Annotated in this window: 65 protein-coding genes and 2 pseudogenes (1 of these 67 running past the window's edge); 51 read left to right on the top strand and 16 right to left on the bottom strand. The window is 44.8% G+C overall.

The annotated features are described in order from the left end of the window. A protein-coding gene (locus B3157_RS00575) for a hypothetical protein (RefSeq protein ID WP_292588001.1) crosses the window boundary here: on the top strand, nt 1-41 show its 3' end. It extends 148 nt beyond the left edge of the window; 41 of the gene's 189 nt are visible here — the last part of the coding sequence; its start codon lies beyond the left edge, outside the window; its stop codon occupies nt 39-41. A 273-nt stretch (nt 42-314) separates the two neighbouring features. After that, nucleotides 315-593 carry a DUF427 domain-containing protein gene (locus tag B3157_RS00570; RefSeq protein ID WP_292587999.1) on the top strand — a complete coding sequence of 93 codons (279 nt, stop codon included), beginning with the start codon at nt 315-317 and terminating at the stop codon, nt 591-593. A 60-nt stretch (nt 594-653) separates the two neighbouring features. Here the strand turns inward: B3157_RS00570 and B3157_RS00565 are convergent, their stop codons facing one another. The 5 genes from B3157_RS00565 to B3157_RS00545 are packed head-to-tail and all read right to left on the bottom strand — an operon-like array spanning nt 654 to nt 3,148. Continuing rightward, nucleotides 654-1,613, bottom strand: coding sequence for a tripartite tricarboxylate transporter permease (locus tag B3157_RS00565; RefSeq protein WP_292588011.1), 960 nt, complete (start codon nt 1,611-1,613; stop codon nt 654-656). Then, nucleotides 1,541-2,122 carry a dihydrodipicolinate synthase family protein gene (locus B3157_RS00560; RefSeq protein ID WP_292587997.1) on the bottom strand — a complete coding sequence of 194 codons (582 nt, stop codon included), beginning with the start codon at nt 2,120-2,122 and terminating at the stop codon, nt 1,541-1,543. The genes B3157_RS00565 and B3157_RS00560 overlap by 73 nt, the downstream gene beginning before the upstream one ends. Beyond that, nucleotides 2,094-2,285, bottom strand: a complete 192-nt coding sequence (locus B3157_RS00555; RefSeq protein WP_292587995.1) for a dihydrodipicolinate synthase family protein — start codon at nt 2,283-2,285, stop codon at nt 2,094-2,096. The genes B3157_RS00560 and B3157_RS00555 overlap by 29 nt, the downstream gene beginning before the upstream one ends. A gap of 14 nt (nt 2,286-2,299) precedes the next feature. Further along, nucleotides 2,300-2,668, bottom strand: a complete 369-nt coding sequence (locus B3157_RS00550; RefSeq protein WP_292588009.1) for a MurR/RpiR family transcriptional regulator — start codon at nt 2,666-2,668, stop codon at nt 2,300-2,302. A gap of 6 nt (nt 2,669-2,674) precedes the next feature. After that, the gene (locus tag B3157_RS00545; RefSeq protein ID WP_292587993.1) at nt 2,675-3,148 is read right to left on the bottom strand and encodes a MurR/RpiR family transcriptional regulator; all 474 of its coding nucleotides are present in this window, start codon (nt 3,146-3,148) and stop codon (nt 2,675-2,677) included. A 339-nt stretch (nt 3,149-3,487) separates the two neighbouring features. Here B3157_RS00545 and B3157_RS00540 point away from each other — a divergent pair, with 339 nt between their 5' ends. From B3157_RS00540 to B3157_RS00525, 4 genes and pseudogenes are all read left to right on the top strand, one after another. Then, entirely contained in the window at nt 3,488-4,510 is a 1,023-nt protein-coding gene (locus tag B3157_RS00540) for a sugar kinase (protein ID WP_292587991.1), read from the top strand. 183 nt (nt 4,511-4,693) lie between these two features. Further along, a complete protein-coding gene (locus tag B3157_RS00535) occupies nt 4,694-5,065 on the top strand; it encodes a pyridoxal-phosphate dependent enzyme (RefSeq protein WP_292587989.1) in 372 nt (123 codons plus the stop codon). Beyond that, the gene (locus B3157_RS00530; protein ID WP_414674269.1) at nt 5,062-5,280 is read left to right on the top strand and encodes a hypothetical protein; all 219 of its coding nucleotides are present in this window, start codon (nt 5,062-5,064) and stop codon (nt 5,278-5,280) included. Before B3157_RS00535 ends, B3157_RS00530 begins: the two co-directional genes overlap by 4 nt. Nucleotides 5,281-5,410: 130 nt before the next feature. After that, nucleotides 5,411-5,752: pseudogene (locus tag B3157_RS00525) on the top strand (pyridoxal-phosphate dependent enzyme); the annotation flags it as partial. A gap of 254 nt (nt 5,753-6,006) precedes the next feature. Here the strand turns inward: B3157_RS00525 and B3157_RS00520 are convergent. Beyond that, complete coding sequence (locus tag B3157_RS00520; RefSeq protein ID WP_214060471.1) at nt 6,007-7,248, bottom strand: serine dehydratase subunit alpha family protein; 1,242 nt, start codon at nt 7,246-7,248, stop codon at nt 6,007-6,009. Between the two features lie 151 nt (nt 7,249-7,399). Beyond that, nucleotides 7,400-7,495: pseudogene (locus tag B3157_RS12785) on the bottom strand (magnesium transporter); the annotation flags it as partial. Between the two features lie 81 nt (nt 7,496-7,576). Here B3157_RS12785 and B3157_RS00515 point away from each other — a divergent pair. The 7 genes from B3157_RS00515 to B3157_RS00485 all read left to right on the top strand — a co-directional run bounded on the left by B3157_RS00515 (nt 7,577) and on the right by B3157_RS00485 (nt 12,750). Then, nucleotides 7,577-9,913, top strand: coding sequence for a sensor domain-containing diguanylate cyclase (locus B3157_RS00515; protein WP_292587984.1), 2,337 nt, complete (start codon nt 7,577-7,579; stop codon nt 9,911-9,913). A gap of 231 nt (nt 9,914-10,144) precedes the next feature. Then, nucleotides 10,145-10,837 (top strand): PAS domain-containing protein, encoded by a 693-nt coding sequence (locus B3157_RS00510; RefSeq protein WP_292587982.1) that lies wholly within the window; start codon nt 10,145-10,147, stop codon nt 10,835-10,837. A 19-nt stretch (nt 10,838-10,856) separates the two neighbouring features. Continuing rightward, complete coding sequence (locus B3157_RS00505; RefSeq protein WP_292587980.1) at nt 10,857-11,063, top strand: hypothetical protein; 207 nt, start codon at nt 10,857-10,859, stop codon at nt 11,061-11,063. Then, a complete protein-coding gene (locus B3157_RS00500) occupies nt 11,045-11,626 on the top strand; it encodes a GAF domain-containing protein (RefSeq protein WP_292587978.1) in 582 nt (193 codons plus the stop codon). Before B3157_RS00505 ends, B3157_RS00500 begins: the two co-directional genes overlap by 19 nt. Further along, nucleotides 11,623-12,090 (top strand): PAS domain-containing protein, encoded by a 468-nt coding sequence (locus tag B3157_RS00495; protein ID WP_292587976.1) that lies wholly within the window; start codon nt 11,623-11,625, stop codon nt 12,088-12,090. The genes B3157_RS00500 and B3157_RS00495 overlap by 4 nt, the downstream gene beginning before the upstream one ends. Nucleotides 12,091-12,116: 26 nt before the next feature. Further along, nucleotides 12,117-12,563, top strand: a complete 447-nt coding sequence (locus B3157_RS00490) for an HD-GYP domain-containing protein (protein ID WP_292587974.1) — start codon at nt 12,117-12,119, stop codon at nt 12,561-12,563. Nucleotides 12,564-12,582: 19 nt separating this feature from the next. Beyond that, nucleotides 12,583-12,750: a hypothetical protein gene (locus tag B3157_RS00485; RefSeq protein ID WP_214060835.1), complete on the top strand. Its 168-nt coding sequence runs from the start codon at nt 12,583-12,585 to the stop codon at nt 12,748-12,750. 605 nt (nt 12,751-13,355) lie between these two features. Here the strand turns inward: B3157_RS00485 and B3157_RS00480 are convergent. Together B3157_RS00480 and B3157_RS00475 are read right to left on the bottom strand one after the other, a co-directional pair. After that, nucleotides 13,356-13,532: a hypothetical protein gene (locus B3157_RS00480; protein WP_292587971.1), complete on the bottom strand. Its 177-nt coding sequence runs from the start codon at nt 13,530-13,532 to the stop codon at nt 13,356-13,358. A gap of 11 nt (nt 13,533-13,543) precedes the next feature. Then, nucleotides 13,544-13,711, bottom strand: coding sequence for a hypothetical protein (locus B3157_RS00475; RefSeq protein ID WP_292587969.1), 168 nt, complete (start codon nt 13,709-13,711; stop codon nt 13,544-13,546). Between the two features lie 299 nt (nt 13,712-14,010). Here B3157_RS00475 and B3157_RS00470 point away from each other — a divergent pair, with 299 nt between their 5' ends. After that, nucleotides 14,011-16,353 carry an ATP-binding cassette domain-containing protein gene (locus B3157_RS00470; protein WP_292587967.1) on the top strand — a complete coding sequence of 781 codons (2,343 nt, stop codon included), beginning with the start codon at nt 14,011-14,013 and terminating at the stop codon, nt 16,351-16,353. 142 nt (nt 16,354-16,495) lie between these two features. Here the strand turns inward: B3157_RS00470 and B3157_RS00465 are convergent, their stop codons facing one another. Continuing rightward, nucleotides 16,496-17,134 (bottom strand): hypothetical protein, encoded by a 639-nt coding sequence (locus B3157_RS00465; protein ID WP_214060838.1) that lies wholly within the window; start codon nt 17,132-17,134, stop codon nt 16,496-16,498. 3 nt (nt 17,135-17,137) lie between these two features. After that, nucleotides 17,138-17,968 (bottom strand): class I SAM-dependent methyltransferase, encoded by an 831-nt coding sequence (locus B3157_RS00460; protein ID WP_292587963.1) that lies wholly within the window; start codon nt 17,966-17,968, stop codon nt 17,138-17,140. Nucleotides 17,969-18,018: 50 nt separating this feature from the next. On the opposite strand from B3157_RS00460, the gene B3157_RS00455 reads away from it, so the two are divergent. Next, the gene (locus B3157_RS00455) at nt 18,019-18,174 is read left to right on the top strand and encodes a DUF3850 domain-containing protein (RefSeq protein ID WP_214060839.1); all 156 of its coding nucleotides are present in this window, start codon (nt 18,019-18,021) and stop codon (nt 18,172-18,174) included. A 172-nt stretch (nt 18,175-18,346) separates the two neighbouring features. Here the strand turns inward: B3157_RS00455 and B3157_RS00450 are convergent, their stop codons facing one another. Beyond that, nucleotides 18,347-19,123: a hypothetical protein gene (locus tag B3157_RS00450; RefSeq protein ID WP_292587961.1), complete on the bottom strand. Its 777-nt coding sequence runs from the start codon at nt 19,121-19,123 to the stop codon at nt 18,347-18,349. Nucleotides 19,124-19,291: 168 nt separating this feature from the next. On the opposite strand from B3157_RS00450, the gene B3157_RS00445 reads away from it, so the two are divergent. From B3157_RS00445 to rdgB, 8 genes are all read left to right on the top strand, one after another. Next, entirely contained in the window at nt 19,292-20,095 is an 804-nt protein-coding gene (locus B3157_RS00445) for a class I SAM-dependent methyltransferase (protein WP_214060833.1), read from the top strand. A 205-nt stretch (nt 20,096-20,300) separates the two neighbouring features. Continuing rightward, nucleotides 20,301-21,287 (top strand): threonine synthase, encoded by a 987-nt coding sequence (thrC, locus tag B3157_RS00440; RefSeq protein ID WP_292587957.1) that lies wholly within the window; start codon nt 20,301-20,303, stop codon nt 21,285-21,287. Nucleotides 21,288-21,569: 282 nt separating this feature from the next. After that, nucleotides 21,570-22,247 carry a zinc metallopeptidase gene (locus B3157_RS00435; protein ID WP_214059745.1) on the top strand — a complete coding sequence of 226 codons (678 nt, stop codon included), beginning with the start codon at nt 21,570-21,572 and terminating at the stop codon, nt 22,245-22,247. Next, nucleotides 22,247-23,251 (top strand): transcription antitermination factor NusB, encoded by a 1,005-nt coding sequence (locus tag B3157_RS00430; protein WP_292587954.1) that lies wholly within the window; start codon nt 22,247-22,249, stop codon nt 23,249-23,251. Before B3157_RS00435 ends, B3157_RS00430 begins: the two co-directional genes overlap by 1 nt. Further along, a complete protein-coding gene (rlmN, locus tag B3157_RS00425) occupies nt 23,248-24,264 on the top strand; it encodes a 23S rRNA (adenine(2503)-C(2))-methyltransferase RlmN (protein WP_214059747.1) in 1,017 nt (338 codons plus the stop codon). Before B3157_RS00430 ends, rlmN begins: the two co-directional genes overlap by 4 nt. A 3-nt stretch (nt 24,265-24,267) precedes the next feature. Further along, nucleotides 24,268-25,170, top strand: a complete 903-nt coding sequence (gene rsgA / locus B3157_RS00420; protein WP_292587952.1) for a ribosome small subunit-dependent GTPase A — start codon at nt 24,268-24,270, stop codon at nt 25,168-25,170. Continuing rightward, nucleotides 25,163-25,810, top strand: coding sequence for a ribulose-phosphate 3-epimerase (rpe, locus tag B3157_RS00415; protein ID WP_292587950.1), 648 nt, complete (start codon nt 25,163-25,165; stop codon nt 25,808-25,810). The genes rsgA and rpe overlap by 8 nt, the downstream gene beginning before the upstream one ends. Next, the gene (gene rdgB, locus B3157_RS00410) at nt 25,807-26,394 is read left to right on the top strand and encodes an RdgB/HAM1 family non-canonical purine NTP pyrophosphatase (RefSeq protein WP_214078128.1); all 588 of its coding nucleotides are present in this window, start codon (nt 25,807-25,809) and stop codon (nt 26,392-26,394) included. Before rpe ends, rdgB begins: the two co-directional genes overlap by 4 nt. Here the strand turns inward: rdgB and lgt are convergent. From lgt to B3157_RS00395, 3 genes are all read right to left on the bottom strand, one after another. Next, complete coding sequence (gene lgt, locus B3157_RS00405; protein WP_292587947.1) at nt 26,348-27,235, bottom strand: prolipoprotein diacylglyceryl transferase; 888 nt, start codon at nt 27,233-27,235, stop codon at nt 26,348-26,350. The two genes, rdgB and lgt, sit on opposite strands and share 47 nt — an antisense overlap. A gap of 74 nt (nt 27,236-27,309) precedes the next feature. After that, a complete protein-coding gene (gene tig, locus B3157_RS00400; RefSeq protein ID WP_214078130.1) occupies nt 27,310-28,611 on the bottom strand; it encodes a trigger factor in 1,302 nt (433 codons plus the stop codon). A gap of 102 nt (nt 28,612-28,713) precedes the next feature. Next, complete coding sequence (locus B3157_RS00395; protein ID WP_292587944.1) at nt 28,714-29,187, bottom strand: metallophosphoesterase; 474 nt, start codon at nt 29,185-29,187, stop codon at nt 28,714-28,716. 119 nt (nt 29,188-29,306) lie between these two features. Here B3157_RS00395 and B3157_RS00390 point away from each other — a divergent pair, with 119 nt between their 5' ends. From B3157_RS00390 to aspC, 10 genes are read left to right on the top strand one after another with little or no spacing between them, the layout of a single operon-like run. Further along, complete coding sequence (locus B3157_RS00390; protein ID WP_292587942.1) at nt 29,307-29,987, top strand: TIGR03936 family radical SAM-associated protein; 681 nt, start codon at nt 29,307-29,309, stop codon at nt 29,985-29,987. Then, nucleotides 29,971-30,729 (top strand): YebC/PmpR family DNA-binding transcriptional regulator, encoded by a 759-nt coding sequence (locus B3157_RS00385; RefSeq protein ID WP_214059753.1) that lies wholly within the window; start codon nt 29,971-29,973, stop codon nt 30,727-30,729. The genes B3157_RS00390 and B3157_RS00385 overlap by 17 nt, the downstream gene beginning before the upstream one ends. Before the next feature lie 40 nt (nt 30,730-30,769). Continuing rightward, a complete protein-coding gene (lspA, locus tag B3157_RS00380) occupies nt 30,770-31,246 on the top strand; it encodes a signal peptidase II (RefSeq protein WP_292587940.1) in 477 nt (158 codons plus the stop codon). After that, the gene (locus tag B3157_RS00375; RefSeq protein ID WP_292587938.1) at nt 31,215-32,150 is read left to right on the top strand and encodes an RluA family pseudouridine synthase; all 936 of its coding nucleotides are present in this window, start codon (nt 31,215-31,217) and stop codon (nt 32,148-32,150) included. Before lspA ends, B3157_RS00375 begins: the two co-directional genes overlap by 32 nt. Further along, a complete protein-coding gene (locus tag B3157_RS00370; RefSeq protein WP_292587935.1) occupies nt 32,147-34,846 on the top strand; it encodes a DNA polymerase III subunit alpha in 2,700 nt (899 codons plus the stop codon). The genes B3157_RS00375 and B3157_RS00370 overlap by 4 nt, the downstream gene beginning before the upstream one ends. Before the next feature lie 15 nt (nt 34,847-34,861). Further along, nucleotides 34,862-35,473 carry a histidine phosphatase family protein gene (locus B3157_RS00365; RefSeq protein WP_292587933.1) on the top strand — a complete coding sequence of 204 codons (612 nt, stop codon included), beginning with the start codon at nt 34,862-34,864 and terminating at the stop codon, nt 35,471-35,473. Between the two features lie 5 nt (nt 35,474-35,478). Then, nucleotides 35,479-36,174: a 2-phosphosulfolactate phosphatase gene (locus tag B3157_RS00360; protein WP_214060465.1), complete on the top strand. Its 696-nt coding sequence runs from the start codon at nt 35,479-35,481 to the stop codon at nt 36,172-36,174. Nucleotides 36,175-36,178: 4 nt separating this feature from the next. Then, entirely contained in the window at nt 36,179-36,391 is a 213-nt protein-coding gene (locus B3157_RS00355) for a hypothetical protein (RefSeq protein ID WP_099828883.1), read from the top strand. A 20-nt stretch (nt 36,392-36,411) separates the two neighbouring features. Then, a complete protein-coding gene (locus B3157_RS00350; protein WP_214060466.1) occupies nt 36,412-37,053 on the top strand; it encodes a hypothetical protein in 642 nt (213 codons plus the stop codon). Nucleotides 37,054-37,088: 35 nt separating this feature from the next. Continuing rightward, entirely contained in the window at nt 37,089-38,246 is a 1,158-nt protein-coding gene (aspC, locus tag B3157_RS00345) for an aspartate aminotransferase (protein WP_214078137.1), read from the top strand. Here aspC and B3157_RS00340 read toward each other — a convergent pair whose 3' ends face one another. Continuing rightward, nucleotides 38,247-39,377 (bottom strand): HD domain-containing protein, encoded by a 1,131-nt coding sequence (locus B3157_RS00340; protein ID WP_214061284.1) that lies wholly within the window; start codon nt 39,375-39,377, stop codon nt 38,247-38,249. Nucleotides 39,378-39,474: 97 nt separating this feature from the next. Between B3157_RS00340 and B3157_RS00335 the strand changes: the two genes are divergently transcribed. The 18 genes from B3157_RS00335 to B3157_RS00250 all read left to right on the top strand — a co-directional run bounded on the left by B3157_RS00335 (nt 39,475) and on the right by B3157_RS00250 (nt 57,475). Next, on the top strand, nt 39,475-40,089 hold the full coding sequence (locus tag B3157_RS00335; protein WP_214061285.1) for an ACT domain-containing protein: 615 nt from the start codon (nt 39,475-39,477) through the stop codon (nt 40,087-40,089). Further along, nucleotides 40,082-40,870: an undecaprenyl-diphosphate phosphatase gene (locus B3157_RS00330; RefSeq protein ID WP_099828888.1), complete on the top strand. Its 789-nt coding sequence runs from the start codon at nt 40,082-40,084 to the stop codon at nt 40,868-40,870. Before B3157_RS00335 ends, B3157_RS00330 begins: the two co-directional genes overlap by 8 nt. Before the next feature lies 1 nt (nt 40,871). Then, nucleotides 40,872-41,492: an MBL fold metallo-hydrolase gene (locus B3157_RS00325; RefSeq protein WP_214061286.1), complete on the top strand. Its 621-nt coding sequence runs from the start codon at nt 40,872-40,874 to the stop codon at nt 41,490-41,492. Nucleotides 41,493-41,496: 4 nt separating this feature from the next. Next, the gene (locus tag B3157_RS00320) at nt 41,497-42,903 is read left to right on the top strand and encodes a glycogen synthase (protein WP_214061287.1); all 1,407 of its coding nucleotides are present in this window, start codon (nt 41,497-41,499) and stop codon (nt 42,901-42,903) included. Further along, entirely contained in the window at nt 42,896-43,903 is a 1,008-nt protein-coding gene (galT, locus tag B3157_RS00315; protein ID WP_214061288.1) for a galactose-1-phosphate uridylyltransferase, read from the top strand. The genes B3157_RS00320 and galT overlap by 8 nt, the downstream gene beginning before the upstream one ends. A gap of 1 nt (nt 43,904) precedes the next feature. Further along, entirely contained in the window at nt 43,905-44,204 is a 300-nt protein-coding gene (gene gatC, locus B3157_RS00310) for an Asp-tRNA(Asn)/Glu-tRNA(Gln) amidotransferase subunit GatC (protein ID WP_214061289.1), read from the top strand. Further along, complete coding sequence (locus tag B3157_RS00305) at nt 44,201-44,539, top strand: YraN family protein (protein WP_214061290.1); 339 nt, start codon at nt 44,201-44,203, stop codon at nt 44,537-44,539. Before gatC ends, B3157_RS00305 begins: the two co-directional genes overlap by 4 nt. A gap of 1 nt (nt 44,540) precedes the next feature. Then, nucleotides 44,541-46,190, top strand: a complete 1,650-nt coding sequence (locus tag B3157_RS00300; protein ID WP_292587914.1) for a phospho-sugar mutase — start codon at nt 44,541-44,543, stop codon at nt 46,188-46,190. Then, nucleotides 46,187-46,795: a hypothetical protein gene (locus tag B3157_RS00295; RefSeq protein ID WP_214078139.1), complete on the top strand. Its 609-nt coding sequence runs from the start codon at nt 46,187-46,189 to the stop codon at nt 46,793-46,795. The genes B3157_RS00300 and B3157_RS00295 overlap by 4 nt, the downstream gene beginning before the upstream one ends. Before the next feature lie 2 nt (nt 46,796-46,797). Continuing rightward, nucleotides 46,798-47,550: a tRNA pseudouridine(38-40) synthase TruA gene (gene truA, locus B3157_RS00290; RefSeq protein ID WP_292587910.1), complete on the top strand. Its 753-nt coding sequence runs from the start codon at nt 46,798-46,800 to the stop codon at nt 47,548-47,550. Nucleotides 47,551-47,562: 12 nt separating this feature from the next. After that, nucleotides 47,563-47,979 carry an SAM-dependent methyltransferase gene (locus tag B3157_RS00285; protein WP_292587908.1) on the top strand — a complete coding sequence of 139 codons (417 nt, stop codon included), beginning with the start codon at nt 47,563-47,565 and terminating at the stop codon, nt 47,977-47,979. Beyond that, complete coding sequence (locus B3157_RS00280) at nt 47,976-48,344, top strand: SAM-dependent methyltransferase (protein WP_349680346.1); 369 nt, start codon at nt 47,976-47,978, stop codon at nt 48,342-48,344. The genes B3157_RS00285 and B3157_RS00280 overlap by 4 nt, the downstream gene beginning before the upstream one ends. A 42-nt stretch (nt 48,345-48,386) precedes the next feature. Further along, on the top strand, nt 48,387-49,838 hold the full coding sequence (locus B3157_RS00275) for a hypothetical protein (RefSeq protein ID WP_292587904.1): 1,452 nt from the start codon (nt 48,387-48,389) through the stop codon (nt 49,836-49,838). A gap of 9 nt (nt 49,839-49,847) precedes the next feature. Beyond that, entirely contained in the window at nt 49,848-52,307 is a 2,460-nt protein-coding gene (gene secA / locus B3157_RS00270) for a preprotein translocase subunit SecA (RefSeq protein WP_292587903.1), read from the top strand. 14 nt (nt 52,308-52,321) lie between these two features. Beyond that, nucleotides 52,322-53,434, top strand: coding sequence for a peptide chain release factor 2 (gene prfB, locus B3157_RS00265; protein WP_214061070.1), 1,113 nt, complete (start codon nt 52,322-52,324; stop codon nt 53,432-53,434). A 66-nt stretch (nt 53,435-53,500) separates the two neighbouring features. After that, nucleotides 53,501-54,400, top strand: coding sequence for a 16S rRNA (cytosine(1402)-N(4))-methyltransferase RsmH (gene rsmH, locus B3157_RS00260; protein ID WP_292587900.1), 900 nt, complete (start codon nt 53,501-53,503; stop codon nt 54,398-54,400). A gap of 356 nt (nt 54,401-54,756) precedes the next feature. Continuing rightward, nucleotides 54,757-56,574, top strand: coding sequence for a penicillin-binding transpeptidase domain-containing protein (locus B3157_RS00255; RefSeq protein WP_292587898.1), 1,818 nt, complete (start codon nt 54,757-54,759; stop codon nt 56,572-56,574). Beyond that, on the top strand, nt 56,546-57,475 hold the full coding sequence (locus B3157_RS00250) for a DNA polymerase III subunit delta (RefSeq protein WP_214078145.1): 930 nt from the start codon (nt 56,546-56,548) through the stop codon (nt 57,473-57,475). Before B3157_RS00255 ends, B3157_RS00250 begins: the two co-directional genes overlap by 29 nt. The last annotated feature ends 196 nt before the right edge of the window (nt 57,476-57,671 follow it).

Raw genomic sequence — 57,671 nt, 5'->3', positions numbered from 1 at the left:
GAATAAGAGATGCGAATACAAACGAAATCAACTCCAGATAAGGATTTCATTCACTACTGGTGAACAGTATGTCTGGAAGAGAATCGTAATTGTGCTGACGAAGTGAGTTCTTAGACCAATTCTTTCGACGGATCTCTGTGAAGATCAAAAGAATACAACAGCCTTTCAGGACAGAATCAGTTTTGCTAGACCGACTAAGCAACAGTGACTCTTTGAATCATGTCACTTCGGACGATTCTTTATCATATAATAGTGGAGAAAAGGCATCGGCAATTACCGCGTAATGATAAGTTTATCCATGAGAGGTGATTAACGTGAGAGCGCTTTGGAAGGGAATAGTCATTGCAGAGAGCAACCAGACAATCGTAATTGAGGGTAATCACTACTTTCCTCCCGGGACAGTAAACAAAGCTCTTCTTGAACACAGCGATTTAACTACCATATGCCACTGGAAGGGTGAAGCTCACTATTACAACATCATTGTTGACAGCGAGAAGAACGAGAACGCTGCCTGGTACTACCCCGAACCACTTGAAGCAGCATCAAACATCAAGGATTTCGTTGCGTTTTGGAAAGGTGTAAGAGTTGAGTAGACTATTTGGAGAAGAAAAGCGATGCTCATAGGCATCGCTTATTTGTTCTTCCTTACAAGACTACTCTTCTGCTTTGTGTTTGGAAAAGCCCTTCTTTAAGAGGTTCAAGGCGGGACCGCCCAGAAAGACCAACACTATCAGAATAAACAGAACTAGTGAAATCGGTCTTGTGAAAAACTGACCCATGCTGCCTCCGGTCTTTATAAGGCCAACTCTTAGATTATCTTCGACCATCGGTCCAAGAATCAAGCCCAGTATCATTGGAGCTAAAGGAACTGATAACCTTTCAAAAAGGAATCCAATCAGACCAAAGATCAGCATTACATAAATATCAAAATAGCTGTTTCTTATTGCAAAAGAACCTATCATTGAGAAGAGCACTACTGCTGTTAAGACTACACTAGTTTTCATCTTCAGAACGAAGGCGAAAGCCCTTATTCCAAGGTAGCCTATCGGAATTAGCAGAATATTCGCAAGAATCGCAATACTGAAAACGCCATTCACCAAATCGGGGGATTCCGTGAATATTAGTGGTCCTGGCTTTAGACCGTACATGAGCATAGCACCTAGAACTATAGCGGTTATTGTGTCTCCGGGAACGCCGAAAACAAGTGCGGGAATCCATGTTCCTCCGAGAGCCGCATTGTTTGCGCTTGTTGGAGCAATAACCCCCTTTATGTTTCCCTTGCCAAAATCCTCACTGTTTCGCGATGTCTTTTTTTCCACTCCATACGCCATCCATGCTGCAATATCTGCTCCAGCTCCCGGCAGTGCGCCAACGAAGGTGCCGACAAATGCAGACTTAATAAGCGTCCACTTGTTCTGCCAGATTATTCGAAGAGCTTCGAGCGGAGATATCTTCACCTTCTCTGTAATTGGAGGTAGCTGCAGCTTTGAAGCGCCTTGTTGAACACGCTTCAATACTTCAGAAATGCCGAAGAGCCCAATCATAACTGGGCATAATGCTGAACATCTCGTAACTTGTTGACTCTTAACTGGAGCTCTAGGGCTTTCTTGAATTCTCCTTTTATCGTCTCGTTGTACAGTTCGACTACCGGTTCGGGAAGGGCGTTCGCAAGACCGCAAATCGCGGCATCAGCACCTAACGGCACTGAAGGGATAATGAAGGCTTCGGTACCGCTTATATAACAAAAGTCATTCATATCCATGCTAAATTTGACGCCGTAGAAGTATGGAAGATCAAACGTGCTGTCTTTTATACCGTAAAGCCCTGTTTCGTTAAGGTTCTTCAGTGTCTCGACATCGATTGTTACGCCTGTCGTCTTTGGGTTGTTGTAAATGAAGACGGGAAGCTCAGACACCTCTATCAGTCTCTTGAAAAACCTGATTATGTCTGCCTGAGAATAGGGAAAGTAGAATGGAACAACTGTGGCTACCGCTTTTGCTCCCACATGTTTGGCATGTCTAGCGAGTTCGAAAATGTCTTCTGGATTGCTGCTCCTATATGAGAAATAACCGGAACTCTGTCGGCAGCTCCTCTTACTGCAAGTTCCGTGACTTTCTTTCATTCACTGTCATGAGTGGTCCTGATCCATAGGTTCCGTAAACGAAAAGGCCATGAACCTTCTTGGAAAGGAAGTCTATGAGATTGAGGTATCTCTTCTCGTCAATCTTTCCCTCTGAGTCGAAAGTAGTTAGCACCGGTGGTATTATTCCTTTGAAAGCACCCATGTTGTACCTCCTGATCAAAACTTAAGATATGATAAAGATCTTCTTGATAATGAAAGAGTGTCGAGCGACTGCTCACCTTCGCTTACTGCAAGGCAAGCGAAGAGAGAATCCACTACAACCATCTGAACACATCTGGAGACTATTGCGTCGGTCCTCAAATTCATTTCTTCTGGTACAGATGCAATAATGCTAAGATCTGCTATTTTGGCTAATGTTGAATCCCCAAATCCCGTCAAGGCGATGATTCTTACAGAGTTTTCCACTTTCTGCAACGGTAAAACCACGTCTTTGCTTTCTCCCGAATGAGATATTGCGAAGACACAGTCGTTTTTCTTGAGCTTAGAAAGAGTGACAGCATTCGTATGTGAATCGGGGCAATAAATAGCATCCTAACCGAGAAGATTCAATTTGAAAGACAGATTGTTTGCTATCGATCCCGATACTCCGTAACCGATGCAGATTATTCTTCTGCATTGTTCGATCAGATCGACTGCATCGGGTATCATTTTTCCGATAGAGCTTTTGGTGTTTGCTCTTAAAGCCATAATGCAGCCGTTGAAGATTTTTCTCACGACATCTGACGGTGAATCTTCTATTGTGATGTCTTCGTAAGGGTGATAGAAGGACGATCCAGCGATTTCCGAGGCAAGAGTGACTTTGAATTCATGAAAGCTTTCATATCCTAGCTGTCTGTAAAACCTCACTACTGTTGATTCACTTCCCACTTTCGATCTATTCATTAGCTGAGTTATCGAAAGATTTACTGTTTCGGAGGGATTTTGAAGAATCGCATCCGCTATCCTCTTCATTGTTGGAGTGAAATCAACGCTTTCCCTTGCAATTCTGTCAAGAAGATTTCCCAATTGAATCACCCTAGATAGAAAAAGCGAAGTACTATGATCTATCACGATTTTTAGATTTGCCCAAGTCGACTTAGAGAATGTCATTGACGATTATGAGTAATAGGGAGCACATAATGCCGATTTTGCTCATCAGCTTGAATTCAATGGGGTGCAATCATCAGAAAAAATTTTTTTCATGATCCGAGATTCTGGCGATTCTTGCACAGTTCTTCCAAAACTGTCGTGCTATTATCTTTGTAGGAATCGATTGCCAACTTTCCCTGGTTGTAGTGATGGACAGGTTAGGCGTTGAAATCTGTAGATTCATATAGTCATGTATTGATAGGAGGAGGATTGACAGTGTCTACTGTTGTGACTTTTGGGGAAATAATGATGCGACTTGCAACTCCATTAGGAGAGAGGTTTGAGCAAACTAAGAACTTCGAGGTTGTCTATGGGGGGGCGGAGGCTAATGTTGCTGTCGCGATTGCGCGTTATGGAGGTAAGAGCTGCTTCGTCTCGAAAGTATCGGACGATCAGTTCGGAGATGCGGCCAAGGGAAACATTTCGATTCATGGGGTGGACACCAGTCATGTTCTGAAAGGTAGCGGTAGATTAGGCAAGTACTTCTACGAACCCGGTTACTCTCAAAGGCCTTCAAAAGTGATCTACGACCGCGACGACTCGGTTTTTTCGAACTCCAAACCCGAAGATTTCTCGTGGGAAGAGATCTTCGATGGAGCGTCTTGGTTCCACTTTACTGGTATCACTCCGGCTTTAAGTGACCGGTTGATCGCCATTTGTGAGATTGCTCTAAAGGAGGCAAAGTTAAGAGGAATAACTGTTTCATGCGATCTAAACTACAGAGCGAGGCTTTGGACCAAGGAAAAGGCGAAGAAAGTGATGACTGAGCTGATGAAATATGTCGATGTTCTCTTTGCGAATGAAGAGGACAGCGAATCTGTCTTCGGTATTAGAGCCGAAGACACAGACGTGAGCGATGGTCGCCTGAGTGTTGAAGGTTACAAAGATGTCGCAAAGAAACTCAAGAAAAGGTTTGATCTGAAGGCGGTTGCGATTTCTCTTAGGGAGAGTATTAACGCGAATTTCAACAGATGGTCGGCCTCTCTTCTATACGGTGAAGAGTTCTTGCTTTCAACGAAATACGACATAAACATACTTGACCGTGTCGGAGGAGGAGACGCATTTGCTGCGGGACTTATCTTTGGACTTGACAGCTCGTGGGAGCCAAGGAAAGCGCTTGAATTTGGTGTGGCCGCTTCCTGTCTGAAGCACACAATAAAGGGAGACTTCAACATCGTTTCCAGAGATGAGGTTGAGAAACTACTTGGAGGAAATACCTCGGGAAGAGTAGTCAGATAGGATGGAGACCCAAGACTACCTGCAAAGGTGCGACAGATGTGGTTTTGAGCACAGTAATTCGAAGCGGTTAGCACGCTGTCCGGAGTGTAGAAGAACGCTCAAGTATATGTACGAAAGAGTTGGAGGGTAGCTCCTTCTGATTTTTCCGAAAGGGGTATCCGTGGACTCTGGAGGTTTCATCGATTGCTGCCAGTTAGCGATCTGCGATCCATTGTGACCCTCGGAGAGGGTGGTACTCCGTTGAATGAAAGTCAAAGACTCCCTAGGACGCTTGGCTTTTCGGGAAGACTCTTCCTGAAGGATGAAACACAGAATTGCACGGGTACTAACAAAGATCGCCCGGCTACCCTTGAAGTCGCCAAAACTCTTGAGAGCGGAGTTGAGGCTATCGATGTTGCTTCAGATGGCAATGCGGGGCCGGCAGTTGCCGCATATTCCGCTAGATTAGGTCTCGAGTGTATTGTAGTAATGCCGGACAACACACACCGGTCGAAAGAAATACTCAGGCGATGTTATTCGGCGCGAGACTTGTTCTGGTTAGGGATAGTAGTGTGAGCGAATGTATAGATCTGATAGAAGAGCTCACTGCTTCTTCCAACTGGGAAAACCTGACAACGGCGACTTCGGTAAACCCATACCATATCGAAGGGACAAAAAACGCCGCCTTTGAAATAGCAGAGGACTTTGGGCAAAACACCCCCGATTGGGTGATAGTTCCGGCAGTGGCGCCAGTTTTGCAGCCGCAACCTGGAAAGGCTTCACGAAATTGAGGAACGCTGGGATTATTGACAAGGTTCCGAGAATCTTGATCGTTAACCAGAAGGATGCGCACCGGTGGTTGGGGCATTCAGAGGAGGAAGCGACAGGATCGAGAGGTGAGAGTACCCGAATACGAGTGCAACTGTGATAGGTGTGCCTTATTCTCTCGACGGCGATTTGGCACTTGAGGCCATATTTAGCTCTAACGGATTTGCACTCTCTGTGTCTGATGAAGAGATGGTAAAGGCAGTTAAGCTGTTGGCGAAGTACGAAGGCCTGTTTGCCGAACCAACCGGAGCTGCGTCTGTTGCAGGATTTATCAAAGCCCATCGAGCTGGAATAGTTGGTAAAGGTGATTCTGCCGTTGCAATAATAACTGGGACTGGGCTGAAAACCATTTCGGCTTTCAAATCAGTCCATGCTCATTCGAAGATTGTCGGAAGAGACAGTTCTGAGCTTAAAAGAGCCATAGATGAGAATTAAGAAAGTCGTAAAGACGGAACTCTCAAGGAAGTCTGGAGCAGCCTGGACAATGAGCTGAAACAGTTATCGTACATTCTCGGGCAAATTAGACTAGAGAATCGTGGTTTCATGAAGGAGTCGCGCAATAACGCTCCAGAGCCCTGGCTCTCGAAGAATCATCGCTTTGGCGCGAGAGGTTCACCGGTATTTTCCCGCAAGAAGTCTAGTTGATTTATTCTCATTCGAAAATCGACCTGAGTTAATTGTCGGTGCTATCACATCCTATTCTTTCTGTTTTCAAGAACCTCGACTATTGCGGAATCGATGTTCGACATCCCTTTGGAGAGCAGAAGCTGTATATTCTCAATAGATCTGTCTAGAGTTGGAGCTATGAAACCCTGATCTGAGTCGATTCCAAGGTTGTTCAGTGAAAGCATCGCGGAACAATAGGCTTCATGTCCTCCAAGGCCTGCCTTCAGGGCGCAGCCTTCTTTGGCACCATCACACATTATTCCCGTTGTGCTCGAAAGGATTGTAAGCATTGCCTGTTCAATGTGCTGTCTTGATCCTCCAAGAAGATATACTATGCCCGCTGTTGCCCCCGTTCCGGCAGCTGTTACACATCCACAGATCGGGGCTACCCTTCCCAACTTTTTCTTGATATAGCCGGAAAACAGGTGGCTTATGGCAACTGCTTTAGCGATATCCTCCTTCCTTTTCTCAAAGTGCAGACCCGTGAGCGCAACAGGGAGAGTCGTAACTATTCCCTGATTCCCGCTTCCTCCGCTACTCATTACTGGAAGCGGAGCACCGGACATTCTCGCAGCCGATGCTGCAAGACAGTATCTTCGAATCTTATATCCAAGACCATCTTCGTTGTAACTACTGCCTTCTCTTGAAGACAAGATTTTATCAAGTCCAAATCTTGCGATATCAAGATTCATATCTATCCCTTCAAAGATCTTACCTATCTCTCTGTTGTTCATTGCTTCGACCGAATCAAAAACTTCATCAGGAGTGAAATCAATTGTGGCAGAAGGTATTGCCTGCTCCTCAATTGGGAGAGGCATTCCATCGATCTCGATCATCGAGACATTGGTGTGACTACCGGATATCGTGCACCGCACTACATGGTTCTCATCTTCTACGACCGCTTGTATAAACACCCCAGTACGATCAGGATCGCACCTAACGGAGACTGCGCGGTCCTCAATCAACTTTCTGGCAGACTCCACTGACTCAATTCGGCATGGCTTAAGCGCTTCCAGCTGGAGAGCAGCATCTCCACAAATAGCTCCCAACGCAGCCGCAAACTCATTTCCCTTCTCGTTGGTCCCAGGTATTCCAACATACATTCCGTTCTTGTAGACACTCACACTTGTTACAACGCTAATTCTTCTAATGCTACCTTCCAGTTTGCTTGCCGCTGTTGCTGTGCAGAAGGCGACCGCGCCGGGCTCAGTGCATCCGAGTGCAGGCTTCACCTCAGTTTCAAGGTACTCTTCGAGAAAACGCATTCAACACCTCCTCGTCCAGATAATCAAGTCTATCACCGCCCTCAAGTCTGAGGTGACACGATGATCCTTTCACGTTATTACCTATAGAGCAATATACGTATTGTGATCATTGGATCGTAGAGGATCTGAAGCATTCTCATCCAAGCGGAAGCTATAGAAGAAGCGTTGCAACGCTGAAGTAGATGAAAAGTCCAGTTGCATCGACAACGGTTGTAATGAGAGGACTACTGGCGACCGCAGGATCAAGAGATTTATTTGGTCTTGGAGTTGCGATGATATATAATTAATTTATGACGATCAACCGTCTTTTCTGTAGTTGGTGGAAGCTATGAGAGCCAATTTCTCTGATCTTTTCACTTCATTAGAGCAGATCACTGAGATCATTACTTCTGGCGGGAGACGCTTTGAGGCTCTTATGATAGCGGGCAGATCCATATCTGCAGATAGTCTGCACCTTTTTAAGGTCGAAAGCTCCCCAAAGGGCTCATATTCTATCGAGCCAGTCTGCGAATGGAGAAGTGAAGCCTCTGATGTTATTAGAGTGGGGAACGGAAGAGTAGAGAGTGGCGAGATCTATAGCCTTAAGAAGACCATCGAAGCAAGGCTTCCCGGCAATACTTCGGAGATCACAGAGAACTCTATGACGATAGATTATTCTGCAGGACAATGTAGATTAATTCTTGTATGCGGAGCTGATTCAAAGAGCAGAGAGTGGAAGGAAGAGGAGAAGAGGTTCCTCAAATTGGTACTTTGTTCAATTCTACTAGAGGCAAGAGGGCGTATCACTGAAGATCATCATGAAGACTGTGAGTTGGCTCTTCAAGAGAGGCTTTTGAGAAGCGATGAACTGCTGAAAAACTTCGAAGGAAATGTTCTTGACATTCTAGCAGTTGCGGATCAACGCTTGATTTTCAAGTATGTGTCACCTTCCGTTTTAAGTACTATGGAGTACTCCCCAGAAGAGCTTTTAGGTACCAATGCGCTTAATCTTGTCGAAAAGAACGATGTTGAAAGGGTTATTGCAGAATCGAAAGCACTTTTTCGAGAGAAGAGACACGGTTCGTTCAGGTACAGAGCAAGAACGAAGAGTGGTCAGGTAATTTGGATGGAGACGGCAGTAAGCCCGTTGTTCGAGGGGGAAAATATCGCAAGTTGGACCATGTCGTCAAGAGAAGTTACGGACGAGATGAAGCTTCAAGCGGAGCTGAAAGCAAGAGACAGTATGATGCTTTTCATGAACGACTTGTACGTTCTCGTCCTGAGCGGAGATAACCTTCAGGAAGCTGCCTCTAAGATTGCAAACCGAGCCTACGAAGAAAAGGGAGTTGTAGGTTGTCGGATTACCTTTAGCGAAGAAGAGCCCTTTGATCTCGAGGTTTCACGAGGAGACACCGAAGTCTTTCCGACAAACGTGAGAACGGACGAAAGAGTGTTCGGTAAGCTTATCAGCAACCACTTCTTCGTAGATAATCTGATAGTTGAAGGGAAGGAGTCAAGATACGTCTGCATAGCTCTTGAGTCAAACGATGAAATTGTAGGAACTTTTGAGAGTCTTACAGAAAGAGTAACTGGTCTCACAGAGGAAAGCATAGACCTTTACAGATTGGTCGGCACAACGATATCGCTCTCACTTAGCAAAATTAAGAACCTTGTTATCACAAAGAGGAATCACATCACCTCAGAGTCCTTAAGAAAGGCAACAGAGGCGATTACAAGGGACTTGAACATGAGGACAGTAATTGAATCTATCGTTGAAGGTCTTAGGCAAGTTATTCCGTTTTACAGCGCCGCAGTTGAACTTGTCGACGGGGACGAGCTTCTCATAGTAGGAGGCAGCTGGCCGGGCAGAGACTGTTTTGTTGGTACAAGATTCACTATGGAGGAGGGAAGTCCAGGTTTCGACGTAGTGAAGAACAAACTGATAGTTCTTGCTGCTGACGCTCAGAAGAAATACCCGCAGTTCAACAAACCGGATTTCTTCTTTATCAAATCGTGGATGGGTGTACCTCTGATTATTGAAGATGAGCCAATCGGGATGATCGCAGTGGACAGTGAGGAAGCGGAGGCCTTCAAGATCCGTCATCTGGAGGCCTTGAAGGCCTTTGCAGATATTGCCGCGATAGGGATAAACAACGCTCGACTCCATGAAGAGGTAAGAGAGCTCTCAATAAGGGACTACCTCACCGGTATTTATAATAGGCGTGGGTTGTTCGAGCTTGGAGAGAGAGAAATCGAAAAATCTAAGCGATACGGAACAGATATGGGGCTCATAATGTTCGATATAGATAATTTCAAGAAATTGAATGACAACCTCGGTCATTTAGCAGGAGACTTCGTTTTGAAGAGAGTGGCGCAGATTTGCAACAGGATTCTTCGGGCAGCCGACATTTTCGGTAGATACGGCGGCGACGAATTCATTGTTCTCTTGCCGATGACGGATGCGCAAAGAACAGAAGAGGCAGCGCTTAGGATATGTCATTCACTTGAAGAATCGGAAATCGTTTTCAACGGTACGCCTATCGATGTGAAAGCAAGCCTTGGAACAGCCTCTCTGGAAGGACACGAAAACGAACTCGAAGATATGATTAAGAGGGCGGACAGAAATCTGTATACATCAAAGTGGCGCGGAGGAAATCGAGTAACCGGGGGACCGGGCAATGGCTAGCAGGGAATGGTAGACTATGAGTGAAAAGCTTAGTGTCGAAGCGCAGTTAAGAGAGAGGAAGAAAGAACTGAGTCTCCTACACAACTTCTCGCGACTTGTGAATGAAGCAGAGGATTCACCCGAGCAAATACTGAAGGGACTTCTAAGGATGTTACCCGACGCATTTCTTGAACCAGAAAATACTTGTGCGGCGATTCTCTTAGAGATAGGGTCTTCGTATCAGAGGTCTTCATGAAGAGCGAACGTTTCATTCGCGAACCAATAAGGATTAGAGGAAAAGAGGTTGGAAGCATCTCTGTATTCTATCGCGGAGAGGGAGAGATAGCTTTTCTTTATGAAGGGGGTCAGATCGTACTTTCGTTGGCGGAACGACTCGGGAAGATTCTTCAAAGAATAGAATCGATGAGAGCTCTTCGTGAAAGCGAAGAACGTTGTAGAGTTACGCTTTCAAGTATAGGAGATGCTGTCCTTTCGACAGACGAGTTCAAAATAGTGACATTTGCAAATGAGGTTGCATGTAACCTAATCGGTCTGAATGAAGACAAGATAGTCGGCAAGAGGGTTGGAGAGATCATGGATATCTTCGGTGAAGATACTGGAGAACCTGCCGAGATTCCCGTGGAGTTCGTTCTGAAAACAGGTAAGAAAACAGGGTTGGTAAATCACACAGGACTAAGATCCAAGAATGGGAAGATTTATTCAATCGCTGATTCGGCAGCACCCATAACAAGGGAAGATGGGGAGACTGCCGGGATAATACTGATCTTTAGAGACATCACTGAGGATAAGAAAGACAGAAGATCAGATCATTCAGAGCGAAGCCAGATATCGCGAACTGATAGAGAAGATGGATGGTGGTCTTCTGATTCTAACAAGTGTAGATGGCGAGACTTTCTTCCTGAAAGACTTCAAATCTCCAAGTAGCGAGAGGAAAGAAGATGGTTTGAAACCCACTGGCAGAGAATTGAAGGCCGTCTTTCAAGGTATCGAAAGAACCAAACTGTATGAAGCGCTTAAGGGAGCCTGGGAGACTGGTATACCAGAGAAGGTTGAAGCTGAGAAGTATCACATGGAAGAGAGCGAGGGCTGGTGGACGAATTACATATATAGACTACCTTCAGGAGAGGTTGTATGCTTTGTTACGACGTAACTGAAGCCATGAGACTTCAGGAATTCAAGGACGAAGCGCACAGTCATCTCTTGGAGCTTTCGAAAGCAGCAGGTGGGAAGGATTCTTTGCTTGATGAATTCATGAAGAAAGCTGTTGAGATTGTGGGTTCTTTTCTGCAGGTAGATCGAGTAGGGGTGTATATGCTGACCGATCTCGGAGAAATTCAACTTGTAATCAGCTTTGATGTCAAGAAAGATAAAGTCAATGCAGAGAAACACCGCGCAATGAACAGAGAGTATGCAAATGAATATCTAGATCTGATTAGACAAGACAGGATTCTGAGTGTGCCAAATCTTGAGATTGAGGGAATTAGTCCGTTCATCGATAGTCTTAAGAAAGTCAGAGTACGATCATTGATCGACATTCCTTTGAAGAGAAGGGGTAGTATAATCGGCTCTCTTTTTTGTGACATGAATACAAAGAGAGAATGGACTCCTGATGAGAAGCAATTTGTTGCATCCGTCGGGGATATGCTTGCGCTTGCACATGAAGAAGACGAGCTGATTACCGCGAGCAGCGTTATGGAGACTTCTTCAGAATGAACGGAGCGGTTATGCTGCTTCTAGATCCACCTACGAGAGCCATTATCGATGCAAATGCTGCAGCCTGCGAGTTTTACGAGTTCTCAATTGACGAACTGAAAAAGCTTTCCATTTGGGATCTCGCAACGGATAGCAAGGCGTTGGCAGAAGTAGGAAGACTAGCCACTGGAGAGACGCTTCATGCGGTTACCCGACAAAGACAAGCAAGCGGTACTGTCATAGATGTTGAGATCTTTGCCTCGCCTCTAGGTTCTCCTGGGTTGGAAATGCTTATCCTGATTGTTGTGGACATTACAGAAGCGCTCGCCGCAAAAAGCAAGCTGGCGGGAGCTCTTAGGCAGGTAAACGTTGCTCTAGAAGGAGCAGTTGAGTTGGTTAGCAAAGTAGTAGAAGTAAGAGATCCCTATACTGCCGGTCACCAGGATAATGTTAGTCGATTGGCAACCGCAACACAGAGAGACTGAGGCTTGGAGAAGATTCCGTCAGAGCTGTGAGAATCGTCGGTCTGCTTCACGATGTGGGAAAGGTTTCTATTCCGGCTGAGATTCTATCTGAGCCTGGAAAGCTAACCGATCTGGAGTGGTCTTTGATAAAACGCCATCCAGTGATAGGTTATGAAATCCTTCGCGATGTGAAGTTGGGAGGTCCAATAGCCGAGATCGTTAAGCATCATCACGAGAGGGTCAACGGAACCAGTTGTCCTGAAGGCCTCGCAGGATCTGAACTCTCGTTGGAATCCAAAATCATGGCTGTCGCCTATTTGGTGGAAGCTATGGTGTCACGCAGACCATATAGGGCATCAAAAGGTGTTGGGGAAGGAATCGAAGAGATAATAAAGAACTCGGGGATACTCTATGACAAAGAGGTCGTATCTGTCTGTATTGATGTAATAGAAGCCGGGTTCAACATTGAAAAGTCTGACTACTGTAAACTCTAGGTGATATGGAGGTAATGGCATGGATGTAGCGATACTGATTCTTGCGATTTTCGGAGGGTTGGTTTTTTTAGGTCTTGCTGTGAAGCTTGCTTTGTTTGGTCTGCGTGTTATCTTCAGCCTTGCTTTTGTCGGGCTCTTGGTCTTTGCTGTGATATGGCTGCTTTCAAAGATCCTTACACTGTTTTAGAAACGATCGTAGCCATAAGAGTTCTATAGATCTTCATCCGTCCTGAAGAGGTTACTCTCCTTCATGAGTAACCCTTTGGCTAGCAGGCCACGAGACTTTTCCATCCGGTTTTTCTTAGAATAGGTATGCGAATTGGTCTTACTTTTCCTTTTTTCAGGGATCATTCAGGAACCCCATTTCGATGATCGTTTTGTTGAAGGCCGTGAATAACCGAGAAGTAGATGCAACTCCTGATACTCTCCGTTTCATATGAGTTGGGTGCTGTATCCCTGGTGACTGGACCATTCTAGAAGATAGTAGGGGAATGTTGAGAAGAAAGGGAAGAGCAAATACCTGTTTGATCATTCCTGGAATTAAAGCTGCGAGTTACACAGCTGGTACCGCGTATTTCTTAATGCCCTATGAGGCAGTGGGGGGAGTCACAAGAGTCTCTCGCGAGTTCAGATGGTTTTGAATGCAGATTTGACAATAAGATTCCTATTGACAAAGTGGCAGGTTGAGACTGGGACTGTTTTCTATCTTGGCGGTCAGAGATAAGAACCGTTGTCTCAGCTTCTGAATAGGCTCAAGTTGAAGGTATCGTAAGCTTTCTTGTAGAGATGCCGCTAAGTCTGGCTATTCTTTCTTTGAACATGACTAAGAAAGTTCTTGATGGGAGTTTCAGGATCAACTTGAATCTCGACAGGCCATTCGCCAGTGACGGTTAGGCATCTGCCGATATCATCTCCGGGAGTTCCGTACTCCTTTACCCACAAGACTTCAGCCGAGAAATCGATCTTCAAAACAAGAGTCTCTATATATGGCTCATCGCATTTCTCGAAAGACTGATCATGACTAATCCTTCAGATACTCTGATAACACCGTTGATTTCTTCGGTTCTTGTCGTCTCAAAACTTCCCGAAAAAGCGAGAGTTGTGCAAACAATCGCTGTTGCGTACATAAGCAAAGCGATTATTCTCATCTTTCGCCTCTCATCAAAGATAGATTCCACACGACTCTTTCTATCTAGAGGTAGTAAAGAACAGCCTCATTATCGGATTGTGATGACTTCTCGTTTGCAGTGGGAAAAACCAGTATGGTAGCGACCTAGAAGTGGCTCTCGCTTATGTATCAAAGGTGGAGTTTGGTTCGCAAAAAAGAAGATATATGGAGCCGGTAGCGAGAATTTCAGGTCTTTGGTAAAGAGTTTCTTGGATTGGGTTAATGAGTAATATAATGGGTCTATAGCCTGTTGATTCCATTTTGAGAGGGTGATTCTCAATGCTTCAGCTGAAGGAAGTATCAAAAATCTACGAAACCGGTGAACTCAAACAAGAAGCACTGAGTGAAGTCTCAGTCTGCTTCCCAAAAAGTGAATTCGTTGCCATACTCGGTCCCAGCGGTTCAGGCAAAACTACATTACTGAATATTATTGGAGGTTTAGATAGATGTGACTCGGGTGATCTGGTTGTAGAAGGCAAATCAACCAAGGAGTTCAAGGATTGGGAACTTGATTCATATAGAAACAAAAGCGTTGGGTTCATTTTTCAGAGTTTTGGCTTGATTCCTCACCTTTCCATCCTTGACAATGTTGAGTTGGCTATGACTCTCGGTGGAGTGTCGTCTTCAGAGCGAAAGAAGAGGGCTCTCGGTTTGCTTGAAAGAGTAGGCTTGAACGATCAGGTTCACAAGAAGCCAAGTCAGCTCTCGAATGGGCAGATGCAGAGAGTGGCTATTGCAAGGGCTCTGGCAAACGACCCTGAGATCATCCTGGCCGACGAACCTACTGGATCTCTAGATTCTCTGACTGGCGAACGGACGATTAGGCTAATAAAGGAAGTAGCCAGTGACAAGTTGGTAATCATGGTTACTCATAACGAAAAGATTGCAGAGGATTTTGCTGACAGAATCATCGCGCTTCAGGATGGTCGAATTGTTTCAGACACAAGACCATGCTTGGAAGATGATCCCAAGTCAGAACTCAAACTTAAGAAGACGAGTATGGGTTTCTCGACTGCTCTCAAGCTTTCCGCAACCAATATTCTCACTAAGAAGTGGCGAACGGGACTCACGGTTCTAGCTTCAAGCATTGGCATTATCGGAATTTTTCTTGTTCTTTCGCTTTCAAGCGGTTTTGGAAAACAGCTATCGGGTTTTGAAGCTCAGACTCTATCTACGTTTCCAATAATGATTAGTCAGACAACTATTGACATTGAGTCCCAGAAGCCCCAATTGCTAGAGTATGACGGTCGGTTCGTCTATCCGTATGATCCGAGCGATGAGATCTTGATTCACAACAACGATCTGTCCGAAGAGTATTTGAACTACGTTGAGAGCATAGATCCAAAGCTTCTTTCGGGGTTCACTTACACGCGGCACGTTAACATGAATCTGGTTGCGAGATTCGGAGATATGGCGAAGACGGTAGATCAAACACAGGTGAACTTCACCGCATATCCGGAGAACCGGGATCCCGACACCCCTGGGTATCTGGAAAGCAATTTCGATCTGGTAGCCGGCTCACTTCCAGTAGAGCCAACTGATCTGCTGCTAATAGTAGGCCGAAACAACAGGTTGTCTAAGGAGGTCCTTCAGGCCATAGGAATTGACTATGAAAGAGAGAGAATCGATTTTGGAGATATTCTTGGACTCGAGATTAAGGCAATCTACAACGATGACTTCTACGTGAGGAATGGAATGCGTTTTTCTCCCAAGACGTCTTTGAGCGATCTGATTGAACTGTACTACGGTGACTATGGAATCACTTTAAGGATTGTAGGAATTATTAGGCCAAAGAAGCACATTGAGTTCTCGGTTCTTGATGAAGGAATTACTTATTCCGATCGACTGGCTCAGATGTTTATTGAGAATGCACGGCAGTCTGAAATAGTACGAACTCAGAAGGATCTCTACATCAATGTCTTCACTGGAGAGCAATTCGCTTCAGATCTCTTCAACGTTCTTTCGGTTATCCCGCCCGATATCACGGCCCGTCTTGTCGGGGGGATTTCATTGCCTGTGACAAAGAGGAATACCCTTCAGAAGCTCGGAGCATTTGAGACACCGGTTTCCGTAGTACTTTATCCGAAGGACTTCAAATCCAAGGAAAAGATTCTCCAGCATCTTGATGCCTGGAACGAAGGCAAAGCGGAAAATGAAAGAGCTGTCTATATTGATCTCGCATCAACAATTTCAAGATTGCTGGTCGGTGTGTTGAACGCCTCGACACTAGTACTGCTTTCGTTTGCTGCGATTTCACTGGTAGTCTCGTTAATAATGGTCGGAATCATAACGTTCATCTCTGTGACAGAGAGAACAAAGGAGATAGGCATTCTCAGGGCGCTTGGAGCAAGAAAGAAGGACATCGGTGCTGTATTCAACGCAGAGAATTTCGTTATAGGGTCATTTTCGGGCGTGATTGGAGTAGCTATCGGCTCATTGCTGGTGCCGGCGATGAATTCGGTAATCGAAAGTTTAACGGGTCTTGCCAATGTGGCTTGCCCCGATCTGATTCATTTTTTGGGGCTCAGTGGAGCAACCATTCTGCTGACAGTTATTGGAGGGTTGATACCCTCAAGGATAGCTGCCAGCAAAGATCCTGTGGAAGCTTTGCGTACTGAATAGGACTCTGCGGTTGAGTCTTAGTCATTTGCGGATGGTCTTCTCCATTTGTTTGGAGTGGTTTCAAGGGCTCTTCGTGGAAAACGTTTGCTGTTTCACTTCGCCTAAGACTTCCTTCAGAATGGCTTGAACGAGAGTTGAATGATCATGATCCGGGTATATACAGATTCAGGTCCTTTGAAAGATTTGTGATCTCGACTGAGGGCATCCTAACAAGCTTGCCCGAATCAAATCCGAAAAAAATGAGATAGACTGATTCCGGTGCACCTGTCCTTAGGTAGGCGTCTTTTCCGACCATGATTGTGTACTTGGTCTCTACCTCTGGATTCTTGAAGTAGTAGAACTTCTCTTGAGAAAGGCCGGGTTTGAAATTCTTCTGAAAGAAATACCCAGAGTCAGTAGAAGCTTTTTTTATTCCAACCCAGATATCTTTGGTGCCCGTTACGAAAACCCTGAAATACGGTCTATCGCTCGCTTTCTGAGCCTCTGTGATTATGGCTTCCAGATCTATTGTTGTGTTCGAGAGAAAGTTCTTTGCAACTATATACTGCTCCAGTGTCCCTCCCGATCCAAGAAGTCTTTCAACACTTGCGAGCTTTGCCTTGAAATCATCTTCTATTGACAGCAACTCCTGATCATACTGCTTGCGCATTTGAGTAAGCTCGGCTTCCATCTGTCCAACTTTGTTGATAGCAATTAGTGAGAATATGAAACCGATTATCGCCGCCATTATCAGGAAAAGACCGATAGCGAGCGCAGGGGAAGTCCTTCGTCTCTTTGCCATTCTTCACCTCTTTCTCCCGCAAAAGAAGAGATGCTCGGAACTGGCAAAAGTCTCGCGGTTTCTGCAGTATTTGTATTCCCAGTCTGCCGCCGCGCTTATTCTTGAGGCCAGTGCCCTCTCATCATACGGATAGAAGGCAACTACCGATGCTGTGTCAATTAGATCGAACCCATTCTCGCTCAGGCGAAATTCTACTTCGCCCGGAAAGAAAGGTCTGGTCACAAAGACCTTTCTGCTGAGTGAACTATCTCCTATGGGGATCTCTCCACCTTCTATGAGAGCTTTGGCCATTGAATACTCTCCCCTTGAGAGGAAATCCTGCAAGAAGGCCCAAGCATTATCAACGGTAGCTATAAGTACCCCATCTTTCTTAAGTACCCTGCACGCTTCTTTGAGTACTTTCGTCGAGTCTTTGACATAAGAAAGAAGATCGCCCATTGCAAGAACGTAGTCAAAACTCTCCCCTTCAAATGGAAGGTTATCTGCGTTCGACCTGAGAAACCTCACGTTGAGTTCGGCTATCTCGGCCTTCATGGACGCGACCTTCAACATCTCTTCGGCGAGATCCACTCCTGTTACTCTATGACCTTCTTCTGCAAGATACAATGCCCATCTTCCTGTTCCAGTACCGATATCAAGTACCTCTCCCAAGGTCTCTACGTGGTCGGCCAGAAGTCTTTCAACAATGGCGTGGAAAAGCCTCCAGTAGGGTTCTTCGTACAAATAATCATATCTACCTGCAATTTCGTTATAGTATTCCCATGACTCCCTCAAACCGGCGCACCTCACAAGAAGAATTACGGCAAATGAGCAATTAACTATAGTATAATACATACTTACCTGGGATTCAGAAGTTTGTTGACCCATAAGAGGAAGTGCGATCTGTGAAGATCCCCATGAAACTTCTCGAAGAACCATTTGAACTCATTAGGACCAGCAGGAAGACTTTTGAAGTGAGACTCAACGATGATAAGAGAAAGAAGATTTCGGCCGGAGATGTAATTGTCTTTACAAAAATCAGTAGCGGAGAGACTTTGTAAGTGCAGGTCTTGGGGGTAAGATCATTTGCGACTTTGTGAAAAATTGTTTGATTCGTATGACGTTGAAAGACCCGGCGAGGGTGTTGATAGCTTGCCGAAGAGAATCAGATCTATATTTTCAGATAACGACGAACGGAGATTTGGTGTTCTTGCTATCGAAATTGAGCTTGTCTTAGGGACCTAGAATCGTACTCTCTTCCCTGAAAAACTCTCCAAGCTTCTTTCCCATATCCTTCACGAATGTGTTTATGTCCTTCGACCTCTTTAGGTACCACCAGAAGACCAGTATTCCGATCGTTGCGCCGATATTGTTATATATGAGATCAAGCATTGTGTCGTCGAGACTATTTTCCTGAGCCATACGGTAACCGGGATAACCGCCAAAGATCTTGTCGGAAATGAACTCACCTATTTCCCAAAATACACCTATCATATTCACAATTGATATTCCGGAGAGCCAGACCTTCCACCTAACTGCCTTTTGGGGAAGGTTCGACCAGGCGATCGCTGAGCCGAAAATAAACGGAAAAAGAAAAAAAGCCCCCCAGAATCCACCAAAAATGTGAAGGAAATCGTCGAAAAGGGCGAATTTGTTGTAGAATTCACGCCACAAGCCAAAGAAACTATGAAGAGTGAGGTGCATCAATATGAGAAACCGCGTCTCCTCGTAAATCGGAACTCCTGTAATACCCTGGAATATCCAGGTAGAGTAGCCCAAAAACGCCATGATGAGGTAACCTAGCATATGAGGTAGATGGAAATTGCCAAGAGATCCAAATACCGGTACGAAAAGTAGAAACGAGGAAAATATATTGATCCACTTAAGTGTGTTATAGAACTTTATGTTGGTTGACAGCATGGACTTGTTTAAAGTTGGTTTGTCGATTAGAGTCTCCCCAAAACTCCACGCGTATGCTCCAAGAATTCTAAGGACGTTCTTTAGAGTCATCAAAGGCCTCCGCAAATTGTCATTTTGTTCACATTATACACTTATACACAAACTTGCCGGTTCACTATCGATATAATTTAACATAGCAGTTTACAAGTGAAACAGACTGCGGATATTCGCGCTGCTTTGTCAAACTCATTTGTTAGACTATTCAAGAGGTGAGGTTATATGAATTCGAGAAAGAGCTTTGACTTCGATGAGTTTGCCACAATATACTCTCAGCACAGATATCCCAACGAGAAGTTGGTGGAGCACATTTTCAACAGAGTGCACTACGCCGACAGAATACTGGAAGCCGGATGTGGGACTGCTGATTACGTGAGCGTCCTATCAGAACTACTCTATGCGGATGGTTTTGGATTCGATATTAGTCCATCAATGATTTCCGAGGCCGAAAAGAAGAATCACACCGTCGATCTGAAAGTAGCTGATGCCAATAAAGCTTTTCCTTACGAGGATTCTCAGTTTGATTTTGTTTTTAACATAAATCTTGTCCACTACATTTCCGATCTTGAAAACCTCTTCATGGAGAGCTACAGAGTAATGCAAATCGATGGAAGTGTTCTCACGGTAACTGATTCATGCCAGGACATAGGAGAGAGAACTTTGACTCAGTATTTCCCTGAGACATTGGAGATAGACAGGGAAAGATATCCTGGAAACTCAGCTATAATGTCGGCTATGAAGAAGGCTGGATTCGAAGGCATCTATACTACAAAAGTGAAGACCACCTTTGAGTTCAAGAAGCAGCACTATGACCAATACAGAAGCAAAGCCTATTCGGCATTGAGATTGTTATCCGAAAGAGGTTTCAGAGAGGGAATGAAGAAACTTGAAGCGGACATGAACAAAGGACTTGTGATGGGAAGAAAGGCTTATACTCAGATTTGGGGTATCAAAGTAGCGAAGAGAGACTTCGATCTTCCAACGATATTTTCAACAAGCTTCGATGGCAGAGAAAGAAGCAGTTAACAGATGGAGGTATTGTTGTGAGGAAGACGGCGATTAATACTCTGGTCGTAGCTGTTGGTTCATGTTTCTTTTCGTCTGCTATGAGCGGCGGAAAATGAGTCACTTTCTCTGTTCTAAGTGCGGCCGGAGGTATCCTGCAGATACGAGGCAATTCAGGTGCTCATGCGGAGGGACATTCGATCTGGATTTTAGAGCTCGGTTTCCAGTGCATGAGATTGAGAAACGCTCTCACAATATGTGGCGCTATCGTGAAGCTTTACCAGTCGAGTTTGATTGCTCTATTGTCTCTATGTCGGAAGGGTGCACTGCGTTAGTCGAAGAGGTAATTGAAGGAAGAAGCGTTTTTATCAAGAATGACACACTGTTTCCGACGGGCTCATTCAAGGATAGGGGAGCAAGTGTTCTCATAAGCTATGCGCGCGAACATTCAGTGAAATCGGTAGTCGAAGATTCGTCGGGTAATGCTGGTTGCTCAATCGCTGCTTATGCGTCCAGAGCTGGTATGCGTTGTGAGATATTCGTCCCCGATAGCACATCTCAGAGCAAGTTGAACCAGATCGCGGCTTACAATTCGAGAGTGAAGTTGGTCAAGGGGTCTAGAGATGATGTGGCGAGGGAGATTCTCGAAACTGCAAGTATGGAGTTCTATGCTAGCCATGTATACAATCCATTCTTTCTTCACGGAACAAAGACATTTGCCTTCGAAGTATGCGAGCAGCTTGGTTGGAAGAGTCCAGATGCAGTAGTCGTTCCCGTGGGCAATGGGACACTTCTCCTCGGAGTGGCTATAGGATTTGACGAATTGCGTTCTGAAGGCGTAGTCAACAGAGTTCCAAAAATCATTGCGGTTCAATCGAAGAATTGCTCTCCTCTTTTGCAAGCGTTCAATAAGAAGTCTGATCTGCCGTTGCCCCTGAAGATCGAGAAGACCATTGCTGAAGGAATCGCAATTGAAAGGCCAGTTAGGGGAGCGCAAATACTAAAGGCCGTTACCAGAAGCAATGGAACATTTATTGGTGTTGCTGAAGACGAGATTGTTGAGGCGGGAATCGAAATGGCAGGACGTGGGTTCTTTATTGAACCAACTGCGGCAGCAACGATTGCAGGCCTTAAGAAGTATGTCACGTCTAGTAGTTCTCACGATTTGATTGTTTCAGTCTTCTCCGGTCATGGCCTGAAGACTGATCGATAACTCTGCGTACTTCCTTGGTGAGTGTCTTAGTTGAACGTGAGCCTGCTTTTCTCTCAGCTCCTTGAAGCAACTGAGATTCTACTGAGTTTTCTCGATTCGCCAAAGAAGCTTGAACTGGAAGTTCGAGTGAAGATCTTCATTCAGTCTCAGGTTAAGAAGCATCAAGATCACTGTCACTCTTCAGAGCTGCGGCTTGCGAGTCAATTATGAATCCAGGTAGAGATTGTGTTACGTTGACCACCCGATACACTGGTTATATAATTGAGTAAGGAGGTGGTTGAGTTGTTTTGGGATCCAACATTCATCATACTTATTCCTGCAATCATCCTGGCAGCTTACGCCCAGTTCACCGTCAGTTCTCGCTTTTCACAGTATTCGAAGATCAAGTCGAGCTTTGGATTCAACGGCACTCAGCTTGCTAGGCAGCTATTGGACAACGCCGGTCTACATGACGTCAAGATAGAGAGAATCAGAGGCAATCTTACCGATCACTTTGATCCGAGGAAAAAGGTGGTGCGTCTGTCTGATACTACCCACAACAGCACATCGATAGCTGCGCTGGGTGTGGTTGCGCACGAAATAGGCCATGCAATTCAGGACAAAGAAAAGTATGCACCTCTTGTTGTCCGAAATGCTGTTGTTCCCGTTGCCCAGTTAGGTTCTTCTCTTTCCTGGATAATTTTCATCATAGGTCTCCTCATGGTTTCTCAGATCCTGATAAGAATTGGGATAGTTGTATTCTCTGCGTTCGTGTTCTTTACACTGGTTACGTTGCCGGTGGAGTTCAACGCAAGTTCAAGAGCAAAGAAGCTGCTTTCGTCCATGGGGATGCCTTCGAATGAGCTTAAAGGCGTGAGTTCTGTTCTGGGAGCTGCTGCAATGACGTATGTGGCTTCTGCGGCCACTGCTATTTTTCAGTTGTTGAGAATGCTTATCCTATCTGGATCAGGAAGAGATTAATGCAGGGGGCACGTTCCATAGCCCTCCAGACACTATCCTTTTTTGATACTAACGGGTATATTTCTTTTAAGAAGGTGGAGATGGCACTCTCCACCCTTTCTTCGAGTGATAGGTCCTTTTGTGTGAACCTGATCTACGGAGTTCTTAGAAAGAGGATTCGAATAGACTACGAGCTCTCGCGGTTTCTGAGAAAACCCAACAAACTTCCTGTGGCGGTAAGGAACGCCTTGAGGATTGGTATATTTCAAATCATGTTTCTGGATACCGTACCTGAATATGCTGCTGTAAATTCTTCTGTGAATTTGGTGGGAGTAAGGGAGTTCAGGGGCCTCGTCAACGCAGTTTTGAGAAAGATTTCCGATACCGGCTATTCGAATAATCAGCCGCTGAATGTTTTTTACTCCCATCCTGAGTGGCTAGTAGAATACTGGAGAGAAGTAGAATGGATAGACGATGTCGAGGAGCTTCTCGAGTACAATCAGACACCTCCGACTCAAACAGTCCTGGCTTCAGGCAAAGAGGATGAGCTGATAGAGAAGGGTTTCATCTTTGACAAGAGTGAGTATTCTGAGCTTTGCACTGTCTTTCAGAAGGGAAGCTCAATTGAGAACCTAGAGACTCTGGATGAGGTCGAGTATATACTTACAGAAGTGGGAGTTCCTGTGGTCAAGCACAGTGGCAGCCTAACCGGCAGAATCAACGCAATGCCGTGGCTTTTTCATACGTTGACTCGGGACTCGCTTGATATTGCGTCCCATAAGGCCAAGACTCTTCTGAAGAGCTTCTCAAAAGAACATAACGATTTCATCTACTATAGTCAGGCGATCACCAGAGAAGAAAATGATATGGCTATTGGGGTTCTCGGTGAATTCGAATCAAGCAAAATGGGCCACTTCTTCTCGGAAAGGAATATAGTTGCCAGATTCGATGGAAGAGGGTACTGGTTGCAGCCATGGAAAGCTCCCCTTGTGTGTTATGTGGCAAGACTTAGGAGGAAGAAGTGAAGGACGTACTTTCTTTTAGTTTGGACGAACTAAGAGAGGAAATGCTTTCCTTAGAAGAAGCAACATTTCGAGCAAAGCAGATCTTTGACTGGATTTACAGGAAGAAGGCGGTGGACTATTCGGAGATGACAAATCTTCCCATTAGTCTTCGGGAAAGACTCTTCGGGCTTCTTCCCTTTCCGGTTATGGAAATGGAGGAAAGACAGGTGGCCGGTGATGGCACTGAGAAGTTCTTGTGGAAGCTGGAAGATCGCAATCACATCGAATCAGTGCTTCTGAGGCATCCAACTCATACTACGTTCTGCATCTCTTCACAGGTTGGTTGTGCGCTGAACTGCTCCTTCTGTGCTACGGGAGCCGGAGGTTTCGCTCGAGACCTGTCCGCAGGCGAAATTGTCGGCCAGGTTGTATTCATGGAAAAGATCAGTGATAAACCTGTTGACAACATAGTTTTCATGGGTATGGGAGAGCCTTTTCTGAATGAGGACAATGTATTTAAAGCGATAAGCATTCTCCACGACCCCGTAGGGAGAGACCTTGGAACGCGGCGATTCACTATATCAACATCTGGTATTCCAGAATCGATAAGGAAGTTGGCCGATTCGAAAATGGATGTTAGACTGTCAGTATCGCTTCATAGTGCAAGAGACGAACTAAGGAGCAAGTTGATGCCTGTTAACAGGAAGTACCCGTTATCAACTCTTAGAGAGGCTCTAGAATACTATCAGCACATCACTGGTAACAGGATAACCGTTGAATATGCAATGATAAAGGGAGTGAATGATTCCAAAGAAGAGGCGCAGCGCCTTGTGGAATATCTACGAGGGTTGAAGTCATTCATAAACATAATTCCGGTGAATCCCGTCAATAAGATCTACGACAAACCTTCAGAAAATGTAGTAGTTTCTTTTGTTGAAACTCTAAGAAAAGCAGGGTTTGAAAGTGCCCTGAGGCATGAAAAGGGAAGTGATATCGATGCTGCTTGCGGTCAGCTCAGGCAAAGAAGGAGGTAGGGCTTGGATAGAAGAAAAGGAGTAGTCGTTAGATTCGGAAGCAGAAATATGGAAGTAGTCGATAGCGAAACAGGAGGAAGACTTGTTTGCACCATGCCTGGGCGTTTTAGAATGCAGGGGATAAGACCTATTGTAGGAGATAGGGTTGAGTATACATTGAGCGGCAACGGTCAGGGTCGAATAGAAAACATTCTTCCCAGAGAGACTGAACTATTAAGACCGCGAATCTCCAATATTGAGCAGATACTTCTTGTACTATCGTTGAAGGAACCGGCTGTTCAGAATACAGTTACTGACCGTTTTCTAGTTCTGGCAGAGTTCGCAAGACTTCCGGTAGTAATAGTTGTAAACAAAGTCGATCTGCTGCACGGAGACGAAATAGAGGGTTTCTGTGAAATCTATGGAGAATACTACGATATCTGCCACGTCTCTTCAAAAGAGCAGATCAACATTGATAGGTTACGAGAGATTCTGAAGGGTAAGGTAAGCGTTATGGCGGGAATGTCTGGCGTTGGTAAGAGCAGTTTGCTTAACACGTTGAATCCCGGTCTAAAGTTGAGGGTGTCAGAAATATCTCGAGGTCTTGAGAGAGGGAGACACACAACATCGTATGTTGAACTGCTTCAATTCGAATTTGGAGGACTGATTGCTGACACTCCAGGTTTTGCTAATCTTGAAATGCCCGAGATAACTCCGGAAAACCTAAAGAGCTATTTCTTGGAGATTACTCATGAAAATGAAATGTGCGCATTTTCCGATTGCAATCATATTGATGAGCCCGGTTGTTATGTCAAGGAGCTGGTCGAAGCTGGGAGTATTCATAAGAGTCGCTACAACAGTTACCTGAATATGTATAATGAACTGAAGGAAAGAGAAAGAGAGAAGGGAGGAAGAAAACATGGCTAAGATATCTCCCTCTATTCTAGCTGCAGATCTTACAAATCTGGCCTGCGAAGTAAAAAAAGTACGCGAAGCAGATTTTCTTCACATAGATGTTATGGATGGAATGTTTGTCCCCAATATTACTTTCGGAGTGCCTATTATGGAGGCACTTGGAAGACTTGATCATCCTCCATTGGATGTACATTTGATGATAGAGGAGCCCTCAAAGTATGTTAAGGATTACGCATTACTCGGTGCCAAAAACCTCCACGTACATGTCGAGGGAAACTATCATCTTCACAGACTGCTTGGGGAGATAAGGGAGAATGGGGCTAACGCATTCGTTGTGCTGAACCCTTCAACGCCTGTTTCTTCGCTCGAAGAAGTGTTTTCCTTTGTGGATGGTATTCTGGTTATGACAGTCAACCCGGGCTATACAGGCCAGAAATTCATCCCCGAAGCTGCCGCAAAGATCGGAGCTCTCGACCGAATTCGTTCTGAAAAAGGTTTCTCATTCGTTATTGCAGTAGATGGGGGCGTGAGTCTGGGAAACGCGAAGGATTTGGTTGATCTGGGAGCGGACATTCTTGTTATGGGGGCAGCCGTATTTAGAGCGAAAGATCCATCGATTGTTGTAGAAAGGATTAGGGAGATTAGACGGTGAAGCTGTATCTTGTGACTTCAAATGAGAACAAGCTTAGGGAGGTGCGGTTACTTTCGCCGGAGAATATCGTGATTGATTCTATTGCAACTATTGTAACGGTTAGAGAGGTTATAGAGAATGCGGAGACCTTCATGGGTAATTCTCTTAAGAAGATCGAAGCATACAAGGAATTGGGTGTCCCTTTGCTTGCAGATGATTCGGGCCTAGTAATTGATTCTTTGGGAGGCTTTCCCGGGATTAGCTCAGCCAGATTCATGGAGGGTAGAGATTATCCACGAAAGATGGAGGCAATTCTGAACCGAATGAAAGGCAAAGAAGAAAGGACTGCCAGATTCATCTGTGCAGCCCTCTTCTATGATCCTTCAAGAGAGATGTTGCTTGGTGTAGAAGGCAAGGTTGAAGGTTCTATTGCCCTAGAGATTTCGGGAGAAGATGGTTTTGGCTACGATCCGATATTTATCCCTTCTGGTTTCTCCGAAACATTTGGTATCCTAGGCGATTCAGTCAAAAATGAACTTTCACACAGATCCGATGCATTTAGGAAGCTGTTTTCACTGGTCTCCCTTTATAACGAGAGACAATGAGCAGAATGACTCCAGCAAACAGCAAAGCAACTGAAACTACCTTGGCCGTTCTTATGTCTGTTTGACCTATGTAAAGGCTGTCGAGTCTCAGTCCTTCAATAAAGAATCTAACGATAGAATAAAAGATCATGTACAGCGCAGTGACTTCACCGTAGTTCTTCCTCTTACCAAGATACCAATAAAGAAAGGAAAAGATGGCGACATTTGCGAGGCTCTCGTAAAGAAAAGTCGGATGGAAAAACTCATCTCCAGAATACCCTGGCATCCGGTATCTTAACGGAACAAACATCTTCCATGGGAGCTCGGTAGGTGCGCCATAAGCTTCATAATTGAAGAAGTTTCCCCAACGTCCGATAGCCTGAGCCAGTGGCAAAACGGCAGTGAAGATATCCGTCGCCTGCAGAAAGGATAGCTTAGCCTTTTTTCTTAAAGTGACATACAAAAAAACCACAATCAGAGCTGCAAAGAAAGCTCCGTGGATGGCAAGACCACCATCCCATGTTCTCAAGATACTCCAGAAGTCGCCCCTGTAGATATCGAAATTGAACGCCACGTAATAGACTCTTGCGCCCAAAACTCCGAAAATAATCCCGATAAAGACTGCTTCTATCATGTAGTCTTCCTCTATTCCTTCTTTGAGACCCTGGTGTCTTCCTATAAGGTAAGCAACGATGATCCCTGCCGCGATCATCACTCCGTACCATCTGATTGAAAAGGGGCCGAGATTCTCGACTATTACTGGATTAAGTATTAACTCCCCGCTGAATACCGCTTTCAAAAGAAAAAACAACGCAACTACGGAAACAACAGCTACCGATATCAGAACTACTTTCTTCTTCATGTAAACCCCCTGTTTCCAGTTTTCGAAAGGCTTTGACTTCAGGACGTATTTCACTTAAGAAAAACTTGAGCATGCTAATCTTGAGAGGAGTCCTCGTGCAAATCAACGGCCTCCTGTTGCTCTTCTTCAGATTGGGGTTCCATTTCACTAATAGAAGCCTTTTCTACAACAGCATCCAGAACCTTGTTTCTGATGATCGTGGAAACGATATCACTTCTAACGTCTTCACGAGTGCTCACCATTTCTCTTGCTCTGTCGGCAGAAATCCCCCAATAAGGAGCCATCTCTTCAGCAATGGCTTCAATTTCCTCTTCTTCTGCCTCAAACCCTTCTTTGGATGCTATCTCATGAATGAACCTCGTCTTCTTTATCTCATCGAATACACCCTTTCTGAAGTTTTCGACAAGCTTATCTTCGCTTCCGGCTTGATTCAAGTAGTTCTCATAACTCTTATCCTTTTTCGAATTCTCTATTGTTCTCTGAACGAAATAATCAAGTGTCGAATCTGAGATCTCTATCTCTACGAGGTCGTTGATCTTATCCATTGCCTGTTGCCTGAGGAAGTCTTTCTGCCAATTGATGAAAGACTCCATTCCCTCCTTTTCGACGATTTCTCTGAGTTCCTCAAGAGAGTTTGCTTCAGCATTCACTGTCTTCGCAAATTCGTCATCTAGATCCAGAGGGTTCTTCTTAAGCACTTCCAAAATTCTTACAGAATAGAAGTACTCGTTATCAGAGTCTTCAAATGTTCTCGTAAACTCCACCGATTCTTCCTTTTTCTTTCCGATCACATTTTTCACTATAGGTCTATCGTCTTCTGGGGTGATATTCAGCTCCTGGACCTTCTTGTCAGCTATCTTCTTTCCATCTTTTTCAATAGTATACTCGATTTTGATTATGTCTCCATTCTCGACTGGGCCGTCCTTAGGTTCTACAATTGCGTGCTCATTCCTAAGTTCTTCCAGTCTGTTGTTCACATAATTTAGAACAACTTCGTCTTTCTTTGGTATTTTCAGCTCGAGGTTTGCATAATCGAGAATCTTGATCTCCGGATCTCTGTGAAGCATGACTTCGATGGTTGCTCCCTCTCCCTCCATCTTTTGATCGTTTATCACTGCAGGTATAAGAAGATTCTCATCCTTGATCGCATCTTCAATCTTGTCTGAAAGGACTTCGAGGACCATTTCTTCAAAGCTCTCTGCCAAAAAGTTCCTCACTATGTTCAGCGGTACCTTTCCCTTTCTGAATCCTGGTATTGAATATTGTTGGTTCACATATTTGGCTACATCCTTCTCTGCCTGCCTTACTTCTTCTGAATCAAAGGAAAAGAGAAATGTCTCAACATTCTTTTCCTTCTTAACGAAATTCTTTTCCACCGGTAATTACCTCCATTCAGTCGCAACCTGTATTTTTGCTGTCCAATTATACGTATCTGCCTGCTGTTCGGGGTTAAAGTGATGTTATATTAAAGGCTGTGATTACTGGAGTTCTATTAGCTCATACTTCAGGCTTTCCGGTTCGATTATTACCACTGTTGGTCTTCCTGTGAGGTAGCCGCAGCATTCCCCAGGATTGATTATAACTGGTTTGGAATCAAGTCTTATGTCAAGATTATGAGTATGTCCGTAAAGCAAGAAATCTGCTCTAACAGTATCTTTAAGCCCAAAAGGTTCATGCATCACAACCACGCGATAACCCTGGATCTCGGTTTCATTGGGGCCCTTCACTAATGAATCACCAAGCACCCTTTTTAAGCCAATCAACTCTCCGTCGTTATTTCCAACTACTACGTGGAGCTCCCCGCTGAACCTCAACAGCTCTTCTGCAGCAAACGGCGAAATAAGATCTCCGCAGTGAATAAGAACATCTACCTCGCGGTCTATTGCCACGCTTACAGCCTCGGAAATTCTTGTAATGTTGTCATGAGAATCCGACATTATCATCCATGCCATTCCCCACACCTCTTGGCATCTTGTATCGTTGAAAACTTAAGGTTAATCGAATACAATTATAACTGCACAGGGCCCATGGGACAAAGGGGTCCGATATGCATGTGCCTTCGGAGGTTTGATTGATTAAGAAGAGATTGGTAATTCGCTTCTGCTGTGGAGGTCTTCTAAGATTTCTTTCGCATCAGGAGACGGTTACGGCAATAGAAAGGACAATCAGAAGATCGAAATTGCCCGTTACTTACACTCAGGGATTCCACCCTCGGGTCAAAATAGGTTACTCTCAGGCAGTTCCAACAGGTGTGGCAAGTTTTGCGCATTATGTTTTCCTCGAGACAGAGACAGAAGTCTCTGACCCAGTGAAAGCCCTAGACTTTTCCTCTTGTTTCACTTTAAAGGCTCAGAAAGCATGGTATATTCCTTCGAGTTACACAAGAATAGATAATCTGATTGATTCCTACAGATTATCGCTTACACTTCCGAAAGAGCGCTATATTCCAGATTCATATGACAGCGAGCTCAAAGTTTCTAAGAAGACTAAGGGAGGTTACAAAGAATTCAGAGCAGGAGATGTATTTAAGGACCTCACAGTGACTCCCTTGAGAACCGTCTATATGGTAAAATATTCCCAGCCAATAGACTCAATGGTTTCAGCGGAGGAAATACTCAAGATTTTTTCGAAAGATGGTACCGCTTCTTACGAAGGGGTGTTTGTTTTTGTGGAGGAAGCTCTCGTAAAAGGGAAGCGAACTTCAGATATTCTGGATGAAATAGGAGGGATTCGAAATGTCTGGTCACAATAAGTGGGCGAATATTAAGCACAGGAAAGGCGCTCAGGATGCAAAGAGATCCAAGGTTTTCACGAAAATCATCAGAGAACTAATGGTTGCGGCAAGGGAAGGAGGATCAGATCCTAATACGAACACTTCTCTGAGGGCTGCTATAGAAAGGGCTAGAGGCGCGAATATGCCTAAAGACACAATGGAGAAGGCAATCAAGAAAGGCGCCGGAGAACTTGAGGGGCAAACGTTCTCCGAAGCTCTTTATGAAGGGTATGCTCCTGGAGGGGTAGCACTTCTTATAAGATGTCTTACTGATAACAAGAATAGGACCGCTCAAGAGATCAGGCATACCCTTTCGAAGTACGGTGGCTCTATGGCAGAGAGTGGCGCGGTTAGTTGGATGTTTGAAAGAAAGGGAATCATTACTGTCTCTAAAGAGCAGATTTCAGACCTTGATGAGTTCCAGCTTCTTGCAATCGAGGCAGGAGCCGAGGACATAAAAGACGACACCGATCCAATAGAGATTATAACCTTTCCTGATTCGGTATCTGATGTCAAAACGGCGCTCGAAGAAAACGGGTATTCTCTTTCTTACGAGATGAGCTATATACCAAGCAATAGTCTGAAGGTTGAGGGTTCAGAAGCGAGTAAGCTTTTTAAGCTCCTTGACATTCTTGAGGACAACGATGATGTTCAGGAGGTTTATGACAACTCGGATATTGATGAAGCCGAATTGGAGGCGCTTGCCGATCAGATGGGCTGATATGAACTGCCCGTTTAGGAGACACTTGGAGTGATAACAATTGCTTTCTCTTCTAGGAATTACCCTAGCCCTGATTCTTGATCAGGTAAGTAAGTACTTTGTTGAGAATGAAATGACGTATTTTCAGCGAATAGATTTGGTCGGCGACTTCTTCGGCTTGAGATATGTCAGAAATACGGGTGTTGCGTTCGGTCTATTCAAGAACCAAGAACCTTGGCTTCTGGCTCTTATAGCTGTTGCAATTGTCGTAACGATTGTGATCCTTTCTAATGCAAACTCATTGAAGTTGTCAAAATGGGAGTCCTTCTTCATTGGTCTGATTGCTGGAGGTGCGCTCGGAAATAACCTGATGGACAGACTGAGACTCGGCCATGTAGTTGACTTCTTCGAGCTGAGAGGGTTTCCCGCGATCTTCAACTTCGCAGACATGTGTATAGTGTTCGGTGCAGCATTGCTAACTCTTTCAGTATACCGAAGGGAGAAAAGTGCTTCAAGAGATAACAGTCTCCAGGCGTGAAGACGGCTGGAGGCTTGACAAGATAGTAGTTGAGAAAGCCCCTCCGTGGATTTCACGTACTTTTGTGCAGCGGCAGATTATAGAGTCTAAAGTTTTTGTTGACGGAAGAGCTAGAAAGCCGGCGTACAAGGTGAAGTCCGGAGAAATAATAACTTTCGAACTGCCGGACAAGCCCCAAATACTATCAGTAGAACCAGAAGATATCCCTCTAGACATAATATTCGAAGATAGAGACATAATCGTTGTCAATAAAAAGCCAGGTATTATTGTTCACCCTCTTCCAAGAAAGCAAACCGGCACACTTGTAAACGCTTTGCTTTATCATTGCGGAGATCTTCAAGGTATTGGTGGTGTAACAAGACCCGGGATAGTTCACAGGCTTGACAAAGACACTAGCGGCGTAATAATCGTTGCAAAGAATGATCTTGCTCATGTCTCCCTCTCCTCACAGTTCAAGAACAGACTGACCTCAAAAGATTATCTTGCTATCGTTAAGGGTAAGACACCCGCATCTGGCAAGATAGATTACTCCATTGCACGTCATCCCGTAAACAGACTTAAGATGTCAATAAATTGCAACGGTAAGGAATCTCTTACGAATTTTCGGACACTAAGGAACTTTTCTGAACTTGCCTCTTTAGTTCTTGTGAGTCCAAAAACTGGCAGAACTCATCAAATAAGAGTTCATATGAAAGAAAAGGGCTTCCCTCTTCTGGGTGATGCAGTCTACGGAAAGGCAAGAGATGACGAGATATTTGGAGTGAGAAGGCAGATGCTCCATGCACTAAGACTAACCGTCTTACACCCTCGTTCCGGGAGAAGAATGACTTTCTTGGCAACACTTCCTGAAGACATGAAGGAAGCGATAGTTAATCTAAGCGAATTGGTGGAGAAGAAGGCATGAAGACTGCTTTTCTAGTCACAAAGTACGAGTTATTCGGTTCTATCCTCGAGCTGGGCGAGACGATTGCTGAGTTGAAAAAAAACGGATATGAGAGATGTGTCATAGTCGACTCTTCATTGTCGTCTTTTGTGAAATGGTATACAGCGCTTTCCCGTGCAGGCATAGTAACTGTACCGGGTTTACACAAAGGAAATGATTATTGGATTGCCAGAAGCGAAACAGGGTTCAGAGAACTCATGAAAAGCGAGATTATCGAATCCGATGACTTGGTGCATGTTTTGGGAAAACCTCGCAATCTGGATCCCTCGTCAAAGAACCCAATCTGGGAGTGCCGTTATCTTGATCAAAATAGCGAAAGGTTCAGAACATACACATCCTTGGGGGATGTCCTCGAAACGTCCGACTACTCTTTGCCGGATGAAAGACGCTATCTGGATATGGAGAAAGACCTTGGCAAACTCCTTTCTGAATTACCTCAGGAGTTTGCTATACGGAAGCTGAATCACGTTTTTCCGGTTAGATCAAAGCCTGAGGATTTCTCCGCGTTGCTCGAGAAAATAATCGGATCAAAGAAACTTGGTGCTAGTTACGCTATAAGACTTGAAAGGGAACTTTCGGTGATTCTGGCAAAGGGAATTCAAGATTATTTCATGACTGTCTCAAAGATCGTTGAGATAGCAAAGACCGGTGGTTGTTGGATTGGCCCTGGAAGGGGATCGGCCGTTGGTTCACTTGTAAGTTATCTGCTTGGGATAACACGTATTGATCCCGTTGAAGAAGAACTTTTTTTTGAAAGGTTCTTGAGTTTGAAGCGCGAAGATCCACCAGATATTGATCTTGACGTTGATGATGAATCGAGGCAAGCACTTCTAAGGAGTTTGAAAGACCACTTTGGAAGCGATCATCTATGCCTCATTAGGACGGCATCTACTTACGGATTCAAGGGGGCGGCTCGGGAAATTGGCAGAAAGCTCGGTATTGATGGTCAAAGAATATCGAGGCTAATCGAGTGGAGCAAAGAAGGGCAAAGATTTCCCTACGCGTTTGAAGGGGATGTTGACATGAAACAGCTCTTTGATATGTCAAGAAGCATTGTAGGTCTGTACTCAGGTTTTTCAATTCATGCAGCGGGCCTAATTCTGTCTGATTACCCTATTTCCGGATTGATTCCACTCGATTCAAGCGGTGATCTTCCTGTCTCTCTATGGGATATGAATTCTCTCAGCGTCATGGGTTTGCAGAAGATCGATCTTCTGGGACTCAGGAACCTTTCGCTTCTTAAGAAGATGGCGAAGGGCAAGGAGCCCTGGCATTCTCCTACGAACGATGCTAGAACGTACGAAATACTGGAAAAAGGCTACACTGCCGGCGTGTTTCAGCTCGAGGCCCCGTACGCCACGAATGTTGTTAGATCAGTCAAACCTATCTCGTTGAAAGACTTGTCGATATCGATCGCCCTCAATAGACCTGGGCCAATCAAATCGGGAGTCACGGAACGCTTCCTCAGACTATCCAGAAATCCCTCTGATCTGGAAAGAATTAAAAGAAAGGTTCCAGTGCTTGCGGAGACCGGTGGTCTTCTAGTTTATCAGGAACAGGTTCTCAAAATCGCTTCCAGTTTGCTTTCTCTTGAAGCAGACGATGGAGAGCTTTTGAGAAGAGCTCTTTCCAAGAAAGACAAAGAGGTTGTGAATAGCTTGTTCAGAGCTTCACCAGGGTACAGCAAACTCACTCCTGAAAGAAGAGAGAAACTGCTGTCCTTCCTTATGGACTTCGCTGGATATGCATTCAACAAGTCTCACAGTCTAAGTTATGCAATGATCTCTTATTGGTTGGCATACTTCAAAGCGAATCACCCCGAAGTCTTCTATCCGCTTATCTTAGTTGAATTACCCAGAAACTCCCTCACACGCATTGCAGCTGAGATAAGAGACAGGGGATTTTCATTACGTACAGAAGATAGATCAGTGCAAAGTCGAGATTATGTGACAGTTTCGATTCCTAGACTGCTAAATATCGACTACTTAAAACCGGTTCCAGACGAGAATTCCTTTTTCACTTTTGTCAGAAACAACAGGTCCCGTTGTCAGGCGAGGGACCTGGAAAAACTAATAAAGAGTGGCTACCTCGATCGCTTTGGTCCAAGAAACGAGTTGTTGAAGAGAATGAATGATGCACTGGCCGGAGTTAATCCAGAACTGAAATCGATTCGTTCGGTGTTCGGGTACAAGGAAGATGAACAAGAAGCAAGGGAGAGCGATACAGATATTGATAGAGCGATGATGGAAGTTGAAGTTCTTGGTTTCAATTTGACGGAGATACAGCCGCCGGACATTTCCCGAAGACCGACTGATTTCGAACTAACAACGGCTCTTGCACGTTTGAGAACGGGAATCGCTGCGTTCAAAAGGATAGACTACCTCGGCAGAAGCTTTGTAACTGATGGGAGGTCCTTTGTGGAGATAGCCGGGCAAGCCCCTCTTCAGGGTTATGCGCTGTTCAAGAGCGGGACACCAATGGAAATGAAAGAGCGCGTTACAGAGGTGAACAGAGTTTTCCACGGTCAAATTGATAGGAGGTTTCTTGCTGCAGGCTCCGATTGCGAAAAAGTAATAATCAAATCTAAAGGCTCTCAGACAGTGGTCCGCAATGCAAAGCCTTCGGAAATTGACTCAGATGAGATAATCTGGAAGTAGTACATGGAGGAGATAATGGAGATCTATTTCGTCAGGCACGGAGAAACTGAGTGGAATAACAGCAATCGCTGGCAGGGAAGATCGGATATTCCACTTTCAGAAAGGGGCAGGAACCAGGCTATACAGACTGGAGAGTTTCTCAGGAAGATCGGTCTAAGACCAGCGGCGCTTTATGCCAGTGACTTGAAGAGAGCAAGAGAGACGGCAGAGATTATTGGTCAAATTCTCAGGATCAAGCCAATCGTCAATCCGGTCCTCCGCGAAGCCGATGTTGGTTTGTGGAATGGCCTGGAAATTAGCGAGGCTTTCAGAAGTCACGGCAATCTAATTGAACATTGGCGAAAGGATCCGTGGGCTAACATTGCAAAAACAGAGTCCCTTGGCGAAGTACAGAGAAGAGCGGTGAGCTTTCTTAAGTTCGCATCAACCGCTTTCGCGGGAAAACAGGTAGTTGCCGTCTCTCATGCTTTGCTTATAAGGACTGTCATCTGCTACTCAATGGGCCTGCCTCTGGAGAACCATTATAGACTCTCAATGCACAACTGTTCAGTGTCTTCGATCATTGTTGAGAGTGGGGAAACAAGGGTTCATGAACTGAATCTCTGGCGTCATCTGGAAGAAGAGTAGGTATTATGAATTTGAGAGTGAACTTCGTTCCCCGTGTCCTTGACGAACAAACCGATATCGCAGTTGTAATTGATGTCTTGCGGGCGACCAGTACTATCACGACGGCGCTTCATCTTGGCGCAAAAAAGGTGATTCCTGTGGAATCGGTCGAGGAGGCTTTGGAGTGCAGAAAGCGGAATCGCGAGGTGCTTCTTGGAGGAGAGAGAGGATCGATGCAGATAGAGGGATTCGATCTGGCAAACTCCCCAGTTGCTCTCTGCAAGAAGATGATCTTTGGAAAAGAGTTGGTTATGACGACAACGAATGGGACAAACGCTGCACTTTTGTCGAAACGTGCGGGAAGGCTTGTTGCTGCCTCCTTTTTGAATCTTGAAAGTATAAACGGGTTTCTTGAGAGTGAAGGCGGCAGGATTGAGCTCCAGTGCGCCGGCTCTAGTGGAAGAGTTTCACTTGAGGATGTCTTGCTTGCGGGTGCAATTGTATCCGGATTGGGAATGGGTTGTACCGATGATGGTTGCTCGTTAGCTTCGCTCCTGTATGAATCGGCCAAGAGTGATTTGGAGAGCTTTTTCATTAAGAATGGCTTTCACGCGAGAAGACTTCTCTCTCTAGGGTTTGGTGATGATATAAGCTTTTGTGCTAGAATCAACATGTACAATCTTCTCCCGTTGTGGCGGGACGGTGGGTTCGTACGGGGGTAGTTTAATGGAGTTTGTTTCAAATTTCTTTTTTGTTATCGCGATGGGAGCGCTCTTTCTGTCACTGATTTTCTTCGAAATTGGAACTAAGAAGGTGCGTAGGCCGAAGAGCGAAGTGAAGCCTGAAGATTACAAACCTTACGATAGGAAAGGCTGGTATTCTCTGTTGGCAGCAGGAGGGTTTCTAGGTCTATCTTTGTTGTTTGCATTGATTTTCTGAAGGTCGAGGGGGTTGATTGAATGCCTAGCAAGCTAGCAGTTGACAGCATCATCTCGAAACTGCCGGGGGTGCACAGCGCCAGAATAGTTTATGACGAAAACGGCGAAATGGTCGAGATTCACGTTTTGGCGGACATTTCCAAACCGGCAAAGCAGTTGGTAAGAGATATTGAAACGGCAATATACGCTTCAACGGGTGTCAAGATCGATAGGAAGATCGTCTCTATTGCACAGATATCCCTGGATTCAGACGATGAAGAGGAAGCTTCGGTTGTAAGACCTTACCAGAAGGAAGAAGTCCAAGGTTACAACTTCCAACTTAAAAGCCTCGAGACGCGCGCAACGATGCGAAAACTAGACATAACGGTAATGCTAGATTATGAGGGAAGAGAACTTGAGGGTTCGTCAATTGTAGACATTGGTGACGACGAGAAGTACATGGCAATCGTGGAATCAACGGTTGCAGCAATAAGGGATGTCATTCCAAGTTTCAGAATAGAGTTCATCGAAAAACTGGAGTACGGGATGACTGAGATTGTAATGGCGGTAGGTTCTGCATTGGTAAATGGAAAGAGAAAGAGAGAAGCCGGCGCTAGACTGTGCAAGAAGGACAGTCTTAGCGATTTCGCGCTAGTGGTTCTCGAGATAATCAATAGGATCTAAATGAGGATACTGACTATAACTTTGGAGGTGCTCCAATGGATTTGTCGCACTTTGTCTCTTCTGTAACGCCTTCGGCGACCTTGGAATTCAACAAGAAGGCGTTGGAACTCGCTCGATCAGGAGAGGATGTTGTAAAGTTCACTGCAGGTGAACCGGATTTTCCTACTCCCCGCCCAATTGTCGATGCAGCAATAAAAGCTCTCAATGAGGGAAAAACGAAGTATACGAACGCCGCTGGAATAGATGAGTTGAGAAAGGCGATAGCTCTGAAACTTCAGAAGGAAAACAACATGACTTACTCACCCGAAGAGATTGTTGTTGCGAACGGTGGAAAACAAGCTATCTACAACGTTCTGAAGGCTTTGCTCAACGTTGGCGATGAGGTGATAATCATTTCGCCTGCTTGGGTAAGCTATGAGGCGCAGATTCTTCTCTGCGGTGGTGTACCGGTCACTGTGCAGGCTGATGTTGAGAGAGACTTCATTCCTGAGATCAACGAAATCGAGAGTTCTATTACCGACAAAACGAAAGCGATTATGATAAATTCTCCGAACAACCCGACCGGGGCAATCTATCCAGAGAGTTTCCTAGAGGAACTGGCAGACCTTTGCATAAAGGAAGATCTCTTTGTCATCTCTGATGAAGTGTATGAAAAGCTTGTATTCGATGCTTCTCACTTATCAATAGCCTCGATGGATGGAATGAAGGAACGTTCAGCGGTCATAAACGCTTTCTCCAAGACATACGCAATGACGGGCTGGAGAGTAGGCTATTCCGCCACATCCACTAAGCTGGCAAAAGAGATATCTAAAATCCAGAGCCACCTTGCATCAAATGTTAATACTATAGCTCAGTATGCAGCCTTGAAGGCGTTTGAGGTCGATACCTCTTCCATGGTTGAGGAGTTTCGGAAGAGAAGAGATTTGGTTGTATCAAGGCTTTCTGAGATTGGACTCAAATTCAGCAAGCCTGCGGGAGCTTTTTATGTATTCATAGATATCAGACCATACCTTGGCCGAAGGTATGTGAATTCCAACGAATTTGCTCTTGGGCTTCTCGAGGAGCAGAAAGTGGGAATGGTTCCGGGAAGTGCGTTCAGTTGCGAAGGCTTCATAAGAATGTCTTACTCCAGTTCGGTTGAAGAACTGAAGAAGGGAATTGACAGATTTGGGAGATTTCTCAAGGCGATTTGACTAGCGGCCAGTCCAGTCCAGGCTCCATTTAAACGATTGAGTTAGAAGCTGGACACTTTCTAGATCGGATTTTGAAAGGTCGTCCAGCATTCTGTTCATAGCATCTCTAAAGGCGTATTGTGTGTTTCCTGAACGGATCTCCATGAGACATTCTACAGTAGCTGCGAACTGATCGGCTGCCCACACGATTCTGCCTTCCAATGATTCAAATGGATCCAGCATTCTGAGTTTAAGCTCTTTGATAAGTTCATCGGGCATTCCGACCAGCAGGTTCTCGGTAACCATCTGCTCTTCAACTTGAGCGATCACCTCATCAAATCCAGGGACTTTCTTCTTTGTTGGTGTGATTATGTCACCGGTCATGCTTTCTGGAATGTCGTGCAGAAGGGCGCGTTTTACAGATTCAACGGGGTTTATTGCAGTGCCTTTCTCCTCCTCAATACAGGAAAGAATGTATGCAGTTATTGTAACATAGGATGAATGGGCTGCTACAGTGGTTGGAACGTTTCTATTCAGCCGATTCCAGCGGACAGCTCTTAACAGAACGATCAAAGCGTTAGTGTAGCGTTCAAGCCATGGGGTATCCATGATAAGGCGGTAAGGTTCGAAGTCTCTGAAGATTTCGATTCGTTTCTCGAGACCTTTCAATGGTCGGCTGAAGAAGTCCGGGAAACTCCTTGCATGTAGGCCCGCCTCTAGTCTGGCAGACAAGAGATCTCCCGTCTGGATTATTTTGCCCTCGACAGAATCATCTTTTGAATTGACCATAGACAGATAGAATGGGTTGTGCCGTTCTTCGGGCAAGTATTGAACGATTTCCTCAACGGTTCTCGAAAAAACATCGTTCCATTTATCTGGTGAAAGAGATTTTATCAGAACCTTGGTGTCAACAGAGATGTCGGAAAGAAGGCATTTTGGCAGTTCCTTCAAAACCAGTCTCTGAAAGAGTTCCTTCTGGTTGATATCGAGACCACTCAGCCTGGCCATCTCTGACATCAGTAAACTGTATTGGGCTGAGATGAAGGCATTCTCTGCTTCGTTAGTCCTTAGAAGAGTGGGTGTGTTGTTCCACCTATACATTGTGAAGAGATTTGTTGCGAGTTCTAGTAGCTTCACGTATCCTTGAAACACGGAGACACCTCCCCAGCAGGGTCAAAGATCACACTGATACAATTATAATTGTTGTGGTGAGTAAAATAAAGTCTTTAGCAGGGAAAGAGGCGGGTTTATGAACATTTGCAAATGGACAAACAGGACTTATCCACTGTTTAGTGATGACTGTACTGTAGGTGAGATCTTGAGCGACAGAAAGTCGGCTGGGCTCACTTATGTAATCTCGGTGGATAGTGACGGGCGACTGGCAGGCGTTGCAAGAGTGGATGATATCAAAGATGTTGATCCTGCAACGCCCGTTTCAGAGGTTATTACAGAACCGGTCTTCTACTGTCGAGACTCTGATTTCATTGAAGATGCCGCACTTATGCTTATCGAGAGTCATGACTATGTTCTTCCTGTAGTTGACGACGATTTTTTGGTGGTGGGAGCTATCGGAGTCTTTGAGATTCTTGAAGGCCTGATGGAGTTCACTGCTATGGACAAGCCAGGAACAAGAGTCTCCGTGATTCTGGAGGACAAGCCAGGAGCGTTGCGAGATGTTGTAGATTACCTTGCCGAAAGAGAGGTAAATATTCTTTCGATAATCACGTCAGCGGCAGAATCAGAGGATGAAAGACGGGTCGTTATCAGAACAGATGAGTCGGACATAGGAATGATCGCTGAAATACTTCAAGAAAAGGGAGTTTCTTTTGAGAGTATAAGTGAAGAGGAGGGTTTTGGTGTCTGATTTTGCAAGTTACCTCATTCTAGGTGCGGTTCAGGGAGCAACTGAATTTCTTCCAGTTTCGTCTTCTGGACATCTGACTATTTTTTCAAGTTTTCTTAATGTTCCGCTCGATGTTGAATCTAAGGCGGCGTTTTTTGCAGTATTGCATCTTGCAACATTCTTTGCCGTTTTGTTGTTCACATTTAAGGATGTATGGACCATATTCTCTGGATTGGGTAAGCCAGAAAAGAGGGACTCTTCAATCAGGTATATATTGTTGCTTCTGATTGCGACCATTCCGGCAGTTATAGCTGGTTTTCTGCTGGAGGACGAGATAAAGCTACTGTTTTCAGATGTAGCCTTTGCATCTACCATGTTATTTGTGACCGCGACTATGTTGTTCATATCGGATAGGCTTAAGGGTGATCGCAAGATACTGGATCTCTCTATTGCAGGGGCTCTTTCAATCGGTATCTTTCAGGCGGCGGCTATAGTTCCGGGGATATCCAGGAGTGGTTTCACCATCTTCGGAGCCTTACTTGTCGGTATGGTTAGAAGAGACGCCGTTAGATTCTCGTTCCTCTTGAGCCTCCCGGTTACTCTAGGAGCAGGTCTTCTGGAGCTTTCAAGAGTTAATCTTCCTGTCAGTACGGTTCTATTGTCTTCCATTCTTGCTTTCCTGACTGGAGTAATGGGACTGTGGCTTCTCAAGAAACTTGTTCTGAAGCGACGTCTGAGTTTGTTTGCCGTTTACTGTATAATTATAGGGACAGTAGGTTTGATTTTTCGAGGAGTGATGTAACTTGGACTTGAATCTCCTCTTTCCCGGCAGTTTGGTATATGTGCCGGGAATGCTGGATTCTCCAACGAGTAGCTGCGTTCTTCTTGTGGAAGATGAAAAAAGGATTCTCGTCGATCCGGGCGGGTTCCCTTCTCTAGAGATTCTTGAAGATAAACTGACTTCTCTGGATCTTTCCCCAGATGAAATTACTGACATATTTCTGACTCACTTTCATCTAGACCACGCCTTCAACAGCATGTTTTTCCCGAACGCAAAAGTTCATCTGCATGAGAGTTACAGTAGCAGAGACTACGGTTCGTTTGGTCCAATAGTTGGAGCCATGTACCAGAAGATAGTTCTCTCCTGGAATAGAGTCGAGCCGTTCAGGAATGGAGACAGGCTTCTAGATTCAGTAGAAGTTCTGGAGTCTCCTTTTCACTCGAGAGATCATGTTTCATTTTTTCTTGAAACAAGTAATTGTGGCAATGTCTTTATTTGTGGAGATATATGCACAAGGCAAATACAGTATCACGAAATGCGAAAAGGTATGCGGACAGACGAGGCCGCTTCTTTCGTAATGAAGTACTTCGACAGGGCAGATACTGTGATTTTTTCTCATGACCTGCCGATATTCAAGAGGTGATTACATGAGAGTGCTGTTTGTTTCTTACGAAGTGTATCCGTTAGCAAAAGTAGGAGGTCTTGCTGATGTAGCTGGATCCCTTCCGAAGTACTTGAAACAACTGGGAGTAGATGTTGATATATTAATGCCTCTTCATGGATCGATAGATAGAAGCGTTTTATCAAAGACGGGAAGGGTCCAGAAGACAAGATTCTTAAGAAGACCTCGCTTCTTTGATATCTATAAGACTAAATTGCCTCAAAGTGAAGTGAGTGTCTTTCTGCTGAGAAATGAAGATCTTATGGACTCCAAGAAGGTCTATGGCTCATCCGATTTAGCTCTTCAAGCAATGAGCTTTTCCGATGCAGCCACGTCCTTTGCGATTGAGCAAGGTTATGATATCGTTCATCTCAACGACTGGCATACCGGTCTCATGGCAGTCTATCTTAAGCAAGCCGAAGCCGGAATCAAGACAGTCCTCTCAATTCATAACTTAGCTTATCAAGGTGTCTATGAAGACAGGTATTTTGAACTCTCGGGGATTAAGAAAGCTTATCAAAAAGATATTTCAGTGCAAGAAGGCCTCAATTTCCTTAAGGCGGGCATTGAATTCTCCGATAAGCTTAGTACGGTCTCCCCTACCTACGCAAAGGAAATCCAGACTCCTGAGTACGGTGCGGGGCTGGAGGCAATCCTTTCCAGAAGGAACAATGATCTGGTTGGAATATTGAATGGAATCGATTATTCCGAATACGATCCCGAAAACGACAGGCGTTTGTGGGCTAACTTCGGTCTTGATAACCTTAAGAACAAGAAGATAAACAAATGCAATCTGCAGAAATTGGTAGGTCTTCCCGGAAACAATACGGCAGTTATTGGATTGATCTCAAGACTTGTTGATCAGAAAGGGCTCGACCTAATAGAGGAGATCAAGGATGATCTGATGAAGCTTCCCGTCCAACTAATAGTTCTGGGGACTGGTGAGAGGAGATACGAACTCATGTTTAAGGAGCTTGAAGAAGCTTATCCAGATAGGGTAGCTGCAAAGCTAACCTTCGATTTGGATCTTGCCCAGAAGATTTACGGGGGCGCAGATATGTTCTTGATGCCTTCCAGATATGAACCTTGCGGCTTGGGTCAGATGTTTGCCATGCGGTATGGGACGATCCCTGTAGTTAGATTCACCGGTGGATTGGCAGATACAGTGAAGGAATTTGACGGTTTGGATTCCGGAAATGGTTTTGGTTTTTCTGATTACAAAGCTAGTGGACTTCTTGAAGCAATTGATAGAGCTCTCGAAGTATACAGTCGGCCGGACTGCTGGAGGAAAGTAGTGTACAATGCCATGAGTGAGGACTTTTCTTGGAACGCTTCGGCGAAGAACTACATATCTCTATACAGCGAGATGCTGGAGGTCAAAGGTAATGCCTGAATTAAGAAAGGATCCGATAATAAAGAGATGGGTAATAATAGCTACTGAAAGAGCTAGAAGGCCTCATGATTTCATAAATGCCAAAGAGAAAGTGGAATCGGCTTTCTGTCCGTTTGATTACGGAAATGAGCACACCACACCACCTGAAGTCATGGCTTTCAGACCTGCGGATACTACAAAAGACAGCCCGGGATGGTGGGTTAGGGTAGTTCAGAACAAGTTTCCAGCTCTTGATTCAAGTACAGAACCGGATCGCTTTGGCCATGGAATGTACGATGTTATAAAGGGTTTTGGAACGCATGAAGTGATTATCGAGACACCTGATCATAACGCATCTATGGCTACTCTATCGTATGAGCAGGTTAGGGAAGTGATCTGGGCATACAAAGAACGTCATCAGGTGCTTGAAAAGGATAATAGGATCAAATACGTGTTGATATTCAAGAACCATGGAAGAGAAGCCGGGGCATCCCTGGTGCACTCCCACAGTCAGTTGATAGCTACTCCAATTGTGCCTAAAAGAGTTGATGAAGAGATCACTGGTGCTGCAGACTACTACCGTTTCAGAGAAAGATGCGTTTACTGCGATATGGTTAACCAGGAAGGACTGGAAGGGACGAGAGTGGTTGAGGAGAATAATGATTTTGTTGCTTTCGAACCATTTGCTGCAAGGTTTCCTTTTGAGACCTGGATCGTTCCGAAGGTTCATAAAGACAATTTCGGAGAGATCTCTGCTTCTCAGATCGATAGTTTTTCTGTGATACTTAAGAATATGTTGCTGAGGATTCACAAGGCTCTCGATAATCCGCCCTACAATTTCATGTTGCATACGGGAATCAAGGGTATGGAGCAATCAGCTCACTATCACTGGCATCTGGAGATAGTTCCAAGACTCACAAGGGTCGCTGGTTTTGAGTGGGGTTCAGGCTTCTACATAAACCCTATGCCTCCCGAGCATGCTGCGATGTATCTTCGAGAGGTCAGGATTGAGGAGGAGTAGAATGGAAACCAGAATAAGTGATGAACTGCTGAAGCATCTTGAAGAACTTGCAAAATTCGAGCTGAGAGAACAGGAGCGCGTGAGTCTTAAGAAGGATATCGAAGAGATTCTGCAGTACATGACGCTTCTAGATCAAGTTGATCCCAGTGCCGATGAAATGATATCTCCAGTCGAGAAGAGTCTTGAGCCAAGAGAAGATGCTCCGATGGAATTTGAAGGTGCAAAGCTAATTCGTGATCTTTTTCCTGAGCGGGAAGGAGACTATCTCAAAGTTCCAAGGATATACAAAGGGGAGAAATGAGCAACGCTTCTGGTAAAAGATATGAAGATATTGCTTGCAGGTATCTTAAGAAGTCGGGATACAAGATAATTGCGAGAAATATCTCGTATAGATTTGGTGAGATAGATATTGTTGCATTTGAAGGAAGGACGATGGTCTTTGTTGAAGTCAAAGGAGGGAGTTCTTTCAGATTGCCGAGATACAGAGTTGACGAAAGAAAGCTAAGGCGACTCGAGTTGGCTGCCCAGAGATACATATCGACTGAAAAGCCAACCTTTAGTGAAACAAGGCTTGACGTTATTGAGGTTTTGAATGATGGGGAAGTAAATCATTTAAAAGCAGTTGGAAGGTGGTAGCGTGCTTAGAAATAGCCAGAGAATCTTTGAAGAGTACGAAAGATGGCTTAAGAATTCTACGGAAGAGATGAAGGAAGAGCTCAAGATGCTTTCGCCGGAAGAAGTTAGGGATAGGTTTGCTCTGGATCTCGAGTTCGGTACCGGTGGAATGCGAGGGGTTCTTGGTGCCGGAACAAATCGTATGAACATTTTCACAATAAGAAGAGCTTCTCTTGGCTTCGGTCGCTGGATTTCTAATAAGTACATAGATCCGTCAGTAGTAATAGCCTTTGATACAAGGCACAAATCTTCTCGTTTCGCTGAAGTGTCGGCCGAGGTCCTCTCGTCATTAGGTATCAAGGTTCACCTTTTTGTTGAGCCAATGCCTGTTCCAGTCCTAAGTTTTGCGGTTAGGGAGCTTAAGGCAAGCGGAGGAATTGTAATTACTGCCAGTCACAATCCACCTCAGTACAATGGCTTCAAGGTCTACACTTCAGATGGAACTCAAGCGGTTCCCCGTTACGCTGAAGAGATAATTCAAAGCGTTAATGGATCAGACTTTTTCGAAAACTACTCGCCGAAGAGAGAGATAATTTATAACATACCGAACTCTGTTCTTGATGGATTTTTGGAGACTGTGAAGGAAAACGTTCTCCACCTTTGTAACGATTTTGAATCAATTAGCGTTGTTTATTCCCCTCTCCATGGAACCGGCAACTACCCTGTCTACAAGACACTTTCCGATCTTGGCCACAGAGTGAAACGTGTCGAGGAGCAGGCTATACCTGATGGTAGCTTCCCAACCGTCAAGAGTCCAAACCCGGAAGATCCGAAAGCATTTTCTATGGCTCTTGATGTCGCAGGTGAAACCGATGCCGATCTTCTGATTGCGACGGATCCGGATTGCGATAGGTTGGGCATAATGGTAAGGCAAGATGGAAAGTACATCGCGATCAATGGAAATCAAACAGGCGTGATAATGACCCATTTCATTCTTGAGAGACTGAAAGGGTCCCTTCCTGACGATGCGTTTATTGTGAAGACGATAGTTTCGACGGATCTGGTGAAGAGTATCGCTGCCCGAAGCGGTGTAAAAGTAAGAGAGACCCTAACCGGGTTCAAGTACATTGGAGAGATCATTGAGAAATCAGAAATTGAAGGAAGAGGAAAGTATCTTTTCGGTTTCGAGGAGAGCTACGGCTCTCTCTACGGAAGGCATGCGAGAGACAAAGATGCTGTTAGCGCTGCTGCTCTTGCCTGTACAATCGCGGGCTTCTTGAAGCGGTCAGGACTTTCACTGATTGAGTATCTTGAAGAGATCTATAAGGAGTTCGGTTATTATCTCGAGGCACTCGTTAACAAGGATTACGAAGGCATAGAGGGAAAGGATAGAATAGAAGCAATCATGAAAGGGCTTAGGGAAAGCAGGCCATCTGCAATTGGGGGTTTTAGGGTAAGAAAATTCAAAGACTATATGGAAGACTCGGGTGATCTCCCCACGGCCGATGTGATTTCAATGGAGATGGAGGATGGTTCTAAGATTATTGTAAGACCTTCGGGGACAGAACCAAAGGTCAAATTCTATCTCATGGCAAAGGGAGAAACCAATGATGAAGCAAGAAGAAAAATCGATGAACTAAAAGAACTGATCGAAGGGATTGTAGGCCTATGAATTACAGGTACGCTCACATTTTGTACCGTGGGGATGATTTTCTCTCTCCAAAGAGAGCAACATTTGATCACAGAACTAAGACAGGCTTTATGACCACGTGGTCGACTGAGCATTCAAGCGATTTACTCAAACACAAATACTGGAGTTGTCTTAGCGCTTATGGCCTTGAAAGTGCTACTAGACGCAAGATCTCTTTCGAAAGAAAGCACAGTGATGCGAACCTTCTTTACTTCAAGTACGAGCTGGAAGTTCCTGAAGCGCTTGAAGGTTACTTCGATCCAACGATACTCGAAGTGCTTTCTAATAATCTTTCCGTAAGGGAGACAACTGAGGAAGTCTACAAAATGCTTAAGGATTATGAAGAGGGAACTCTGAGATTCAATGATCAGGGCTTTTCCTCATGGCTTGCAGGAAAAGTTGGAGGCCTTCTGCTAAGTGATGGCGAGAAGAAGGAGCTTGAAAACTCCCTGATAAAGTATGTCGAAACCATAGTTGGAAGGGTTTTGTGGACTGTTTATAATGGAGATTTACAGAGAATGGGAAAGGACCTCTCTTCAATGGTTTATCTCTACACCGAGATGCTAGATCTCACGGGTTCAAAATAACTGTGAAGAGATTCGCTGCAGTAGTGTCGTATGACGGGACCGATTTCTTCGGTTTTCAGAATCAGCCGGATATGCGAACTGTACAGGGTATCTTCGAAGAAGCTCTGGAAAGAATTCACAAGTTCAGAGTCTCGAGTCAGGGAGCCGGTCGAACAGACACGGGAGTTCACGGCTATGGTCAGGTAATCGCTTTTGATTCGAACCTCGATAGATTGGATGCTCCAACAATGAAAGCTGCGCTCAACGCGAATCTTCCGGCGGACGTGTATGTTAGAAAAGTGTATGAAGTAGCGGAGAATTTCAGCCCAAGGTTTGCTGCGAAGAAGAGGATCTATCACTATTACATTCTCAATTCAAGCGAACCGGACATCTTCAGAAGAAGGTTTGTCTGGTGGTTCCCGTATACTCTGGATATTGAATCGATGCGGAGAGCAGGGAGACGACTTCTTGGAGAACACAACTTTACTGCTTTCAGGACTGGCAGAGATGACAGAAATCCAATAAGGACCGTTTCAGCCATTAGAATTGTCAGGACGAGCCCTCGTCTTATACTCATTAGGGTCGAGGGAGTCTCCTTTCTCAAGAGAATGGTAAGGAATATCGTCGGTACGCTTGTGAAAGTTGGCACCGGGAGCACTTCTGAAGAAGCCGTTTCTGAATTTCTTTCTTCACAGGATAGATCAACGCTTCCAGGAACTGCCCCTCCTCAGGGACTTGTATTCTACAAAGCGGTGTTTGATGAGTTTGAAACGTAGATTGATGAACTATTGTTTGGGCTTGGGCTGTCTGAGAGTAGAACGAAAGCAGCAGAACTGATCAGGAGCGGAAAAGTTACTGTAGATGGTATGATTGTTCTTAAGCCGGGTTACAAGGTGGATTCTGACAGAGAAATAGTTGCCTCGAATTCCTTCATGCCGGTAGGGCGAGGGTATTACAAACTGAAGAAAGCTATCGATGAGTTCAGAATAAAACCCGAAGGTAAGAGAGTAATTGATGTTGGTGCATCAACCGGTGGCTTTGCACAACTTCTGCTGGATAAGGGAGCAGCCAGTGTGATTTGTGTAGATGTTGGGAAAGACCAGATCAGTAACAAACTTAGAGAGGACAGCAGAATCTTGTCAGTTGAGTCAACTGACAAAAGAGATTTCTCTATTGAGCAGTTGGGGGCGAAGTTGATCTATTGACTCCGGACTTATCATTCATCTCTACGGCAGGTTTGGCAGAGCTCTTTAGGATGTTTCTGAAAGACAACGGAGAAGCGGTGGTCCTAATAAAGCCACAATTTGAAGTTGGTCCGGGTGTTGTTGAGAAGGGATTGGTGCGCTCACGTACGGCTCATCGCGAAGTTATAGAAGTATTTGTAAAGGCTTTTGTTAGTAGCGGCGTGTTTCCCGTAGGAATAACGTTTTCTCCAATCAAAGGCAAGAGAGGTAACATCGAGTATCTTCTCTATTCGGTTGCTGGGGAGACATTTGTTGAGTTAGACTATGACTATTTGATTGAGAAGGCTTTCGCGTTTTTCGATCGGGATAGCAACCAATTGGTTTGAAGGGAGGGAAAACCCCGGTTCACATGAGTGATCCGGGAGAGCTTGAAATCCTTACTCGTTTTTATGCTGGTGCTTGTTTCTTTTTCCGCATTAATGGCACAAGATATTTTCGATTTCGTTCCTGAAGATGTCGGCTATTTTCTCATTCTTCGTGGGTTGAGATCAACTATGGAAGTTCTCAGGGACAGCACCAATTTTTTCGGTGCCTATCTAGGGGATGATGGGTTCGGTGCTGAACGAGCCTTTTATGGGATAATCGATGCTGCCGGATACAATGCGGAGGTCGATACGAGTTTTCTTAAGAACGCTTTGAATAATGACATTCTTCTCGTTGGCGAAGGTATCGATCTCTCTCTTGATGATCTGCTGATGTTTGATCCGTTTTATCTCCTTGAGAAACTGAAGCTCACCAGGAACCGAGTTTTCATAGCTTGGCGAACCTCTAATTCCTTTCAGTTATTGAAAGCTACGGCAGCCCTTCTGGATATGGCAATATTCGTTCAACCTGGAGAGACAGTTAACGAGTTGAGGAGCAGTACAGGAACTCTCTTCTACAATGCCGCAGATGACTACCTAATAATCGGCGGTAATAAAGAGGCTGTTACTCTGGCTTTGAAGACTTATGCTGGAGAAGGTGGTAGGTTACTGGAGTCAAACGGTAAAGGCAGAGAGGTTGCGGAGAAGAGTTATGACTTCACTCTTGCCGGTTATATTGATGGAGACCGATTCCAGCTTGATCTGGGGCTTGAGTCTACCTTTTCAATCGAAAATACAGTGGTTTTTGCTCGTCCGGAAGGACATACACTTACAGCTACGATCGTTCAGGATACGATGTTTGTGGACAGTGAAGAGCTTCAGAAGATGATTTCCTTGTCTGATGCCAAGGAGGTAGAGGCATCAAAGGCAACTCTTGGTGACTACACGGTTTTCTTTCCTTGCTCATCTGTAGAGACCTTGAGGAAGGAGCTCGCTCACTGGTTTGAGCTTGATCTCGAACCTTACAGAGAACTTGCGGATTTTGTCGTCCTTCTCTCGAGAGAAAGCACAGGAAATACAAGGATATATGGTGATTTGGTCTCTGAGACTCCGAGAGTAACAGCAGTGTTTACTAACAGAAGCTCGGATACCGAAAGACTCGAAGGACCGCTCAAAGAGTGGGGTGCGGTTCAGTCCTCGTACAGGGGCAACCGTATCTACGAACTTGAGAATGATTTCGATACTATATATTTCATTTTCTCAGCCGAGACAACTGTGCTCACTTCGCTTACACCCGACGAATACTACAGATTGCTTTCTAATGCAGAGATTTTGAGTAGTAACACAAGTTACGAATTCGTCAGAAGATTGGGCATGGGCAACGATCTCGTGCATGCATTTATTGACATGAAGAAGGTTTTTAGGTCTCTCATGGGGATTTCAGTAGATAGCGCTCTCCTCTACCAGCAAACCTTCGTTGAAAACGGTAATATGATTCACACGCTACGTTTCTATTGAGGTGATTTGATGGGGATTTTCTCGAAGATATTCGACAAAAACAAAATGCTTCTCAAGAAGTATTCAAAAACAGTTGAAAAGATAAATGAATTAGAGCGAGAGGTCAGTAAGTACGATCGACTGGATTTCATGAAGAAAACTGAGGAATTCAAAGCCAGGATTGACGAGGGCCAGTCGCTTGAGTCTGTTCTGCCGGAGGCCTTTGCGCTTGCAAGAGAAGCTGCCAAGAGGACAGTGAAGATGAGACCCTTTGACGTGCAGCTTATGGGTGCTCTTTCTCTAAACGAAGGCAAGATCGCAGAAATGAAAACCGGTGAAGGAAAAACTCTTGTGGCAACGATGCCCCTGTATCTAAATGCTCTGTCAGGTAAGGGTTGTCATCTCGCAACTGTGAACGATTACCTTGCAAAAAGGGATGCGGGATGGATGGGGCCGGTTTATGAGTATCTTGGGTTGCAAGCCGGGTTCATCCAAGCAGCAATGGAGCCTATGGAGAGAAAAAAAGCCTATGATTGCGATATAACTTATGGAACTGCAAATGAGTTTGGTTTTGACTACTTGAGAGACAATCTTGTCTACTCTCTCGAGAACAAAGTTCAGAGAGGCCACAACTACGTGATTGTAGATGAGGCCGATTCAATACTCATAGATGAGGCGAGAACGCCACTGATCATCTCTGGTCCCGCTCAGGACTCGTCAAGTCTGTATAGACAGTTCGCCTTCTTTGCAAAGCGATTTCAGGCCGAAAAAGATTTTGTTGTTGACGAAAAGGACAGAACTGTGACCCTTACAGATGAAGGAATAGAAAAGGCTGAGAAGCTTCTTCAGATAGAAAATCTTTACGACCCCAGTAATTATGACTACATCTTCCATCTTTTGAATGCTTTGAAGGCTATGATTTTCTACAGACGAGAAGTTGATTATCTTGTTACTAATGAAGGTGAAGTTGTCATTGTTGACGAGTTCACCGGCAGGTTACTCCCTGGAAGAAGGTACTCTGAGGGTCTTCATCAGGCCATAGAAGCCAAAGAAAACGTGCAGATAAGACAGGAATCAGTCACTTTCGCAACTATTACCTTTCAGAATTACTTCAAGCTCTATGAAAAGGTATCGGGAATGACCGGTACGGCCGCGACTGAAGAATCCGAGTTCATTTCTATGTATAATACTCCGGTCGCCGTTATTCCGACGAACAAGAGAGTAATTAGGCTGGATAAAGAAGATGCAATCTATAAGACAAGGGAAGAGAAAAACGAAGCGATCATTGATGAGATCGCTCAACGATATGAGAAGGGACAGCCAGTGCTTGTTGGTACTACTTCAATAGAAAAGAGTGAGCTCCTGAGCAAAATGCTGCAGAAAAAGGGAGTTCCTCATGAAGTCTTAAATGCAAAATACCATGAGAGAGAAGCAGAAATCGTGGCTAATGCAGGTGAGCGAAAAACCGTTACTATAGCCACTAATATGGCCGGGAGAGGAACTGACATAAAACTTGGTGATGGGGTTGTGGAACTTGGAGGACTGTACGTTCTTGGAACGGAGCGGCACGAGAGCAGAAGAATTGACAATCAGCTAGTTGGCAGATCAGGTAGACAGGGCGACCCAGGAGAGTCAAGATTCTTCCTTTCTACTGAAGATGATCTTCTTAGACTGTTCGGTGGTGAACGAATGCAATCGATTATGAATACCCTCAAGATCGAGAAAGGTCAACCAATAGAGCATTCGCTTCTAAGCAGGATTATTTCGTCTGCTCAAAAAAAGATTGAGGGAATGCATTTCGAGATCAGGAGACGCCTTTACGAGCTAGATTCGGTTATTGATCAGCAGAGGAGCGCCATATATGCTCACCGCAACTGGGTATTGAAGGGCGAAGAGATCGATTCGAATGTCTTTGAGATTATTGAAGATGTAGTTGATAGAAGACTGTCGGGACTTGAGCAGCTTCCTTCTTTTGAAGATATTAAAGTCTCCTTCAGTTTCCTGCCTGCGGGGGACATTGAGCAGCTCAAGGGCATTAAGAACGTCGAGGAGCTTAGAAACGTAACCTTGTCGCTACTGCAGGAGATTTATGCCGAAAAGAAGGCTTCATTTGGAGATGAGTTCCCTCAGGTGATGAAGTACATTATGCTAAGGATGATCGATGAGAGATGGAGAAGACACCTAGAATCTATTGAGCACCTCAAAGACTCGGTGGGTTTAAGAGCTTACGGTCAGAAAGATCCTGTGATAGAATTCAAGAAAGAGTCTTTCATTCTTTTTCAGCAGTTGACCGATTCTCTTTATGATGACATTGCCAGTGCCATAGTCAGAATAGTTAGAGTCGATAGTGATAAGGCCAAGCAAAACGCCGACAAGGAATTCAGAAGTCTTCAAGCTATGCACTCCGATTTCAGTGGAGTTGGAGGAGAAAAAAAGGCAGACACTGGCGGCAAGAAGAAGGGTACAAAAAGGTTCAAGGTTAAACGTTAGTCCGGAGGTGTAACTTGATTAGCTATGAAACAAACTTGAGAATTCAAGAGCTGAGGGAGAAATTCGATTCAATAAGAGAGACTCTTGATCTCGAGAAGATAGATGAGAAACTGAAGGATATCGAAAAAAGGATGAGTGATCCCTCAATATGGAACGACCAAAAAGAGGCTTCCAAGCTGGGAATAGATGCGCAGTCGTTCCGCGGAATCCTTGGTCTTCTAAGGGATGTGGAAGAGGAGTTTGAAAGCATTGACATTGCTATTGAGCTATCGGGAGAAGACGAAAGCTTCGTCAAGAACGTTGAAGAGCTTGTAAGATCGGCAGAAAAGAAGGTCAGGGAGTTTGAGCTAACGATCCTCCTAAGCGGAAAGTACGATAATAACAACTGTTTTATGTCAATTCACCCAGGTGCCGGAGGAACCGAGTCTCAGGACTGGGCGTCAATGCTAATGAGAATGTACATGAGATGGGCCGAAGGAAATGGATACAGAATAACTATAGTCGATGAACTGCCTGGAGATGAGGCAGGAATCAAGAGTGTAACCCTGAATTTAGCTGGTCCATATGCCTATGGAAAACTCAAGTTTGAGGCGGGTGTCCACAGGCTAGTAAGGATTTCTCCATTTGATGCAAATCATAGAAGACACACTTCTTTTGCTTCTGTTAGTGTCTTTCCCGAGATGGATGAAGTACCGGAAATCGAGATAAAGCCTGAAGACCTCAAGGTCGATACATACAGATCCGGTGGTGCCGGTGGCCAACATGTGAACAAAACAGACTCTGCCGTTAGAATTACTCATCTTCCAACAGGAATAGTTGTTGCATGTCAGACGGAAAGGTCTCAGCACCAAAACAAAGCAAATGCAATGAAGATGCTCTACGCAAAGTTATTTGAAATCGAGATAGAGAAAAAGCGTAACGAGAAACTCAAGCTAATGGGTGATCAAAAAGATATTTCATGGGGAAATCAGATAAGATCATACGTATTCCAGCCTTACACAATGGTTAAAGACCACAGAACAGATGCGGAGACCGGCGACATTCAATCTGTCATGAATGGTGAGATAGACGAATTCATTGAGAAGGAACTGCTTTTCTTCTCATCAATTGAAAAATCTCTCGAATGAATATCGCTATGAGTTTGACTTTGGCTATAGAAAAATGTTATTATTCTTTTGAGCGGAGTGAATTCAGTGTCCAGGCAATATGATGAACACCACAGGAGCGTTATGGTTCACGAAGCGCTCCATTATTTGCTTGGTGGACGTATTGAGGGTACCTATCTTGATTGTACCGCTGGAGAGGGTGGTCACATAAAGGCAATACTGAAGGCCACCAACGGTCAGGCAAGAGTCATTGGACTGGATGTAGACCGTGAGGTTCTGGATTTAGCGGAGCAGAATCTCGAAGAATACCGGGGCAAGTTCAGACTATTCAATTCTTCTTACGTTGATTTCGAAGCAGTATTAAGGCAGGCAGGCGTTGAAAGGGTAGACGGAGTTTTGTTGGATGTTGGTACTTCCACTTTTCAGCTGAAGTCTAAAGGAAGAGGGTTTTCGTACGAACTGGACGAACCGCTCGATATGCGTATGGATCTCTCAGCTAAGATTACAGCAGCAGATATTGTGAACAGCTACAGCGAAAGTGAACTGTCGAGGATCATCTTTGAGTATGGTGACGAGAAGAGATTCGCCAGAAGAATAGCGAAATGCATAGTTAACAGAAGACCTTTATCTACTACTAGAGAGTTGCACGATGCAGTGAAAGCAGCAATGCCACCGGCCGAAAGGTACAAGAGGAAAAGACATTTCGCAACAAAGACGTTTCAAGCGATAAGAATTGTAGTTAACAAGGAATTAGAGAACATCGAAGGTGTCCTGAGAAGCATTCCCGGTTTTCTTAAGCAAGGCGGTAGGATCGTTTTTATTTCATTTCATTCTTTGGAAGACGGCATAGCAAAAAGGGTATTCAGGGAGAAATCGGACTCAGAGTTGAAGATCCTTACGAAGAAACCCATACAGCCGTCACAAGAAGAAGTAGAACTCAATCTAAGAGCAAGAAGTGCAAGGTTGAGGGCAGCGGAGCGGATTTGAAGGGAGGAACATCTCGTGCAATCCATAACAGCGAAGCGGAAATCGCTGGCGCGTGAAGGTGGCAAAGCCTTAGCGAACAGTGAAGTATGGGGTCTATTTGGTTTTCTGCAAGTTCTTGTGATTTTTCTTTCACTCGCAGTTTCAATTGCTCTCCCGTTCTATTTTGGCAATGAAGTTGATAAAATTACAGAGGTGGCGACGAATAGAGAGCAGAGCATCACAGTCATGAAGTCTCGACTAGGAGATGTCTCTAGGGAAATTTCATATTTACAGACGGTTGTTGGGGTGAGAGCAGAAAAGTAGAACTTTGTCGAGGTGGATCTTAAATCAAGAGACTGGCTAGCAGAGTTACACTGTTGTATGTTCTTCTTATACTTTGTGTGGGAGTCTTCGCGGTAAGAGCGGGGTATATCTCCCTGTTTACTGAACCGGATTTGCCGGTGGTGCTCGGAGTAAACAAGATTCCTGCTCTGAGAGGCTCTATCTACGATTCAAGAGGCAGACTTCTAGCTAGTGATTCACTGATCTATGAAGCATGGCTTGATCTTGGGTATCTACGACTTGCGACTTCGTCCGATCAAGTGGATCGTGTTCTCAAGAATGTTGAGCTTTCTTTCGGCATTTCTTATGAGAAACTTCAGGAAAATCTTCAGAGCACAAAGAGTTTTCTCCTTCTTGGCACTGCGCCGACTAACGATGAGATGCAACGAAGAATTACACCAATAACAAGACGGTATATCTCCCTGGAAATGCAGAGGGAGAGATTGAGTTTTGGAGAATATGGTTTAGATAGGATAATCGGTAAGCTTGACAAGGGCGGGGTTCCGCTTAATGGTATAGAGCTAAGCTACAACGAGCATCTTTCAGGCAAAGAGGACGGTTTGATAAGGAGGACGCTCACAAGTGCTTGGAGAGAAGAACCAACAAATGGCGATGACATATATCTCTCGATTGACATAGACATTCAGAAGATGGTATACGAAGAACTAATGACAACCGTCGAGAAGAACATGGCAGACGGTGGAGTTGCGCTCCTCATAGAGAGCAAGACGGGAAAGATACTGGCTTATGCAGGTGCCTACGACTGGGACGTTGGATTGATGGGAATCTTTGAACCAGGTTCAACAATAAAACCGTTGATCTACTCATTGGCGTTGCAAAGCGGATCCATTACAGAAACCATGACTTTTCAATGCACTGGAAGGATCCAGCCTGTTCCTGGACTCGACATAGTTATCAGAGATGTAGAGGGCGAACGACACGGTGTTCAGACTTTCAGGGAGGCAATCATCAATTCATGCAACGTTGCTACGGTTCAGGTGGGTGGGAAGATACTTAATACTCTTGGTAAGGAGGAAATGTACAATCAGTTAAGAAATATTGGGTTTGGTAGGCTCTCAGGAGTAGATCTTCCTGGCGAGACTCCCGGAATTCTACCCAGGGCAAAGGATTGGTCGCTGATTTCTCCCTACCAGTTCCCAATAGGTCAGGGTCTCGGGGTTAACATATTCCAGATGGTAAAAGCTCTCAATGTCTTTCCTTCAGGGGGGCAATTCATTACTCCAACGTTTGTCAGAGCCATAAGGAGCGGCGAGGGGCTGACAAACATTCCTAAGAAAGTTGATGGGACTCTGTTTTCCCCAGAACTAGTTTCAACCATGCTTCCAATACTTGAGAGCGTAGTGATCGAGGGAACCGGCACAATGGCCAGAGTTGATGGAATCAGAATAGCCGGGAAGACCGGAACTGCTCAAAAGGCTGGACCGGGAGGGTATAACGAAGAGACTTATTATTCGCTTTTCTACGGTTTCTTTCCTGTTGAAAATCCGACATACACTTTATATATAATGATAGATACACCGAAGGCAGGCGCTTACTACGGAGGATTCGTAGCGGCTCCGATGTTTGCTTCAATTGTGAGAAATCTATACGGGATAGGTGTTGAAAAAGAGATCTACGAAGGTGTTTACAGCTGGAAGATGCCCGATCTAGGAGGATACTCACTACTAGATGTAAGAGAAATTGCGGAGATCTATGGGGTCGACAAGATAGTAATTCACGGCTCGGGTTGTGTCATAAGCCAGTACCCGGAGATAGGCCAGCCTGTTGAAGATAGATTTGAAGTTTGGTTAGGAGAATTAAGCTATGATATACGAGATAACGGGGGACAGTGAGGTTCTGAAAGATTTCTTCATTCGAGAGAGAGCAACGGGTTTTTTCCACATAAGCGAAGATATGCCTGACAAGAACGTTAAGTTCAGGACGGCGGTTTCAACCGTGGGGATGTTCGGACCGAAACCTGTGAAGCTCTCCAAATTCGATGTTTGGAAGAAAGAGGAGAGGAAGGCCGTTGAGGCGTTGATTTCTTCCTTAGGCGAGGAGATCGATGTTTTCATCGAGGGACGTTTGGACATAGATGTTGAGTCAGAAAAGCACATCTTCGTTCTTCCTAAGCCGTGGGAAGACGACAAGTGGCAGTTGCACACTATGAAAATTGCCAAACTTACCGGGAAAACGATCTCTAGGGCTGCGGCTGAGGCCATTTTAAGCAGAGTGGGAAAGAAAGAATTCAGAATCCTCCGTGAACTCGAAAAATTATCCGTACTCTCTCCCGAAATAGATGAGAAAACTGTTGAGAAGTTTATCGATTTCGATATCGCTACAGAGGTTGAATTCCTTGCGGTTTGCTTCCTGAGTAATGATGAGAGTTTTCTTAGCTTCGCCAAGGAATCATCGGTTCCATTTACTTACTTCTCCTCGGTACTGGCTAAGCTTGCTATTGATTTGGGCACGATACTGGAGAAGAGAAAAGGACGAACAGGTGTGACTTGGACGGAGATAAAAGATATCTCTAGTTCGACCGGTATAGCTAGTGCAAGAGTTGCAAAACTTCTGGGGTACAGTTTTTCGAACATGAGAGAGAAGAGAGTAAATCTCAGCCTTTTGCATTCTAAGTTGTTTCTGAAGAATCTAATCGTCTTTCTTCAAGAGCTCGATGAATCAATAAAGAATGGGCAATCAAATCAGCAACTTTCGTTTTTTCAGTTAGTCGGAGAATCTTCAAACTTGAAGTAACTCTTAGGTAACATTTTCTACCTGAAACATCCCGTTCAGCTAGCTTCAATTGACAGTACCACCAGCGCATTGTACAATTGCTTTCGGCAAAATGCTTATAAGGAGGCGAATCGCAACCAGATGCCCACTATAAATCAATTGATAAGACACGGAAGGAAACAGTTGAAGCAGACTTCTGCTTCAACTGTTTCCTTCC

The sequence above is a fragment of the Mesotoga sp. UBA5557 genome (assembly GCF_002425715.1).
Taxonomy (GTDB): domain Bacteria; phylum Thermotogota; class Thermotogae; order Petrotogales; family Kosmotogaceae; genus Mesotoga.
This window is presented reverse-complemented; position numbering and strand designations above follow the sequence as displayed.

Bases quoted from the DNA above. Each gene is read 5' to 3' on its own strand.
- B3157_RS00560 (WP_292587997.1), bottom strand. From the start codon at position 2,122: ATGAAAGAAAGTCACGGAACTTGCAGTAAGAGGAGCTGCCGACAGAGT.
- B3157_RS00555 (WP_292587995.1), bottom strand. From the start codon at position 2,285: ATGGGTGCTTTCAAAGGAATAATACCACCGGTGCTAACTACTTTCGAC.
- B3157_RS00520 (WP_214060471.1), bottom strand. From the start codon at position 7,248: ATGCGTTTTCTCGAAGAGTACCTTGAAACTGAGGTGAAGCCTGCACTC.
- B3157_RS00515 (WP_292587984.1), top strand. From the start codon at position 7,577: ATGAGAGCCAATTTCTCTGATCTTTTCACTTCATTAGAGCAGATCACT.
- B3157_RS00510 (WP_292587982.1), top strand. From the start codon at position 10,145: ATGAAGAGCGAACGTTTCATTCGCGAACCAATAAGGATTAGAGGAAAA.
- B3157_RS00500 (WP_292587978.1), top strand. From the start codon at position 11,045: ATGCTTTGTTACGACGTAACTGAAGCCATGAGACTTCAGGAATTCAAG.
- B3157_RS00495 (WP_292587976.1), top strand. From the start codon at position 11,623: ATGAACGGAGCGGTTATGCTGCTTCTAGATCCACCTACGAGAGCCATT.
- B3157_RS00485 (WP_214060835.1), top strand. From the start codon at position 12,583: ATGGATGTAGCGATACTGATTCTTGCGATTTTCGGAGGGTTGGTTTTT.
- B3157_RS00475 (WP_292587969.1), bottom strand. From the start codon at position 13,711: ATGAGAATAATCGCTTTGCTTATGTACGCAACAGCGATTGTTTGCACA.
- B3157_RS00470 (WP_292587967.1), top strand. From the start codon at position 14,011: ATGCTTCAGCTGAAGGAAGTATCAAAAATCTACGAAACCGGTGAACTC.
- B3157_RS00465 (WP_214060838.1), bottom strand. From the start codon at position 17,134: ATGGCAAAGAGACGAAGGACTTCCCCTGCGCTCGCTATCGGTCTTTTC.
- B3157_RS00460 (WP_292587963.1), bottom strand. From the start codon at position 17,968: ATGTATTATACTATAGTTAATTGCTCATTTGCCGTAATTCTTCTTGTG.
- B3157_RS00450 (WP_292587961.1), bottom strand. From the start codon at position 19,123: ATGACTCTAAAGAACGTCCTTAGAATTCTTGGAGCATACGCGTGGAGT.
- B3157_RS00445 (WP_214060833.1), top strand. From the start codon at position 19,292: ATGAATTCGAGAAAGAGCTTTGACTTCGATGAGTTTGCCACAATATAC.
- B3157_RS00430 (WP_292587954.1), top strand. From the start codon at position 22,247: ATGCAGGGGGCACGTTCCATAGCCCTCCAGACACTATCCTTTTTTGAT.
- rpe (WP_292587950.1), top strand. From the start codon at position 25,163: ATGGCTAAGATATCTCCCTCTATTCTAGCTGCAGATCTTACAAATCTG.
- lgt (WP_292587947.1), bottom strand. From the start codon at position 27,235: ATGAAGAAGAAAGTAGTTCTGATATCGGTAGCTGTTGTTTCCGTAGTT.
- B3157_RS00395 (WP_292587944.1), bottom strand. From the start codon at position 29,187: ATGGCATGGATGATAATGTCGGATTCTCATGACAACATTACAAGAATT.
- B3157_RS00385 (WP_214059753.1), top strand. From the start codon at position 29,971: ATGTCTGGTCACAATAAGTGGGCGAATATTAAGCACAGGAAAGGCGCT.
- B3157_RS00370 (WP_292587935.1), top strand. From the start codon at position 32,147: ATGAAGACTGCTTTTCTAGTCACAAAGTACGAGTTATTCGGTTCTATC.
- B3157_RS00365 (WP_292587933.1), top strand. From the start codon at position 34,862: ATGGAGATCTATTTCGTCAGGCACGGAGAAACTGAGTGGAATAACAGC.
- B3157_RS00360 (WP_214060465.1), top strand. From the start codon at position 35,479: ATGAATTTGAGAGTGAACTTCGTTCCCCGTGTCCTTGACGAACAAACC.
- B3157_RS00355 (WP_099828883.1), top strand. From the start codon at position 36,179: ATGGAGTTTGTTTCAAATTTCTTTTTTGTTATCGCGATGGGAGCGCTC.
- B3157_RS00350 (WP_214060466.1), top strand. From the start codon at position 36,412: ATGCCTAGCAAGCTAGCAGTTGACAGCATCATCTCGAAACTGCCGGGG.
- aspC (WP_214078137.1), top strand. From the start codon at position 37,089: ATGGATTTGTCGCACTTTGTCTCTTCTGTAACGCCTTCGGCGACCTTG.
- B3157_RS00335 (WP_214061285.1), top strand. From the start codon at position 39,475: ATGAACATTTGCAAATGGACAAACAGGACTTATCCACTGTTTAGTGAT.
- B3157_RS00320 (WP_214061287.1), top strand. From the start codon at position 41,497: ATGAGAGTGCTGTTTGTTTCTTACGAAGTGTATCCGTTAGCAAAAGTA.
- galT (WP_214061288.1), top strand. From the start codon at position 42,896: ATGCCTGAATTAAGAAAGGATCCGATAATAAAGAGATGGGTAATAATA.
- gatC (WP_214061289.1), top strand. From the start codon at position 43,905: ATGGAAACCAGAATAAGTGATGAACTGCTGAAGCATCTTGAAGAACTT.
- B3157_RS00305 (WP_214061290.1), top strand. From the start codon at position 44,201: ATGAGCAACGCTTCTGGTAAAAGATATGAAGATATTGCTTGCAGGTAT.
- B3157_RS00295 (WP_214078139.1), top strand. From the start codon at position 46,187: ATGAATTACAGGTACGCTCACATTTTGTACCGTGGGGATGATTTTCTC.
- secA (WP_292587903.1), top strand. From the start codon at position 49,848: ATGGGGATTTTCTCGAAGATATTCGACAAAAACAAAATGCTTCTCAAG.
- B3157_RS00250 (WP_214078145.1), top strand. From the start codon at position 56,546: ATGATATACGAGATAACGGGGGACAGTGAGGTTCTGAAAGATTTCTTC.